This window comes from Aeribacillus sp. FSL K6-8394 (assembly GCF_038008865.1).
Taxonomy (GTDB): Bacteria; Bacillota; Bacilli; order Bacillales; family Aeribacillaceae; genus Aeribacillus; species Aeribacillus composti.
In genome coordinates this window covers 1-41,112 of the sequence record NZ_JBBPAA010000005.1, presented here as the reverse complement: position 1 = coordinate 41,112, position 41,112 = coordinate 1, and the positions used below count along the sequence as shown (strand labels likewise).

66 protein-coding genes are annotated in these 41,112 nt (G+C 37.6%); 53 read left to right on the top strand and 13 right to left on the bottom strand.

Annotation, left to right across the window (positions count from 1 at the left end):
* Positions 1-29: 29 nt before the first annotated feature.
* Entirely contained in the window at positions 30-1,469 is a 1,440-nt protein-coding gene (locus NSR00_RS17955; protein ID WP_340790157.1) for a recombinase family protein, read from the bottom strand.
* Between the two features lie 157 nt (positions 1,470-1,626).
* Between NSR00_RS17955 and NSR00_RS17950 the strand changes: the two genes are divergently transcribed.
* Positions 1,627-1,800, top strand: coding sequence for a hypothetical protein (locus NSR00_RS17950; protein WP_340790155.1), 174 nt, complete (start codon positions 1,627-1,629; stop codon positions 1,798-1,800).
* Here NSR00_RS17950 and NSR00_RS17945 read toward each other — a convergent pair.
* The 5 genes from NSR00_RS17945 to NSR00_RS17925 all read right to left on the bottom strand — a co-directional run bounded on the left by NSR00_RS17945 (position 1,784) and on the right by NSR00_RS17925 (position 4,789).
* A complete protein-coding gene (locus tag NSR00_RS17945) occupies positions 1,784-2,728 on the bottom strand; it encodes a DUF6414 family protein (RefSeq protein WP_340790153.1) in 945 nt (314 codons plus the stop codon). The two genes, NSR00_RS17950 and NSR00_RS17945, sit on opposite strands and share 17 nt — an antisense overlap.
* Positions 2,729-2,793: 65 nt before the next feature.
* A complete protein-coding gene (locus NSR00_RS17940; RefSeq protein ID WP_340790151.1) occupies positions 2,794-3,246 on the bottom strand; it encodes a DUF4429 domain-containing protein in 453 nt (150 codons plus the stop codon).
* A 22-nt stretch (positions 3,247-3,268) separates the two neighbouring features.
* Positions 3,269-3,943: a hypothetical protein gene (locus NSR00_RS17935; protein WP_340790149.1), complete on the bottom strand. Its 675-nt coding sequence runs from the start codon at positions 3,941-3,943 to the stop codon at positions 3,269-3,271.
* Positions 3,921-4,334, bottom strand: a complete 414-nt coding sequence (locus NSR00_RS17930; protein WP_340790147.1) for an ImmA/IrrE family metallo-endopeptidase — start codon at positions 4,332-4,334, stop codon at positions 3,921-3,923. The genes NSR00_RS17935 and NSR00_RS17930 overlap by 23 nt, the downstream gene beginning before the upstream one ends.
* 11 nt (positions 4,335-4,345) lie before the next feature.
* Positions 4,346-4,789: a helix-turn-helix domain-containing protein gene (locus tag NSR00_RS17925; RefSeq protein ID WP_340790145.1), complete on the bottom strand. Its 444-nt coding sequence runs from the start codon at positions 4,787-4,789 to the stop codon at positions 4,346-4,348.
* 149 nt (positions 4,790-4,938) lie between these two features.
* Here NSR00_RS17925 and NSR00_RS17920 point away from each other — a divergent pair, with 149 nt between their 5' ends.
* Positions 4,939-5,163 carry a helix-turn-helix domain-containing protein gene (locus NSR00_RS17920; protein ID WP_340790143.1) on the top strand — a complete coding sequence of 75 codons (225 nt, stop codon included), beginning with the start codon at positions 4,939-4,941 and terminating at the stop codon, positions 5,161-5,163.
* 402 nt (positions 5,164-5,565) lie between these two features.
* Here the strand turns inward: NSR00_RS17920 and NSR00_RS17915 are convergent, their stop codons facing one another.
* Complete coding sequence (locus NSR00_RS17915; RefSeq protein WP_340790142.1) at positions 5,566-5,694, bottom strand: hypothetical protein; 129 nt, start codon at positions 5,692-5,694, stop codon at positions 5,566-5,568.
* 76 nt (positions 5,695-5,770) lie between these two features.
* Here NSR00_RS17915 and NSR00_RS17910 point away from each other — a divergent pair, with 76 nt between their 5' ends.
* The 51 genes from NSR00_RS17910 (at position 5,771) to NSR00_RS17660 (ending at position 38,698) form a co-directional block, all read left to right on the top strand.
* Positions 5,771-6,529 (top strand): phage antirepressor KilAC domain-containing protein, encoded by a 759-nt coding sequence (locus NSR00_RS17910; RefSeq protein ID WP_340790140.1) that lies wholly within the window; start codon positions 5,771-5,773, stop codon positions 6,527-6,529.
* A 73-nt stretch (positions 6,530-6,602) separates the two neighbouring features.
* Positions 6,603-7,037 (top strand): hypothetical protein, encoded by a 435-nt coding sequence (locus NSR00_RS17905; protein ID WP_340790138.1) that lies wholly within the window; start codon positions 6,603-6,605, stop codon positions 7,035-7,037.
* Positions 7,034-7,267 (top strand): hypothetical protein, encoded by a 234-nt coding sequence (locus NSR00_RS17900; protein WP_340790136.1) that lies wholly within the window; start codon positions 7,034-7,036, stop codon positions 7,265-7,267. Before NSR00_RS17905 ends, NSR00_RS17900 begins: the two co-directional genes overlap by 4 nt.
* Positions 7,268-7,356: 89 nt before the next feature.
* A complete protein-coding gene (locus NSR00_RS17895; protein WP_340790134.1) occupies positions 7,357-7,521 on the top strand; it encodes a hypothetical protein in 165 nt (54 codons plus the stop codon).
* Complete coding sequence (locus NSR00_RS17890) at positions 7,518-7,718, top strand: hypothetical protein (RefSeq protein WP_340790132.1); 201 nt, start codon at positions 7,518-7,520, stop codon at positions 7,716-7,718. Before NSR00_RS17895 ends, NSR00_RS17890 begins: the two co-directional genes overlap by 4 nt.
* A gap of 99 nt (positions 7,719-7,817) precedes the next feature.
* Positions 7,818-8,372, top strand: coding sequence for a host-nuclease inhibitor Gam family protein (locus tag NSR00_RS17885; RefSeq protein WP_340790131.1), 555 nt, complete (start codon positions 7,818-7,820; stop codon positions 8,370-8,372).
* A 1-nt stretch (position 8,373) separates the two neighbouring features.
* The gene (locus NSR00_RS17880; RefSeq protein ID WP_340790130.1) at positions 8,374-9,201 is read left to right on the top strand and encodes an exodeoxyribonuclease X C-terminal domain-containing protein; all 828 of its coding nucleotides are present in this window, start codon (positions 8,374-8,376) and stop codon (positions 9,199-9,201) included.
* Between the two features lie 10 nt (positions 9,202-9,211).
* On the top strand, positions 9,212-9,379 hold the full coding sequence (locus NSR00_RS17875; RefSeq protein WP_340790129.1) for a hypothetical protein: 168 nt from the start codon (positions 9,212-9,214) through the stop codon (positions 9,377-9,379).
* Positions 9,380-9,405: 26 nt separating this feature from the next.
* Positions 9,406-10,254 carry a DnaD domain-containing protein gene (locus NSR00_RS17870; protein WP_340790127.1) on the top strand — a complete coding sequence of 283 codons (849 nt, stop codon included), beginning with the start codon at positions 9,406-9,408 and terminating at the stop codon, positions 10,252-10,254.
* A gap of 12 nt (positions 10,255-10,266) precedes the next feature.
* Positions 10,267-11,133 (top strand): ATP-binding protein, encoded by an 867-nt coding sequence (locus tag NSR00_RS17865; RefSeq protein WP_340790125.1) that lies wholly within the window; start codon positions 10,267-10,269, stop codon positions 11,131-11,133.
* Between the two features lie 131 nt (positions 11,134-11,264).
* Positions 11,265-11,537 (top strand): hypothetical protein, encoded by a 273-nt coding sequence (locus NSR00_RS17860; protein WP_340790122.1) that lies wholly within the window; start codon positions 11,265-11,267, stop codon positions 11,535-11,537.
* A 12-nt stretch (positions 11,538-11,549) separates the two neighbouring features.
* Entirely contained in the window at positions 11,550-11,897 is a 348-nt protein-coding gene (locus NSR00_RS17855; RefSeq protein WP_340790121.1) for an IDEAL domain-containing protein, read from the top strand.
* A complete protein-coding gene (locus NSR00_RS17850; protein WP_327873612.1) occupies positions 11,851-12,033 on the top strand; it encodes a Fur-regulated basic protein FbpA in 183 nt (60 codons plus the stop codon). Before NSR00_RS17855 ends, NSR00_RS17850 begins: the two co-directional genes overlap by 47 nt.
* Positions 12,023-12,187 carry a hypothetical protein gene (locus NSR00_RS17845; RefSeq protein WP_340790120.1) on the top strand — a complete coding sequence of 55 codons (165 nt, stop codon included), beginning with the start codon at positions 12,023-12,025 and terminating at the stop codon, positions 12,185-12,187. The genes NSR00_RS17850 and NSR00_RS17845 overlap by 11 nt, the downstream gene beginning before the upstream one ends.
* A gap of 100 nt (positions 12,188-12,287) precedes the next feature.
* Complete coding sequence (locus tag NSR00_RS17840; RefSeq protein WP_340790119.1) at positions 12,288-12,464, top strand: hypothetical protein; 177 nt, start codon at positions 12,288-12,290, stop codon at positions 12,462-12,464.
* 60 nt (positions 12,465-12,524) lie between these two features.
* On the top strand, positions 12,525-13,088 hold the full coding sequence (locus NSR00_RS17835) for a dUTP diphosphatase (RefSeq protein WP_340790118.1): 564 nt from the start codon (positions 12,525-12,527) through the stop codon (positions 13,086-13,088).
* Between the two features lie 10 nt (positions 13,089-13,098).
* A complete protein-coding gene (gene recU, locus NSR00_RS17830) occupies positions 13,099-13,617 on the top strand; it encodes a Holliday junction resolvase RecU (RefSeq protein ID WP_340790116.1) in 519 nt (172 codons plus the stop codon).
* A gap of 151 nt (positions 13,618-13,768) precedes the next feature.
* Positions 13,769-14,023: a hypothetical protein gene (locus tag NSR00_RS17825; protein WP_340790114.1), complete on the top strand. Its 255-nt coding sequence runs from the start codon at positions 13,769-13,771 to the stop codon at positions 14,021-14,023.
* Entirely contained in the window at positions 14,013-14,405 is a 393-nt protein-coding gene (locus tag NSR00_RS17820) for a YopX family protein (RefSeq protein WP_340790113.1), read from the top strand. The genes NSR00_RS17825 and NSR00_RS17820 overlap by 11 nt, the downstream gene beginning before the upstream one ends.
* Positions 14,395-14,739, top strand: a complete 345-nt coding sequence (locus NSR00_RS17815) for a BC1872 family protein (protein ID WP_340790111.1) — start codon at positions 14,395-14,397, stop codon at positions 14,737-14,739. Before NSR00_RS17820 ends, NSR00_RS17815 begins: the two co-directional genes overlap by 11 nt.
* Positions 14,736-15,053, top strand: coding sequence for a hypothetical protein (locus tag NSR00_RS17810; protein ID WP_340790110.1), 318 nt, complete (start codon positions 14,736-14,738; stop codon positions 15,051-15,053). Before NSR00_RS17815 ends, NSR00_RS17810 begins: the two co-directional genes overlap by 4 nt.
* A gap of 62 nt (positions 15,054-15,115) precedes the next feature.
* Positions 15,116-15,298 carry a DUF3954 domain-containing protein gene (locus tag NSR00_RS17805; protein ID WP_340790109.1) on the top strand — a complete coding sequence of 61 codons (183 nt, stop codon included), beginning with the start codon at positions 15,116-15,118 and terminating at the stop codon, positions 15,296-15,298.
* A 104-nt stretch (positions 15,299-15,402) separates the two neighbouring features.
* Positions 15,403-15,969, top strand: a complete 567-nt coding sequence (locus tag NSR00_RS17800; protein ID WP_340790108.1) for a LuxR C-terminal-related transcriptional regulator — start codon at positions 15,403-15,405, stop codon at positions 15,967-15,969.
* A 106-nt stretch (positions 15,970-16,075) separates the two neighbouring features.
* Entirely contained in the window at positions 16,076-16,777 is a 702-nt protein-coding gene (locus NSR00_RS17795; RefSeq protein ID WP_340790107.1) for a hypothetical protein, read from the top strand.
* 73 nt (positions 16,778-16,850) lie between these two features.
* Positions 16,851-17,627 (top strand): phage terminase small subunit, encoded by a 777-nt coding sequence (terS, locus tag NSR00_RS17790; RefSeq protein WP_340790106.1) that lies wholly within the window; start codon positions 16,851-16,853, stop codon positions 17,625-17,627.
* A complete protein-coding gene (locus tag NSR00_RS17785) occupies positions 17,620-18,906 on the top strand; it encodes a PBSX family phage terminase large subunit (protein WP_340790104.1) in 1,287 nt (428 codons plus the stop codon). The genes terS and NSR00_RS17785 overlap by 8 nt, the downstream gene beginning before the upstream one ends.
* A gap of 12 nt (positions 18,907-18,918) precedes the next feature.
* Entirely contained in the window at positions 18,919-20,424 is a 1,506-nt protein-coding gene (locus NSR00_RS17780) for a phage portal protein (protein ID WP_340790103.1), read from the top strand.
* Positions 20,408-20,674 (top strand): hypothetical protein, encoded by a 267-nt coding sequence (locus tag NSR00_RS17775; protein ID WP_340790102.1) that lies wholly within the window; start codon positions 20,408-20,410, stop codon positions 20,672-20,674. Before NSR00_RS17780 ends, NSR00_RS17775 begins: the two co-directional genes overlap by 17 nt.
* Positions 20,674-21,777, top strand: a complete 1,104-nt coding sequence (locus NSR00_RS17770) for a phage minor capsid protein (protein WP_340790101.1) — start codon at positions 20,674-20,676, stop codon at positions 21,775-21,777. The genes NSR00_RS17775 and NSR00_RS17770 overlap by 1 nt, the downstream gene beginning before the upstream one ends.
* On the top strand, positions 21,774-21,923 hold the full coding sequence (locus tag NSR00_RS17765) for a hypothetical protein (protein WP_340790100.1): 150 nt from the start codon (positions 21,774-21,776) through the stop codon (positions 21,921-21,923). The genes NSR00_RS17770 and NSR00_RS17765 overlap by 4 nt, the downstream gene beginning before the upstream one ends.
* Positions 21,924-22,064: 141 nt before the next feature.
* Positions 22,065-22,703, top strand: coding sequence for a hypothetical protein (locus NSR00_RS17760; protein ID WP_340790099.1), 639 nt, complete (start codon positions 22,065-22,067; stop codon positions 22,701-22,703).
* A gap of 18 nt (positions 22,704-22,721) precedes the next feature.
* Positions 22,722-23,702 (top strand): major capsid protein, encoded by a 981-nt coding sequence (locus NSR00_RS17755; RefSeq protein ID WP_340790096.1) that lies wholly within the window; start codon positions 22,722-22,724, stop codon positions 23,700-23,702.
* Between the two features lie 12 nt (positions 23,703-23,714).
* On the top strand, positions 23,715-23,888 hold the full coding sequence (locus NSR00_RS17750) for a hypothetical protein (protein ID WP_340790094.1): 174 nt from the start codon (positions 23,715-23,717) through the stop codon (positions 23,886-23,888).
* 14 nt (positions 23,889-23,902) lie between these two features.
* The gene (locus tag NSR00_RS17745; RefSeq protein ID WP_340790093.1) at positions 23,903-24,283 is read left to right on the top strand and encodes a hypothetical protein; all 381 of its coding nucleotides are present in this window, start codon (positions 23,903-23,905) and stop codon (positions 24,281-24,283) included.
* Positions 24,276-24,632, top strand: coding sequence for a putative minor capsid protein (locus tag NSR00_RS17740; RefSeq protein ID WP_340790091.1), 357 nt, complete (start codon positions 24,276-24,278; stop codon positions 24,630-24,632). Before NSR00_RS17745 ends, NSR00_RS17740 begins: the two co-directional genes overlap by 8 nt.
* Positions 24,633-24,986, top strand: coding sequence for a minor capsid protein (locus tag NSR00_RS17735; protein WP_340790089.1), 354 nt, complete (start codon positions 24,633-24,635; stop codon positions 24,984-24,986). It abuts the gene before it with no gap.
* 114 nt (positions 24,987-25,100) lie between these two features.
* Positions 25,101-25,733, top strand: a complete 633-nt coding sequence (locus NSR00_RS17730; protein WP_340790086.1) for a hypothetical protein — start codon at positions 25,101-25,103, stop codon at positions 25,731-25,733.
* Positions 25,734-25,769: 36 nt separating this feature from the next.
* Positions 25,770-26,156, top strand: coding sequence for a minor capsid protein (locus NSR00_RS17725; RefSeq protein ID WP_340790085.1), 387 nt, complete (start codon positions 25,770-25,772; stop codon positions 26,154-26,156).
* Between the two features lie 15 nt (positions 26,157-26,171).
* A complete protein-coding gene (locus NSR00_RS17720; RefSeq protein WP_340790084.1) occupies positions 26,172-26,621 on the top strand; it encodes a phage tail tube protein in 450 nt (149 codons plus the stop codon).
* Between the two features lie 65 nt (positions 26,622-26,686).
* A complete protein-coding gene (locus NSR00_RS17715) occupies positions 26,687-27,070 on the top strand; it encodes a hypothetical protein (RefSeq protein ID WP_340790082.1) in 384 nt (127 codons plus the stop codon).
* Positions 27,067-27,726, top strand: coding sequence for a Gp15 family bacteriophage protein (locus NSR00_RS17710; protein WP_340790081.1), 660 nt, complete (start codon positions 27,067-27,069; stop codon positions 27,724-27,726). Before NSR00_RS17715 ends, NSR00_RS17710 begins: the two co-directional genes overlap by 4 nt.
* 5 nt (positions 27,727-27,731) lie before the next feature.
* On the top strand, positions 27,732-30,746 hold the full coding sequence (locus NSR00_RS17705) for a hypothetical protein (protein ID WP_340790080.1): 3,015 nt from the start codon (positions 27,732-27,734) through the stop codon (positions 30,744-30,746).
* Positions 30,747-30,765: 19 nt separating this feature from the next.
* On the top strand, positions 30,766-31,311 hold the full coding sequence (locus tag NSR00_RS17700) for a phage tail domain-containing protein (RefSeq protein ID WP_340790079.1): 546 nt from the start codon (positions 30,766-30,768) through the stop codon (positions 31,309-31,311).
* Positions 31,311-32,021: a hypothetical protein gene (locus NSR00_RS17695; protein ID WP_340790077.1), complete on the top strand. Its 711-nt coding sequence runs from the start codon at positions 31,311-31,313 to the stop codon at positions 32,019-32,021. Before NSR00_RS17700 ends, NSR00_RS17695 begins: the two co-directional genes overlap by 1 nt.
* Complete coding sequence (locus NSR00_RS17690) at positions 32,018-32,404, top strand: hypothetical protein (RefSeq protein WP_340790074.1); 387 nt, start codon at positions 32,018-32,020, stop codon at positions 32,402-32,404. Before NSR00_RS17695 ends, NSR00_RS17690 begins: the two co-directional genes overlap by 4 nt.
* 14 nt (positions 32,405-32,418) lie before the next feature.
* Positions 32,419-34,800: a glycosyl hydrolase family 28-related protein gene (locus NSR00_RS17685; RefSeq protein ID WP_340790072.1), complete on the top strand. Its 2,382-nt coding sequence runs from the start codon at positions 32,419-32,421 to the stop codon at positions 34,798-34,800.
* A 132-nt stretch (positions 34,801-34,932) separates the two neighbouring features.
* Complete coding sequence (locus NSR00_RS17680; protein WP_340790070.1) at positions 34,933-36,936, top strand: phage tail protein; 2,004 nt, start codon at positions 34,933-34,935, stop codon at positions 36,934-36,936.
* A gap of 122 nt (positions 36,937-37,058) precedes the next feature.
* Entirely contained in the window at positions 37,059-37,277 is a 219-nt protein-coding gene (locus NSR00_RS17675) for a hypothetical protein (RefSeq protein WP_340790068.1), read from the top strand.
* Between the two features lie 35 nt (positions 37,278-37,312).
* Positions 37,313-37,534, top strand: a complete 222-nt coding sequence (locus NSR00_RS17670; protein ID WP_340790067.1) for a hemolysin XhlA family protein — start codon at positions 37,313-37,315, stop codon at positions 37,532-37,534.
* A gap of 19 nt (positions 37,535-37,553) precedes the next feature.
* Entirely contained in the window at positions 37,554-38,483 is a 930-nt protein-coding gene (locus NSR00_RS17665; RefSeq protein ID WP_340790066.1) for an N-acetylmuramoyl-L-alanine amidase, read from the top strand.
* A gap of 14 nt (positions 38,484-38,497) precedes the next feature.
* A complete protein-coding gene (locus tag NSR00_RS17660) occupies positions 38,498-38,698 on the top strand; it encodes a holin (RefSeq protein ID WP_340790065.1) in 201 nt (66 codons plus the stop codon).
* 17 nt (positions 38,699-38,715) lie between these two features.
* Here NSR00_RS17660 and NSR00_RS17655 read toward each other — a convergent pair whose 3' ends face one another.
* The 6 genes from NSR00_RS17655 to NSR00_RS17630 form a co-directional block, all read right to left on the bottom strand.
* Complete coding sequence (locus NSR00_RS17655) at positions 38,716-39,078, bottom strand: hypothetical protein (RefSeq protein WP_340790063.1); 363 nt, start codon at positions 39,076-39,078, stop codon at positions 38,716-38,718.
* Between the two features lie 20 nt (positions 39,079-39,098).
* A complete protein-coding gene (locus tag NSR00_RS17650) occupies positions 39,099-39,623 on the bottom strand; it encodes a hypothetical protein (RefSeq protein ID WP_340790061.1) in 525 nt (174 codons plus the stop codon).
* Between the two features lie 76 nt (positions 39,624-39,699).
* Positions 39,700-39,951, bottom strand: coding sequence for a hypothetical protein (locus NSR00_RS17645; RefSeq protein ID WP_340790059.1), 252 nt, complete (start codon positions 39,949-39,951; stop codon positions 39,700-39,702).
* A gap of 49 nt (positions 39,952-40,000) precedes the next feature.
* Entirely contained in the window at positions 40,001-40,174 is a 174-nt protein-coding gene (locus NSR00_RS17640; RefSeq protein ID WP_340790058.1) for a hypothetical protein, read from the bottom strand.
* 73 nt (positions 40,175-40,247) lie between these two features.
* Entirely contained in the window at positions 40,248-40,457 is a 210-nt protein-coding gene (locus tag NSR00_RS17635; protein ID WP_340790056.1) for a hypothetical protein, read from the bottom strand.
* Positions 40,444-40,929, bottom strand: coding sequence for an AP2 domain-containing protein (locus NSR00_RS17630; protein WP_340790054.1), 486 nt, complete (start codon positions 40,927-40,929; stop codon positions 40,444-40,446). The genes NSR00_RS17635 and NSR00_RS17630 overlap by 14 nt, the downstream gene beginning before the upstream one ends.
* Positions 40,930-41,112: the final 183 nt, after the last annotated feature.

The window sequence follows — 41,112 nt, the reverse complement described above, 5'->3', positions numbered from 1 at the left end:
GCCTGTTTGTATAATAGACAGTAAAAAAGTTAATTAAACTCTATTTCAAGAATTTTAGCCCTCTCTAATACTTTTTTGGCCGGCACTTTTTCAACAACAATTTTTGCAATTGCAATTTGAATAAGCTGCTTTTTCTCGTGATCATCAAGTCTTATCCAATTTTCGAGTGCATCAGACATCAATTCTTTTAGTTCGTTATCCATTTCAAATTCTTCTATTTCAACATTGATGTCCTCTAATTTACGTTTAATCTCTTGTTCTTTGATTAATTCCTCATTCATTCTATCTTTAAATTGATTGTCGTCGATCATCTCATTAACCCAAGCATATTGCCACTTTTTGCGGCGCTCTTCTATTTTATTTAGCTCAGTTTGCAAATTTTTGATGATTTTTTCTTTGTCTATATGTTGATCGGAAGATTTTGTCTCAATCTTGATTTCTTTGAAAATCAGTTCTTTGACAGCTTTCAAAAACTGGTATTCAATGATTCTTTCGGAAATAAGTTGCATGTCACATTCATTGAACAGAACTTTTATACATCTATATGATTTATTCCTTTTATTTTTCCATTTGCGTGTATGTCCTTTCATTGGGGATCCACATCTAGCACATTTCAAAACTCCTGAAAAAATAAAATCGCTAGTCGCTTGTCTCCCGTGAAATCGTCTTCTCGAATTCCGGATCATTTGAGCTTTTTCGAACGTTTCCTTGTCGATGATAGCTGGAACTGCATTTTCCACTTGAAACGCTTGTTCTCGATTCACACGAACGCCCCACCGTAAGTTTCCAATGTAAATTGGATTAGTCAGTATGTATCGTATTCGGTTTTCTCTCCACCTCGCACCCTTTCTTGTCGGAACCTTTTTTTCGTTTAGATATATCGCTATTTTTCGATCGCTCAAACCGTCCAAATATTTTGTAAATATATCCCTTACGACATGAGCTTCACTTTCGTCAATTACAAGTTCTTTCGTTTCGCTATTATAGTAAAATCCATATGGAGCTTCAGAGCCATGCCATTCACCTTGACGTACTTTTTCAGCCATACCCATGCTAACCCTTTCGGCAATAGTTTCTCTCTCCCATTGCGCCATGGAAGCGACGAGAGTGATAAATAATCGCCCAGTTGCACTTGTCGTATCATAAACCTCTGTAGCGGATTTAAATTTACAATGATATTTATCGAAAATTCCTAGTAGTTCATATAAATCCATCACAGATCTTGTTATACGATCTAACCTATAAACTAAAACAACATCAATTTTATGTTGTTTGATGTCATCTAACATTCTTTTCAACTCAGGACGATCCAAGTCTTTTGCACTTTTCCCTTCATCAACATAATAGTCAACTATTTCCCATCCTTGAGAATAGGAGTATGCAGTCAATTTTTGTCTTTGTGATGATATAGAATACCCTTCGATAGCCTGTTCTTGCGTACTTACACGAATATATAGTGCTGCTTTCATTTTTTTCTCCTTTCAGAATGTATGTTCGTGTTAGTTTTTTAAAAAAGAGTCCTTTTCAAAGAGAAAAGGATTAATATCAAAAAAACTTAACAAAAACGAATTTGTTTGAATATTTTATTATGTGGTATGCTTATATTAATATTGGGAGGTGTTTACTATGTTCGAAATGAAAAAGAAAAACACTGATACGTTTAAGAGCGCAGCAAAAAAATTGATTGCACAAGAACTTCAAGCTCAAAAAAGGTTTGATGAAATTCACAACGATATAATTGATCATAAGAAACTCATGGATAAAAGAAGACAATCATTTAAATTTATTCGAAATAAATAGCAATAGGTGAAATAATTAAATTGCCTTCATTAATAACACCGAGTGGATGCAGAACAGCGTTTATTATATTCGGAAATTCAAAAAATGGGTCCTTGGTCAAATCAGGTATTTTAACACTTTTTATTTTGTTTGTAACCTTTCCTACTATTGTTACATGAATACTTGAGCTTGAGGCTCCATATTTAAACATTAATTCCTTAGCTGTTTCTCTTAAATATTCTTTTTTTAGAGGGGCAATTGCATCTCGCATTATCATAAATGATTCAGTTGGTAAGATATCATTTAAATAACTAATTGCTTTTTCAATAAAATCCAATTGACTTTTCATAATCTTTTTAGAATTTGAAAGTTCGCTTCTATAATGATTCAATGCTTCTCTTAAAATAGTTTTATGTTTACCATTATCTTGGTCAACATCGTTTTTCATTTTTTTCATTTCTTCTTCTTGCTCTATAAACATAAATTCTAGTAATTTATCAGATTGTAAGATATTTTTTAAATATTTAAAGTCAATAATTTTAAACTCCGAGACACATTTAACAAATTTTCCTTCTATATTTGGATCCTCTGTTGAATAAAACTCATTATTTTTAATAAAGGTTTCAAGAGCATTATCATGTAATTGTTTTGAAATAATTTCTTTGCCAGTTTCAGTTTGAGATATAACTGCTTTTTCAGAAGAAAATCTACCAGGCTGTAATGTCAATTTTAATTCGCCTTCAGGTGTTTTTAAGAGCACTGGTATCTCAAATTTTCCAGATTTTATTTTTGTTTCAAGAGACGTACCACTTTTGTATCCATATTCCTTTTCGTTTGTATCATTAATTTCTTCTCCGCGTTCATTACTAGTTTCAGTAGGTAAACCGTCGAATTGTTGAGCAATATACGAATGGATAACTCCTGTATCCAAATAAATAATTTCTTTCATGTAAATTCCTCCTATGAAATATATGTTCGGTTTATATTTTAAAAGAAAAGCCCAAAAGGGCATGATTAAATACCGAGTAATTGTTTTTTCTTAGCCTCGAATTCTTCTTCTGTAATAATACCTGAATCTTTTAATTCGGCTAATTTTTTGATTTGATCCGCAACATCGACAGGCGCTGATTGTGCAGTAGGTTGATGTAGTTCGTTTATTTTCTCTTCAATTGCTGCCTTTATTTTCTCAAAATCAGGTTGCTGTTTTTTGTTAAACATGACGGTATTCTCGTCCTTAGTTGCGTCGAAAAGACCACCTTTATTTTCCTTTCCTCCAGAGAAGGAAAATTGTATGTAACCATTTGTCAACATGTTTGCCGATTTAAATTGGATAGATGAAATCTGTTTAACAAGGATTTCTTTATCGCCTTTTAAGCCTTGTGTCATTTTCGCAAGCATTCCTTTTCTCTTAATAACAACCTTATTTCCTGTAAATTCTAATTGACCATTTACGCCTTTTGCTTCCATTGTAATATTCCTCCTATTATAATTAATTTTTTAATATTTTCTTTTTCAATCTTTCAATACGACCTTCAAATCCTCCTTTTGTTCCATCATGTAAACCATATGAAATTGCTATGTTACAAACATTAATGGCGTCTTCATATTTACCTAACTTTTCATATATAATGGCTAACCTTTGAAAAGAAGGAATTCTTGGAGGCCTCCATTCGTAATTGTTTAATTCTTTTTCCCTTTTCTTATATTCCTCGGAGCCTTTTTCATACATACTTAAAAGACATTTTAATCTAAAAATTTCGTCATTAATCCACTCTTTTTTAAATGATGGAAATAATGAAATGTCTTTTTTACAATATTGAATACATTTTTCTAATGAATTTTCCCATTCTTCTCTCTGACCGTAATATAATTCGATTAATCCAGAATATGTAAAATGCAATTCAATTGGATCGTTCTGTGCCATAGATTCACATTTTAATAAAATAGATTCCTTTTCAACTCTATCATTAATAGATTCTGCTTTATTTCTTAAATCACCAATTTTCTTTTTTAATTTAAATTCCTGTGAATTCTGTTTTTCCATTAAAGCTTCTATGGAAAATTCCGTATAATTATTTGATTTTTTATGAGAGTATCCTTTAGCTTTTTTTCTAAAATTAAAAAACAATAACCTCACCCCATTAAATAAATCTCTCCATCTCAAACGGAATCCCGTTTTCTCGCAAAATATCATATTTTGTTTCATAATCTTCTAAATTTTTATCATATAAAAGTAACCTAACAGCAAAAAAATTAGCTTGTGTCTCTATTTTATCTTTCGAAATTAATGTGTTTTTACTTAAAAACGGCGTGTTTTCGTTTGGATGTAAAATGGCGTGCCCTAATTCGTGGGCGCATACAAATTTTTTTAATTGGTCATTAATATCATTATTAATGCTAATCACCTGATGGCGAACATTTTTCATATAGAACCCCAATGTTTGACCAAGAGGAAAATATCTAATAATGATATTTCTGTTTTTCGCAATTTCAAAAGGATTATTTGTCCGGTGTTTTTTAATCTCTCTATCTAATGTCCGCATAATCCAATTCAAGAAACTCACTCCTAATCTTTACGATATTTTTTGGGAGTGAATTTTTTCTTAGCAAGTTGTTTGGTTAGTCTTAGGTTGCTTTCGATCGCTGCCTTAACCAATTCTTTTGTTTCCTCGTCCATTGGCTCACCGTCAAAGGCTAGAGCTGTATCTGAATCCATGCTTTCGAGTATTTTTTCAAGTTGTTTTGCGATATCTCGCTCTTCTTTTTCTGTTAGTTCTGGAAGCTTTGAATCCCAATCCGATTTTTTGTTTTCAGATCTTCCTAATAGATAATCGGTGGAAACACCATATAGATTAGCCATATTTTCTAAAGTTTTAGTGTCGGGGTCACGATAATTTCGCTCATAACCAGATAAAGTTCCATTTGATATACCTAAAAGTTTCGCTGCTTCTATTTGCGTTAACTTTTTCTTTTTTCTTGCTTCTTTTAATCTTTTTCCTAAATCAGACATGTTTTCCACCTCAAAATAAATATAACATTTTTAAGCGTATTGTTAAATTTTTTAAGCGAAAAGCTTAAAAAGATGTTGACATTAGCGTAACGCTTAATATATACTTAAGACAAATAAGCGAAACGCTTAAATTTTAAGGAGGTGCTTTTTTGGAACCAATCTATATTAGAGTTGAAAAAGTTCGGGTTTCCAGAGGTGTTACTAAAACACATTTAGCCCGATCTTGTAATAAAACTGTCGCTTGGTATTCAGATGTTTCAAAAGGAAAAATCAGATTGACTGTAGACGATCTTGAAAAAATAGCGAAAGCTTTAAATGTTGATGTAAGAATTTTTTTTAACAAAAAATTAAGCGTTACGCACAATTCGGCCTAACCAAGATGAATAAGCCGCAACTACTTTCTTACTTGCGGGGAGGTGATCTAATGAACCACGACAAGATCAAAGAAGAAGTCTTTAATGGATGTCGTGTTGTGTACAAAACGAACAAGCAACACACTCTCAAAACATTCAAAGACTTCTTGTCTAAAAGATCAGCAAAGCTTTTCCTTAAAGATTCATCAAAAAAAGAACAGGAGGCGATCTAAATAAAAGTAAAAAAATTGGTTCTTGTTACTGGTGATGAATATGAACAAGTTGAATTAACAAAAGATATTCCCGAGTGGTTAAAGAAGAATGTGCCAGAAGATTTCATTGGCGTGAAGTCTGACACATTCCGAGTAATCATCAATAGTTCAATGATTGTATCCATTGAACTTCAGCAAGAGAAAATTCAAGTTATTTCTTTTTAGTTTGGGATAGTGCACTGCCAGCAACACTTTTAGAAGTTTTACTATAACGGCCATCTCTAAGAATCTTACTAGCCTTTTTGGCCACAGATTTTGACGTTTGTTTATTGTTAGCCATATTTCCACCTCCTTCCGTTGTCAATATTCGACAGGAAGCGAGTGAATTCCTACAAACTTTAAAAGGAGGCGATCTGATGAATCAGTTGCAAACGTTCAATCACGAAATATTTGGCGAATTGCCAATATTGGTTGTAAACAATGTTGAATGGTTTGGCGGTATCGAAGCCGCAAAATCATTAAGTTTTGGGAATCCTTACGATGCTCTCAAAAACCATGTTGATGAAGATGACCTAGCGGTCCACGAGGTCATCGATAGGCTGGGAAGAAAGCAACGAAAGAAATTCATTAATGAATCAGGTCTCTACAGTTTGATTTTCGGCGCTGCCAAACAAGGCAATAACAGAGAAATCCAAGCGAAAGCTAAAGAATTTAAGCATTGGGTAACATCAGAAGTCCTACCGTCCATCCGAAAAACAGGCGGCTATGTAGCGAATGATGATCTTTTTATAGAAACCTATCTACCGCATGCTGACGAACAAACAAAAATGACTTTTAAAGCTACATTAGCACTTGTCAGAAAGCAAAACGAACAAATCGAAGTTATGAAGCCAAAAGCTGAATATTTTGACGCTCTCGTTGACCGAAACTTACTTACGAATTTCAGAGACACAGCAAAAGAATTGCACATTAAGCAAAGTGAATTTATTAACTGGCTTCTTAGTAAAAAATATGTTTATCGCGATCAAAAAGGCAAGTTAAAACCTTATGCAAAATATGTACCTGAACTTTTCCAACTTAAAGAATGGGAGCGTAACGGAAAAGCGGACGTTCAAACCCTGATCACACCAAAAGGGCGAGAAACTTTCAGGCTATTAATTAATAAAGCTAGTTAAATAGCTTGTTACAAATATAAAACAATTCCAGACAACAATAAATCAATGAAAAATGACGAAAGGGAGATGAGAGATGAGCATTCTTGACGCAGTTTTGGATTACGGGAAGGAAATGGGGGTGAGCCAAAAGGATATATCCAGTTCACTGCACATTGATCCTACATACTTAAGCAAGATGAAATCAGGAGAAAGAAAATGGCCTGAACATCTTGATCCGGCAGCATCACGGATGAACTGGCGGGTAGCTTTAGAAATTATCGACGAGAGAACATGCGGGTGGATTAGGAACCGTTTCAAGGAAGTGGATCCGCATCCATCAGCTTTAAAGGAAGTCTTGTTTAAGGAAATTAAGGAAGCCGTACAAGCCCTAAATGAGGTTGTTTTTGCAGCGAAGGATAAAAGTATCTCGGAGCTCAAAAACGTCCAAAACGAGCTTAGAGACGTGTTAGAAATAGGTGCTATTCTGTATGGCTCTATCGATGAACTCTTGAAGGAGGGCAAGCTGTGAACGCATACGAAAAACGCTACTACAAACAGATGGTAAAAGAAATGGAATGTGTACGTGATCTTCTTGTAGAGATCGAAGGAAAAGCAATTGATCAAAAATACGACATGGCAATTTCCAGATGTTACGACATGATTCGATCATTAGAGACTATGAAAAAAATCCATACGGAAAAACAATTCTTGGATGCATTGGTATCAGCGGGTTTCAGGGTGCTTGGAGGAATGAAATGATCGAGCTTCTAGCATATTGGGGTTTGCTGTTTGTAGCTGGTGGATTGTTGGTTGTTTGGAAGGAAACTCAATGAAAGGAGGTAAATTGAATGGACAAAAACGTGAAACATATTGCGTACTACACAAGAAAGGTTGCAGAACAAGGCGCAATACATCCTACCAAAAGGGATGAACGATGGTTTCATCGTCACAAAAGACTTATGAATTACAAGGAAGCATTGAACAAAAAAATCTTGAAGGAGGAAATGAAATGATCGAACATCCAGCGATCACGAGAACGTTGCGGACAGGCTATCCGGAGCCTGAAAAACCAGTGAAGGTTGACCGTTATGGTACGCCTCTTGAAGGGGAGAGGGTTTTTATCGATTGGAACCGATTTGAAGAAATTCATGCGGAAAATTTAACAGAATATTTGCATGATGTTTATGGATTAAACATCGAAGAAGCATGAAAAAACTCACTCGGGCAAAGTGAGTTCAATGTCAAAAAATATGTTGTTACTTACAGTATATCGGTACACTGATCAATTTTCAATAGGAGGGATTGACGAATGAACAGTTTACAAGAGTTTGAATTGAATGAATGGGAAATGGAACGTGACGAAGAAAAACAACGTTTCCAAATAACTGGGATAGACAGTCTAAATTGGACATTTAGAAAATTAGCTGCATACAAAGCGAAGGAAAATGAAATCACTGAATTAGCCAAAGCTGAACGTGAGCGCATCGATCGCTGGGAGGAAGAACAAAAGAAATCTATTCAGCAAAACATTGAATTTTTTGAGCAACTCATTTCGGAATATCATGCGAAGGTTTTGCAAGATGATCCTAAAGCCAAAACATTGAGTACTCCATACGGCAAGTCAAAAGCAAGGAAAACGAAAGCGCAGCCGGAAAAAGCAGACGAAAAAGCAATCTTGCAGCATGTAATTGACAACAAAATGGATGAATATATCAAGCCATCGCTGAAATGGGCTGATTTGAAAAAGACCTTGCAAGTTGCAGAAGTGAACGGAAAACAAGTTGTCGTTGATGAAAACGGGCAAATTGTTCCTGGTGTTGAGGTTAAACCAGAAACAATCACTTACAAAACGGAGGTTGAATGATATGGCTGAAAATGCACTTCAAAACCAAAACCAAGTCAATTCTTTGTCAATTATAGACTCTGTTGATATTGGAACTGTTCAAAACACGCTTTCTAAGATTAATCAATTTCAAATGGTTATCCAAAACACTTTAAAAGCTAATCATGATTACGGAATAATTCCAGGGACATCAAAACCAACACTTTTAAAGCCCGGAGCCGAGAAAATTCAAATGATGTTCGGTGTTACAAGTGAATTTGAAGTGGTTGAGCGAGTGCAAGACTATCAGAAAGGCTTCTTTGCATTTACCGTTAAGTGTTTCATCTACAAAAATGGTTTAAAAATAACGGAAGGGGTTGGACATTGCAACACAAAGGAAAAGAAATACATCAATCAAGACCCATATACACTAGCCAATACTTGCTTAAAAATGGCGAAAAAACGATCTCAGATTGACGCTACTTTAACACTTGCTAGTCTTTCTGAAATTTTTACACAAGACATAGAAGATATGCAGGAATACATTCAGACGGAACAAGTCGAAACAATGACCGCACAGGATGCGGCACAAATAAAATTAACGTTTGGAAAACATAAAGGCAAGACATTGAAAGAGATTTACAAAGCACAGCCGGACTATCTCGAATGGCTGCTTAAACAAGACCGCACGGATCCAGTTATCAAGAAAGGCATCGAGCTGATGTTTGAAGCTGTGAAGCAACAAGAGCAAAACAAACATGTACAACAAGAACAGACGCAAAATGAGAAGCCTAAGGAAGAAAATAAAGTTGCAGAAATGCTGGAAGGGGAAGAAATAGAAATAAATGAAGATGAACTTCCATTCGATTGAGTGAAAGCTCATGAAGTGTATTGTTGACATTCCAGATTGCTATGTCTGGCTGACGGAAGGAGCGAGAAATCGCCCTTCTCTGTTCAAACGTTATGTAATAGGTTACTTGAAAATTACGCATCCAGAATTGGAACTGATTAAGATTGATGGAATGAAGGCGGTTTGCAAGAAGAAATAATTTTTGTTCAAGGGAGGCGAGGTGATATGCAAGGGTGGATTAAGCTTCATAGGAAAATAGTGGATAGTCCTATATGGGAAGACCCTTATTATTTAAAATTATGGCTCTATTGCTTAATGAAAGCAACACATAAGGACAGAGAAGTTATTATAGGGAATCAGGTTATTAAGCTAAAACCTGGAGAATTTATCACAGGTAGAAAGTCATTATCTGATGATTTAAACACAGGAGTAAAACCTAAATTAAAATTGAATGATTCGACATGGTGGAGATACTTAAATAATCTAGAAAAAATGCAAATGTTGCACATCAAAAAAACAAATAAATTTAGCATTGTATCAATAGTTAACTGGAATGAGTATCAAGAAACTGAACATCAGATGCACAACAGATGCACATCAGATGAACATCAGATGCACACAAACAAGAATGATAAGAATGTAAAGAATGATAAAGAAATATTAAAGAAAGAAGAAGAAGAGAACCCGATCACACTTTACGAAAAAAACTTTTATCCATTAACGCCAATTCAGATGGAAAGTTTATGGAAATGGGTAGATGATTTCAACGGAAATAAAGGAATTATTTGCGAAGCGATTAAAGAAACAGCCTTAAAAAATCCTAAAGTACCCTTTAGATATTTAGAACGAATTTTGAATGATTGGTACAGGCGTAAATTGTTTACGGTTGATGATGTCATGAAAGAAAAAAGACGTTACGAACAATCGAAAATAATCCAATACCCTTCAAATAAAAAACGGTCACTATTTGATCAAGGAGAAGAAAGCAGAAGGAGACAAGCTGCTGCTGAGGCAAGAGCTGAAATGATAGATGATAACGAATTGAGAAAAATGATTGAAGAAATGCCTTACTAAAGAGGTGTTTGTATGGAATTCACTACAGTTCTAAATTTATTAGGGTTACATCGTGTTGAACATTTACTTTTTAAATGTCGGCCAGAACTAGTCGGAAAAATAGAAAATGTTGAGATGAAACATGAAAAATGCATTAAGTGTGGACGTCCGAATGTTTTTAAGTGGTACTTTACCTTTATATCGGAAGATAAACAAGATAGTTATTGCGTTTCGGAAATTTGTTCAAATTGCATGAAAGGAAAATATTCAAAAGAGATTACTCAAGAATTGGAAAACCGGAAGAAACAATTAATCCTCAACAAATGGTATCGCATAGATGAAGATGATGCTTGCGGTTTTAAAAATTACGAGACATATAACAAGATTACCAAAAATGCGCTAGATACAGCAATGAAATATACAAAAACAATCATTAATGAGCAAACAAAAAACTTATTGATAATGGGATCAACAGGAACTGGGAAAACACATCTTGCTAAGACGATTGCCAAAACAGCAAAATCCAAGGGAATTAAAACAGCTTACATTGAATCAGTTGACCTTTTCGGTCTTATTAAACAAACATTCGGAAATGATACAAACTATCAAAGGTTTTATGAAGAGTTTAAGAGTTTTGATGTCATGGTTATAGATGATGTTGGGTTAGAAACAAATAAACAAGCTGATATTTCCTGGCATGTCAACGAATGGACAAAGCTTGTAAATGCTAGAAAGGGAAAATCAACAGTATATACAACAAATTTTGATGACATAACATTGCCGGAAGTAGTCGGGAAACGTGCATCAAGTCGTATGTACGAAAAATCTGATTTTATTGATTTGTTTACGGATGACTATAGAAAGAAGAGGCTTAGACAGGAAGGTGATGGAAATGTGTAAACACTGCCACGGCTTAGGCCGAACATATACAGAGATGTTTCCCGGCGTATGGAAGATACAGCCTTGTACTTGCAGAAACAGCACTTTTGAAGAGCGTATGAAGCGAAACAGAAGGAGGATTGAAAAAGCATATGAACGGTTTGGCATCAGAAGCGAAAGCTGTTGCGGGGATTGAAAATCGGTATATGACGGAATGCAGGAACGGCATTTATATAGCTTGCGAAAATCTCAATTTTGTTTGGGATTCGAAAGAAGTGCAGGAATTTGACCGGCTTTGGAAAGAGCTGAAAAAGGATGGAAAAACATCTTTTGAGATCGTGCAAGAACTTGCTGAACATTTTGAGCGTGATCCAGACGAAGTGGCGATATTAGCGATTTGCCGAGGGAGAAGAGGGCGGATTTAGGAGGTGTAGTAGGTGATCAATGTCGGGGATTGGGTGAGAGTTAAGGTCAATGAACGTTATGTTTATGGGTACGTTGATTATATTTCGGAATCTGAAAATGTTTATCTAAGAAAGATTTACACGGAATTTATTAATAGCGATGAAAAATATTTCTATGGATATCGAAACAATCTCGGCATGTTTGAATCTTATCGTGTTGAAAAACTTGATCAATCTATTAGTGACGATGATTTGAACATATTGATTGACATTGCGCTAGATACGAATGATCGTGAATGGTTCATGGAACTAACGAAAAGAAAGGAGGCGCAGCATGGCAGCGAAAGAAGCTGTAGAGAAGCGAAAGAAGTATCTAATTGATTGGCTGATCAATCACGAAATTTACGAGGCGGAAGATGGCAGGCAGCTGTACGAGCTCTCACTTGGAGAACTAGAACACATGTATATAGCAGAGAGAATCAAGATCGGGAAGGAGATGTCAAAGATTGAGGATTGAAACCATTTCTTTTAGCCAGGAGTTGAAGCGGCAAATTGTTATTAGACAGCTAATTGATCTAGGAGTTCATGAACATCAAGGGCAATCAATATACGATTTGGATTACTATACTTTGAAACATATTCTCGCAACTCAAAGGGCGGTGCAATCGTGAGAACATACACTCTGACTTATGCGGTGTTTTCAATACTAGCCATGTCGGTAGGATTTATCTTGGGATTTTTGATCGGAATGCTATTTTAGGGGGCGGCGGAATGAGTGATAAAGAGTGCAGAGAGTTTGTATTGGATGATAAAGAGCGTGAAGAATTTGTATGCGAGTATTGCGGAACAGAGTTAGACAAAACTGACGAATATCATACGACATTTCGTACCTGTAATGAGGATTGTTATATGAAAATGGTTGGTCTATCATGGAGCGACTTTATATGATTATGAACCAATATTGCGTGATAACGGAAAAACAGCAAAACAAGTTTTGGAGGAATCAAAATGAACTTAAGTCACTTATTCGAATTACAAGCAAAACTGGATGAACGAATAGAACAACAACACCCACGACAAGACGGTGAAGATCGGCTGGCGAAGAAAATCCTTGCGTTGATGGTGGAGCTTGGGGAACTTTGTCAAGAATGGCGTGGATTTAAGTTTTGGAGTCATGACCAAGTTCCAAGAACACGCGTGTTAGTGAACCGCACAACAGACGACATTGGATTTAAAAACATTGGCCCGGAGCATATTAAAAACCCACTCCTTGAAGAATTCGCAGACGCGCTTCACTTCATCTTGTCGATTGGGTTGGAATTGAACATACCAGAAATTTACGGAACGGAAACTAAATGGGATGAATTAACATCAGATGAAACGGATATTACTCAGCAATTTTTATTAGTTTTCGAAAATGTTAATAAACTAGTACATCCTATCGATTGGATTAATTTATTTGAAGAATTTTATATTCTTGGCGAAATGCTCGGCTTCACATGGGAACAGATTGAGGCGGCATACATGCAAAAGAATGCCGAGAATCATAGAAGGCAAGATTCTAACTATTGAGGGTGATGGAATGGCAGTCAGCTATGCAAACCGCGGCATGAGCTTTGAACATCTGATCGAGAGAACGAACCAACAATATTTCATGAAAGGTATTGCAACCATTCAAAAAGTCGCAACACCTTGGAAAGTTATCCGAAAAGGCAAACAGATCGTTAGTGCTTTTCCAGAAAAGAAATCAACGGTGGATTTTATTGGTATATACAACGGTCGGGCAATCGCATTTGATGCAAAGAGCACAAGAGAGAGGACACGCTTCCCTCTCTCAAACATAGAGGAACATCAATTTAATTTTCTTAAACAGTGGAAAAACAATAGTGGGATCAGCTTCTTGCTTATTGATTTTACAAAGAAACAGGAAGTTTATTTTCTGACTTTAAGTGAACTTGAAAAGTGGTGGAATGAAGCCGAAAAAGGCGGAAGAAAATCTATTCCGTATGAATGGTTCGTTGAAAACTGCAACTTAGTAAAATCAAAGAATGGTATTTTACTAGATTATTTAGGGGTGATTGAGAAATGCAAAACGTCTTGATCGCAGACGACCGGCCGGCGTGGATGAAGGAAGAAGACAGGGTTATGACTTGCATGCTGCGTTGCAGTTTTTACAGAAGGTGCTCAAGCCGGTTCGGGATGGACTGCAAGAGGTTGGGCGGTAGCGAGATTCCGAAAGTGAGAGGGTGATAATGATGGGCAGCACACTCCGCAAACTGAAACGGGAGAAGAAACATACTTCTCCTTTAGATCCAAAACTGATGGAAGCTTGGAATAAAGGCTTTTCTGCCGGTGCCAAGCAGCAAATGAAACAAGACACAGAAATCATGATGGAATGGCTAGGGAAACTCGAAGAAATTCCAGGCATCGGGCAGAAGATGGCATGGAGAATCAGGGAGCATTTGCTGAATTTCTTGTCGGAAAGGATGAAAAAAAATGGAGATTAAGTTTCGTGCTTTCGTAAAACATCTTGGACAATTAGCTGATGTATTGAGCATCGACTTTTTAGACAGCGAAGTTGAAATATATCTGGTTGATCGTGACGAGATACGCAAGTATCGATTTGGCGAAGATGAAATCGTTTTGTTGCCGTTTACGGGTCTAAAAGACAAGAACGGTAAGGAGATTTATGATGGCGATATTGTGAAATCAGATAATGGTGAATCAATAGATAAAATTGTTTATAAACAAGGCGCATTTTACGTTGAATCATTGAAAGGAGACTTGCTTGACGAACTTTTATCAGATGTTGAAACAGAAGTCATCGGCAACATTTTTCAGGACGGTGATTTATTACGTGATTGTTGGAGGGATCGGAATGAACCTTAGAGAGATTGATCGGCTTGTTGCTGAGAAAGTGATGGGGTGGAAGATAGATGAACAAGTAAGTAATGATGATGTTGTAGCTGTGTTTGACGAGAAAGGTAATTGGGGAACCTTTAAACCTACTGAATGGATTCAAGACGCTTGGCAAGTGGTGGAGAAGTTAAAAATTACGGTAATACCACAAGATGACGGTGTTCCGAAATGGATGCGGTATCTGGCTGAAATAGACAATAGCCCTTTTGGCAAATATTATTCAGCATTTGCAGAAACCGCCCCACTCGCTATTTGCTTGGCGGCATTGGAAGTGGTTGGTGTAAAAGTGGAGGTGGCGAAATGAGTGATGCATTACAAAAAATAAATGGTTATCTCGGATCGATTGAACATAATGCAGTCTATGCAGAAAATGCAACAACCGAAAGATATGAAATGTATGAAAAAACCGTTATTGACTGCGAAGAATCGGTGTTGTCTTTATTTCGAAAATTTAACCAAGAATATTGGGAGTTGTTAGAACGGTTTGGACAATTGCAAGCCAAGTCAGAACGGTATGAGAACGCAATAAAAGAATGCATCGAACGGATGAATGAAGGCGGTCCAGGTACGAGAAGGTTTATTTACGAAAAATTGACCGGAGTGATGGAGGAAAAATAAAAAAAGCCAGGATCTCTCCCGGCAATGTGGGCTAACTTTATTATAGCACGGGAGGGATTCCGGTGAACGTAAATACAGAGAAAATGACGGCTGAAATAGATTTGAAGAAAAATGCAACGTATATAGTCAAAGACGGAGTTTTAAAAGAAGTTCCAAAACCTGAGGATGGATATGGGGCACAAATAATTAATTGGCAAGCCGGAAAGCCATGTCATGGAAAGTTAGAACGAACTTTTAAATTTTAATATATAAGCTTATCGGAAAAACCGAGGGCACTGATCACGCATTAGCGGGATTGGTGTCCTTTTTTGTTTGAAAGGAGATGAAGTAATGAAAGTTAGAGTGACTAATGACCATTGCAAAGGATGTTTTTGGCTACAAAAAGGGCATTTATGTCCATTTTATCGGTGCGTTAAGCGTTATGGGTTTACTCATGATCAACAAGGAGATGATCGGGATGAATAAGAAAGAAATCGAACAAATCCTAAAAGATTATCATTGGATGATAAATTCTATAAAAATATTAAGAGATTCAATGAAAGATGCCGGGGAGGGTTTGACTGCTCAATATGGCGTTGAAGCATCTCTTCCAAAACCAAAAGGTGTAACCGGTGATCCGATTTATAGAGAATATTTGCGCCGGGAAAAGCGCTGGGAAAAGATCGAGCAGTATGAACGGAAAGTGAAAATGATTCAAGATCGCATTCATGTCATTCAGGATGAGCGTGAATTTGAAGTGCTGCACTGGTTGTTAGATGGGAAAAGTTACAGATGGATTGCGATGCATATGGGGCTTTCCCATTCGCATATTCGTAGGCTGAAAGATTCGATCGTAGAGAAATTGGCAGGAGATGTTCCAAATGTTCCATATGTTCCAAAGGATACAATTTCGACAAAGGAAAAATCGGCATGCTAGAATGGAAGGCAGGACGGAGCGGATGAAAACTCCTTGATTGCCACCTTTCGGTGGTGTTTTTATTCCCTTCTTTTCCGATATAATCGAAAAAGGAGGGAAGTACATTATGCGTAAATTATTAGTATTTTTTGTATTTTTATCAATAGTGTGTATTCTAGTTATTAAGTATTTTTGGGCAAATACTCCCGAGTGGTGGGAGTATGGAGAAGAAACGGGAGATGTTTTATTTGATTTAAGTGTTGGTTATATTTCTGCATTCATATTTTATTTAATAGATATATGGATACCTGAAATTAAAGAAAAAAATAAGATAAATGAACGCCTTGCTGTACCGTTAAGTCGGTTATTAAATCACATAAAAACACCGATCATGTCTATACATAATAAATATGCACAAGAAAAGAAAGATTTTTATAACCTAAGTAAAGATGAGTTTATTGAAACTATCAAAAAAGTTGATCTAATTAACGATTATAGTGAATCATATTTTATTGATATAAAAAGATATGCAACTTATGGAGAATACTTGGATTATGAAATTTCACGTGTAAATGAATATATTGAAGAAATATATAAAGTACCATTAAAGTTGGATTTAACTCTTATTGAGATATTAGACGATATTAAGAAGTCAGAATATCATCAAATAATGGAATCAACGAAAAGAATTGGTGGATTCTATAATCATAACATTACAATGCAAGGAACGGTTATAGCAGAATCTTTTTATAAATACTATTTGCTATTTATAAAACTAAAAGAATATATGTTGAAAAATAAAATTCCTATTACCATTAAAGACCTTTAAGTATAGCGCCATCCTGGTGCTTTTTCTTTTGTCCAAAACAACTCAAATATGACGGAGGTGGCGGTGATGTGACGTGGCAAGACCAAGAAATCCAAAAAGAGATCAAGCATTCGAGATTTGGAAAGAGAGTGGCGGAAAAAAGAAGCTTAAAGACATTGCCGCCGAACTGGGTGTTTCAGATTCACAAATTCGAAAATGGAAAAATCAAGATAAATGGGATGAAGCTTTGAATAGTAACGTTACTAAATCAAAAGGTAACGTTACCAAACGGAAAAGGGGAGCGCCATTAGGTAATAAGAATGCAGTTGGAAATGAAGGAGGAGCGCCTACAGGGAACCGAAACGCAGTCAAACACGGCTTCTTCTCCAAATACATTCCAGCGGAAACTCTTGAGATCATGGGAATGTTAGAAGAGAAATCGCCTGCTGATCTGATATATGACCAGATCAGAATTCAGTATGCTGCAATCATCCGGGCTCAACAGATTATGTTCGTTTCCGATCAAGACGACTTGACCAAAGAGCTAAGAAAAGAGAAGAACACACTCACTGAAAACATGGAAGTTAGTGAGAAAGAATACGAGGTCCAATTTGCATGGGATAAGCATGCAACTTTTCTTAATGCTCAATCAAGAGCCATGAGTGAGTTACGAAGCCTGATCAAACAATTCAATGAACTGGCTCATGAAGATGATGAGCGCCGATTGAAACTGGAACACATGCGGTTAAATATTGAAAAAACGAAGGCTGAAACTGATCTTGTTCAGGAAAAAGCTAAAATGCTTAAAGGCAATGTTAAAGATACTTCCCTCATGCAAGCCCTTATCGATGTGGTGAGCGAAGATGAGTAAGATTGTCACGTTTTCACCGAAACAAAAGAGATTTATCAAGCAGCCTTTTAAGCACACTTTAGAAGTGAATGAGGGAACGCCGAGAAGTGGCAAGACAACCGCCGGCCATTTTCGGTACGCAAGGTATTTAATTAATTCAAGAGATCAAAACCATTTGATTTCTGCATACAACCAAGAGCAAGCATTCCGTCTATTCATAGATGGTGATGGAACCGGATTAATGCATATATTCGCAAATTATTGCGAAATGAAACATGATGAACACGGAGATCATTTAGAAGTCCATACGCCAAGAGGAGTAAAAAAGGTTTATTACAAAGGCGGCGGAAAGGCGAATAGTGTCGGCGCCATTACTGGTATGTCATTGGGTAGTGTCGTTTATTGTGAAATCAATTTACTTCATATGGATTTCATACAGGAAACCTTTAGACGTACTTTTGCTGCGCAAGATCGCTACCATTTAGCAGATTTAAACCCGCCAGCGCCGAATCATCCAGTCATTACTGATGTATTTGACGTTCAGGATACAAGCTGGCTGCATTGGACGATTGAAGACAATCCAATCATTACGGAAGAACGAAAACAAGAAATCTATGAAACATTGAAAAAGAATCCGTACTTGCTTGACCGTGACTGGTACGGGAAACGTGTGCTGCCAGAGGGCGTTATTTACTCCATGTTTGATATGGAAAAGAATATCAAGCCTTCTTTACAAGGTGAACCGATTGAGATGTATTTTGTGGCTGATGGCGGACAATCGGATGCAACTTCATGTAGTTGCAACATTGTCACAAGAAAAAGAGAAAATGGAAAATACCAATACATTCTTAATCGTGTGGCTCATTATTATCATTCCGGGAAAGAAACAGGCCAAGTTAAGGCTATGTCCGTTTATGCAAAGGAAATAAAGAAATTTGTTAAGTGGTGCGTCGAAAAATATCAAATGCGATACTCCGAATTTTTTGTTGACCCTGCGTGTAAATCATTGCGTGAAGAATTGCATCTAATTGGCATTCAAACAACTAGAGCCGACAATAATGCGCATGACATTCAAGGAACATCAAAAGGCATTGAAGTTGGAATTGAACGGCTCCAAAATGCAATCACCAATGAACAATTTGTTTTAGTTGAATCCGATAAGTACGACCATTATCACTTTATAAAAGAACTAGGTTTATATGTTCGTCTTGATACTGGAGAACCAATAGACGACTTTAACCATGCGCTTGATGAGGCGCGGTATGCAAACAACTATTTCTATAAGCGTTATGTAATTTAAGGCGGTGAGATCATGTTTAACAGCCTCATTATGAAGGCAAGGAGGTGGCTATATAGGGTGGGGATCTTGAAAGGTATACAGAATTTGAATCAGCTGAAAGATGTCAACATCAGCGAAGAAATGTACCAACAAATAGACGTTTGGAAAGCCCTCTATAAGGGCTATTACGAGCCTTTTCATAAACTAAGATATAAAACCATTGACGGTTGGAAAACTCGCAAAATGGACACGCTGCAAATGGCGAAAATCGTATCTTCTGAAATGGCAGGGCTTGTGTTCAATGAAAAGTGTGAAATATCCATTAGCGACCAAAGTCTTTCTGATTTCATTGACGGAGTTTTCAAAGATAACAAGTTTTATAAAGAATTTCAGGACTATATCGAGTATATGTTTGCTTATGGCGGCGCTGTTATCAAGCCGTATGTAAAAGACGGAAAAGTCATGCTGTCATTCGTGACGGCAGATTGTTTTATCCCGATCAGCTGGCATAATGACACGATTACAGAGGGAATATTTGTTGCAGAGTATGTAAAAGGAGACAAAACATACACTCATTTGGAATGGCATTTATGGGAAGGCAGCACATATTTAATCCGTAATGAGTTGTACGAATCAAACGGCTCTGAATTAGGTGTAAAAGTTCCACTCTCCACACTTTTTGAGAATCTAGCTGAAGAAGTTCGAATCGATGGATTGAAAAAGTCTATATTCACCTATATTAAACCGAACACAGCGAATAATATCGACACTCAAAGCCCGTTGGGTATCAGTATTTATGCCAATGCGCTAGACACGATGAAAGCACTAGATACTGCATTCGACAGCTTCAATCGTGAATTTAGACTTGGGAAAAAGCGAATCATTGTTCCTGCTCATATGGTGAAAACGATTGTTGATCCAAAAAGCGGGAACATGGTTCGATATTTTGACCCTACTGACGAAACGTACGAGGCTTTTAATAGCGGAAATATGGACAAGGACGAAATTAAGGATATTTCCGTTGAATTGCGAGTGGAAGAGCACATTTCAGCTATAAATGCATTGCTCAATCTATTTGCTATGCAGACGGGGTTCAGTGCGGGAACGTTCTCATTTGATGGTAAGTCGGTCAAAACAGCCACAGAAGTTGTTTCAGAGAATAGCAAAACCTTCAAGTCTAAGAAATCTCACGAGATCATAATTGAAGAAGGAATCAAAGAGGTTATTGATTCTGTTGTTGCAGTTGCTCAATTGTATGGTCTATACAACGGACCAAATGAATATGAGGTATCTGTGGCTTTTGATGACAGTATTGTTGAAGATCAAGGAGCCGAAATAAACAAACAAATTCAGCTTGTTTCCAATGGATTAACAAGCAAGAAACGTGCGATCATGAAAATTCACAAAATGACAGAAGAAGAAGCAGAACAACTTTTGCAGGAAATCCGGGAAGAACAGCAGACTGCAACAGCCGAAGCGATTGATTTTTTCGGGATGAATAATAATCAAGGGGATGATAGAAATGCCAAAATATCGTAAAAAACCTGTTGTCATTGAAGCTATTCAATTTAAAGATGATACAGAAACAATCGAAAAAATTTGTGGGATGAAAGGTGTTAGAGAGGTAAGAGTGGATTACTCACAATCTCCACCTATCTTAAAAATACCTACCTTAGAAGGTGTTATGACAGCAAATGTAGGTGATTACATCATTCGTGGTGTAAAAGATGAATTATATCCATGTAAGCCTGATATTTTTGAAAAGACCTATGAAAAGGTTGAAGAATAATGGATCCACTCAAACAGCAACAGCTAGCGACGCCTACTGTTGAAGTTTATCTTGCAATTGAAGAACAGATTTTAATGAATATTGCCAAACGATTGAAAAAGAATCAATCTTTGTTAACGGAAGATGACATAATGGCATGGCAGACAGCGCAATTAAGCATGTTAGGCAGCCTTACACAAGAAAATATCATTACGATTGCCAAACATTCTGGAATGGCTATTGATGAAGTATCAAAAGCACTCGAAAAAGCAGGATACACGGCAGCAGGGCAATTTGAAGGAACATTGCAAGAAGCTGTTCAAATGGGGTTACTCATTCAGCCTCCATCTATTGAGGCAAGCGTGGCATTAGGGAGTATTCTTTTAGCCTATCAGAATCAGGCGAAAGATGTTTTTAACATGGTAAATACAACCATGCTTCAGCAATCACAACATGTCTATTTAGACATTGTTAACCAAACGGTAGGCAAGGTATTAGCAGGTGTTCAAACCCCATTTCAGGCCATGTCAGATGCAGCTAAACAATGGGCAAATAAAGGTATTCCTGCATTGGTCGACAAAGCAGGAAGGCAATGGAGTACCGAAGCCTATATGAACATGGTCATTCGCTCTACCGTTTCGAATGTCGCAAATGAAATGCAAATGACGCGGTTTCAAGAATATGGTGTGGACTTGGTGGAAGTATCCAGTCATGCTGATTCTCGCCCATCTCATGTACCGTATCAAGGGAGAATTTATTCTATAAGCGGTAGACATCCGAAATATCCTCCACTTAGCGAAACGGGATATGGAACAATCGAGGGAATCGGCGGGATCAACTGTCGGCATGTTCTTTATCCATTTATTGAAGGTATAAGCAAACAAAGATATTTCCCTTATGATGTTGAGAAAAGCAGAAAAGCTTATGAGCAAAGTCAAAAGCAACGCTATCTTGAAAGGCAGATCCGGAAGGCTAAGCGAGAACTAGCAATGATGGAAACTCTGGGCGATAAGGAAGGTATTGAAAAAGCCAAGAAAAAGGTTAGAGATCGTCAAGCTATTATGAGGGAATTTATTAGTACTACAGGACGGACAAGAAGAAGGGAAAGGGAGCAAATTCTATGATTGTTTCTAAAAAAGAATTCGAAGAACTAAAAAAGAAAGTTGAAGAGCAAGAGCAGATTATAAACAACATGATCAATCATCTAGTAAAGCTGCAGCAAGAAGTGAATGAATTGAAAAAGCCGAAAGAACCTCAATATTTTGGGTAGGTTCTTAGCTAGAAAAGAAGCAGAATTAAGATATCGGAAGTCCTCATAATTTTATGAGGGCTTTTTTATATGTTTGTCGGTTTACCCGTAGTCGACGCAATAAATAAAACGGGAGAATACATCCGTAATGGAGGGTTTTATATGATTAAAAATAGATTTTTACCATTAGATTTACAATTTTTCGCCGAAGAAGGCGGACAAACCGGTGACCAGCAACCGGAACAACAACCTGCTGGGGGAGAACAAACGCAACAACAAGAACAACAACCGGAAAAAACTTTCACTCAAGAAGATATCAACAACATCGTCGCTAAAGAAGCGAAAAAGGCACAAGAAAAGCTTTTAAAACAGCTTGGCATTGATGACTTCAAGAACGCAAAAGAAGGCCTTCAAAAATTCCGAGAGTGGCAAGAAAGTCAAAAAACCGAAGCTGAAAAGCAAGCCGAACGATTGCAAGCTTTGGAGCAGGAAAAGGGTACTCTTGCCGAAGAAAACGCAACGCTGAAAGCTCAACTATCAGCACTAAAAGCCGGCGTAAATGCTGAATCGGTTGAGGATGTTGTTGTATTGGCGAAAAATCTTGTCAATGATGATGTTGATATGGATGCAGCTATTCAAAAAGTGCTTGAGAAATATCCGCACTTTAAAGGTCAGCAAGAACAGCAACAAGAACAAAAGCCGTCCTTTACCACAGGACAGCATCAAAAACAATCTGGTAATCATGAACCTTCTTCATTAAGAGAAGCGTTAGCACAAAAATTTTCACAAAAACAAATTTAATTAGGAGGATGATTTTTCATGCCGATTACATTAGCACAAGCAAAAGTAGGAATGGCCGATAAAATTGACCAAATGGTGGTTGATGAATTCCGTCGTGCTTCATTTCTTTTGGATCAATTAACTTTCGATAATGCTGTTTCTCCAGGAACTGGCGGAAGCACTTTAACATATGGATACACTCGTTTAAAAACTCCTTCTACTGCTGGATTCCGTAACATCAATGAAGAATACGCAGCAAACGAAGCAGATCGAGAAAATATCTTTGTGAATCTCAAAATTTTTGGTGGAGCATTTGAAATTGACCGTGTTATTCAAGACACTTCCGGTCAAATTGACGAAATGAACTTCCAATTGCAGCAAAAAATTATCGGTGCTTCTAACTTGTTCCACTACACGGTTATTAATGGGGATTCAGCTGTTGATAGCAAAGCTTTTGACGGATTAGACAAGGCATTGACAGGGTCAAGCACAGAGTTAAATACAGACGCTGTTATTGACTTATCCACTGAATCTGCATTGGAAACAAATAAATTTGCTTTTCTAGACCAATTAGATAATTTCCTTGCTGAATTGGATGGACGCCCTACTATGTTAATGGGAAATAGCAAACTGATTACGAAAATCAAATCTATCGCTCGCCGTGCTGGGTATAAAACTAGCTCAGAGGATGCATTTGGACGTAAAATTGATGGATATGACGGTATTCCATTGGTAGACTTAGGATATTTCTACAATGGTACTACTACTGTTCCGGTTGTGCCGATTGAAACTCGGACAGTAGGAACTGAACAAACTGGTTTAACTGACTTATACGCTGTTTCTCTCGGTTTGGATGGATTCCACGGTGTTTCTCCGACAGGTAATAGTGTTATTCGCACATATCTTCCTGATTTCAACGCACCAGGAGCTGTGAAAAAAGGGGAAGTCGAAATGGTTGCTGCGGTGGCATTAAAAGCTACTAGAAAAGCTGGAGTTCTCCGGAACATTAAAGTAGCGTAAGGGGTGGTTATTTTGGCTATAATTAAGTCTCCAAATAAAGATTACACCGGTATTAGCGCCGGTGTTCCTTTTGTAAAAGGGGAAGCTAAAACAGATGATAAATGGATTATTCAATGGTTTAAAAATAAGGGTTATGAAGTCATTGAAGATGAAAAGAAGAAATCAACTAAAGCACCTTCAAAATAGGGGGTGCTGTTCTTTTGGCTTATATTGATAAAGACTTTTATGACAATGTTTACAAAGGAACACCGATTGATAATTCTGCCGAATTTGAACGCTTGGCCGAAAGAGCATCTGACATGATCGATCAAATTACTCAATATGTTTTAAAAAATATTGAGATTGATAGATTAGCACAAGTGCTGCAAGATATGGTGAAAAAAGCGACTGCTGCACAGACGGAATATTTGTTTCAAAATGGAGAATCGATCATTCATGATAACGGCGATTTAAACAATGTCTCTGTCGGCAATTTCAGCTATTCTACCGGTAACGGCGGAAATAATCGGATTAGCCCGGCTGTATATGATTATCTCAAATACAGCGGTTTACTTTATACCGGGGTGCATACTCATGGCTAATGTGCGTCCAATCCCGAAATCCGTATTGATTCATGAATGCATATACGAGGAATTTGTGAAAGGTGATGGATTCGAAACGGAGGATGGATTCAAACCACCCGTCACGTTATCAAACGTTCTTATACAACCTTCCAATACGTCAAATCCTAACATTACAAGAAATGCTAACGGTGAAATACTTGTATTTAACTCCGTTTTATTTTTTGATGTAGTCAATTCATCTTCAAATGGACCGTTTGAATTCAAAGAAAAGTCAAAAGTGACGTTTGAAGGAAAAACAATGATAGTTGAAAAAGTCAGTCCGATTTATGCTTTCAAACTTCATCATTATGAGATTGGATTGATTTAAATGATTAAGTTGGATGTAAAAGTAAATATCAATCAAAATCAGTTGCAATCTGACATTGATAGGAGACTTGATAAGGCGCAATATGCCTTAGATAACCAAGTCTTAAAAGATAGCAATTATTTTATTCCAAAAGACACAGGAAATCTCGAAAAATCGAGTTTCCTTCACAGTCAAATTGGTGAGGGCTATCTTGCATGGGTGACGCCTTACGCCCGGCGTTTGTACTATGGAACAACGTTCAATTTTAGTAAAGATGTTAATCCAAATGCGTCATCCCTTTGGTTTGAACACGCAAAGGCTAGGTATGGATCTGAATGGGTTAAGATAGCCCAAAACGCTTATGATAACGGGTAAATTTTGATATAATATGTATATGGGCTAGGTTTGGATTAGCTACCCAAACCGAAAGGGAGTTTCCCGGCTCCCTGCCCTAAAATTATTCGGGAGCAACTACGGGAGGTTGTGAATATGGGAAGTAAAAGAATTGACATTACTGGTAAAAAGTTCGGGAGGCTTACTGTCATAGAATACACTTACACAAAAGGTAAAATAGCTTATTGGAGATGCCTTTGTGAATGTGGTAATGAAACAATTGTTATGGGCGCTAATTTAAGGCACGGAAAAACTAAAAGTTGTGGTTGTATTCATAAAAAAATAAGGTCAAATCTATCTTTTAAGCATGGCCAAGCTGATACAAGACTTTTCAAGATATGGTCAAACATGAAGGATAGATGTGAAAATCCTCATAATAAACGTTATGACAGATATGGCGGCAGAGGTATTAAAGTTTGCGATGAATGGCATGAGTTCAAAAATTTCTATGATTGGGCTATCAATAATGGATATAATGACCAATTAACCATAGAGCGTAAAGATATTAATAAGAACTATGAACCTGATAATTGCGAATGGATTCCGCAATCTAAACAAGCTAAAAACAGAAGTAGTAATATTAAAGTTACAATTGATGGTGAAACTAAAATATTAATGGATTGGTCAAGAAAAACAGGTATTAATTACGGAACTTTGAAAGGTAGATACAAAAGGGGAGACCGAGGTAAACGCCTAATTAGACCAGTTGAACGTACAAGAGCCAAATAAGGCTCTTTTTATTATGCCATAAAAAGGGGTGATGCCATGGACTTTCTTGCAAGAGTAAAAGATTACCTGACAACAAATGTCGAACTGAATGCGGCCATAACAACGCCAATTCTTAGCACGGATTCCAGTTCTATTGCTATCCGGCAGACACCTTCTGCTATGAATAGTCGGTATGTCGAAGGGAAAATAACAAATTTCAGCTTTCAGGTGCTTGTGAAAGACACAAGTCATGTGAAAGCATACAACACCATACAAGCCATTTTCATGGCGTTAGACGGACTGCCTAAAGGCTCCATCGTGAGCAATGACGGCAGTTTTTCTTTTATCAAATGTGAATGTACCACATTGCCAAATTTTGTCGAAAAAAACGACAAGAATGAATATATTTACAATGCAATTTTCAATGCGGAATTAGAAATATAAAGGAGTGATAATGAAATGGCTTTTGAATTGATGAATGCTCATAAGTTTGAAATTCAAACGGGAACAGACGCAACAACACAAGAGCCTATTTATTCTCTGATTGCAAAAGGAATCACAAATGTTGAACCTAACAATAATGAAGAACTTGATCAAACCAAATATCTTGATGGAGACGGATACGGCGAAACAGATGTGACAGCTGCACAGCTTGTTTTAACGTTTACTGGACATAGATATTATGGAGATCCTGCGCAAGATTACATTGTTGGAAAACTCTTAGAGTTAGGACCTACACGAAGAACCAACTTCCGTTGGACAGAACCGGATGGAGGAATATTTGAAGGACCTTGCACGATCGCTAATATTTCAGGTCCTAGTGGAGACGCTGGAACCAAGGGAGAGATAAGTTTCGAAATTCACTTCAATGGCCGGCCACAATACACTCCACCAACAACTGGGGCTTAATTTTAATGAGCCGTATTTCACGGCTCTTTTTTTGCCATTTAAAACAATTTTAGGAGGTTGATAGTATGCGTAAATTTGAATTTGACAAGTCGTATGAAGAAATAGAAGTCGGCGGTGAAGTGTACCGAGTTGATATGTCTGATGAAAAAATTAAACAATATCAAAAAACTTTTGCTGAATTTTATAAGGAAGCTCAACAAATAAGTGAAGCCGATTTTGAAAAAATGCCTATTGAAGAGCAAACCGATCTCCTTGAAAAACAAAAGAAAACTATGAAGAAATTGACAGAAACCCTACTAGGTGAAGGAACCTTTGAAAAACTTTATGAACAGGCCGGCAGATCAACAGCGAACTTTGTGAAATTCCTCATGTTTATTGGTGATATTTACGAAGAAAAAACCGATTCTTTGAAATCAGATGCCCGTAAAAAATATGTGAAGAAAAAATGAGTTTCCGGCTGACAGATACATTTGATGGCGATTTTTTGGAATATGAAGGGCACAAACTTCACTTAAATTTATGTTTCGATAATGTCTTGCGGGCATTTGAACTGTTTGAAGATGACATGTTCAATGGCTTTGAAAAAGTTGACATAGCGCTTGAAATATTCGTTGAAGAGTATGAGTTGATTGCAGACATCTCTATTGAAGAAAAAGCAGAAATGCTGATGTTTATTTTCAGGGAGTTTTTGGATTTAGAAGAAACCAAACCTGAAAGTGACAAAGAGGATGCGGAAAGTCAAGAGGTAACAGGAAAATCATTCGACTTTATACAAGACGCTGGAATCATCTATGCGTCTTTTTTGCATGTCTATCACATTGATCTATTCGAGCAACAAGGAAAATTGCATTGGAAAAAGTTTATTCAATTGCTGCAACACATTGACGACAAATCCAAATTTAAAGAAGTCGTAAACATCCGCAAAATGCCGTTGCCGAAAGCTGATAAATACAATTCTGAATATCGGAGAAACATCGCAAAATTGAAACAAATCTATGCTCTGGATAAACCGCAAACAGAAGAAGAAGCGGCTGAAAAGGTTAATAGACAACTTTCATCCATTGCCGATGCATTGAAACGTCAGAGCAAGCCGAAAGGCAGGTGAGATAAGTGCCAGCAGATGGTCGTATAGAAATAGATACACAGATCAATCGAAATAATGTTACGCGGGAATTAAGAGCTCTGCAAAGAGAACTAAACAATATGGCTAACGAAATGAAGTTAGCCAACATGAAGGCAATGCTCCCATTCCAAAAGAAACTCATAGAAACACAGAAAGATATGTTCTCTCTTGCTCAATCGATGGGCAACTATACGGGAACTACAAAGGAATTTATGAATCAAGTGAATCAGCTTGGGGCACAATACAAAAAAGCCTCTGACAATATGATCAACGCAAACAAAATGATCGCTGCCTCCATGATTCAGCAGGCTGGCTATATGATGAATATGTCCACGCAGGCGGAAAAGATAGCTCAGGGATACAATCGTATGGGTAATCCTTTGCGAACTGTAAATAACCTTTCTTTATCCATTGCAAGCGGATTAAATAAATTAGCCAACGCAGGTAACGCCTCGGTGTTAGCTTTAAAAGAGTTAGGACCTAATGCATCTATGAAGGCATTACGAGATGAACAAATGAAAATTATTGCAGGGCAAATGAGATTCCAACAAGTTGCTCTCGCTTCAATGGTAACTGGTGCTCTTGTCTATGGTTCCCTGCATAAAGCAGCTATGAAAGCAAATAAGGGTTATGCTGAGTCTTTTAAAACAATGATTGCTAACTTGAGAAAAGCTTTTGAGCCTATGGTCCAAGTATTCGCAGAGGTAATGACAAAAGTATATGACTTTGTAAATGCTATCGCTGTGATGATGATTAGGTTCAACGAAGCGCATCCTATTCTGGCGAAGGTTATTCAAGGAATTATGTTGTTAATTCCTGCTTTAACTTTGTTGCTTTCACCTTTGGCTGTAGGTGCCACGATGGTAAATTCTTTTTTAGCAGCTTGGGCAAGTCTTGCTCCAATGGTAATGCCACTCATAACTGGATTGGCGGCTATAAGCGGAACGGTTTTATTAGTTGCAGCAGCTATAGTTGGGCTGGTAGCTGGGATTAGGGCACTTTGGAAAAATAGCGAAGGTTTCAGAAATACTGTTTTAAGTGTCGTTGCAGCCTTACAGGCATTCGCTCAGTCTGTACTTAATTTTGGCAAATATTTGCTAGAAATTGTTAAAACAGGCAATGTCATGAATGCTTGGTTAGATTCTTTGCCAAAAGGATTGCAAAATATCGCCCAAATGGTTGGACAAGCAATTAGCACCATACGAGAACATTTTCTAAGCTTATTTGATGCAGTTATCGCCGCATTCCATGGAGACTTTTCTCAATTGCAGACCATTTTTGCGAGTATTATTCCGAGTTTAATAGGTTTGTTGGTTGGAGGAATCCCAGGGTTATTTATTGCAGCCAGTAGATTTATTCCAGCAATAAGAGACGGAATTTTAAGCGGAACAGGAACGCTGACTCAAACCATAAACAATGTTGTAAATACAATTGTCACATTTTTAACAACTCAACTGCCTGTTTTTATACAAAAAGGCATCGAGATTATCCAAAATATAATTTCGGGTATAATAACAGCTATCCCTCAAATTTCGAATGCAATTTTAACCATCTTAGGTTCAATAGTTCAAATCATCACTCAATTATTGCCTGTTTTGCTACAAGCAGGTATTCAAATAATTACTACCTTAATTCAAGGTATTATTCAAATGTTACCTATTGTCATGCAAACGGCATTGCAACTGATCAATTCTTTGATATTCACGATTTTGGGCAATCTGCCAATGATTTTGGGTGTCGGTGTTCAAATGGTTATGACGTTAATTCAAGGCATCGTTCAAATGCTACCAACGATCATTCAAATGTTTATGCAATTAGTCATGACCATCACACAAACCATTGTTACTTATTTACCAATACTGTTACAGACAGGCATCCAAATCATTATTGCGCTTATAAACGGAATTGTCCAAATGATGCCGACGTTCCTTAATATGTTCATTGATCTTATTATCATGATAGGAAATATGATAATCCGAAATTTACCGATTATTATCAATGCTGGGATACAAATTTTAACAGCTTTGATCGATGGGATTACACAAATTTTACCACAGCTTTTAACTTTAATTGTTAACTTAGTTATACAAGTAGCCAATATGGTAATTAAAAACTTACCATTAATTATAGATGCTGGTGTTAAGATTCTAACATCATTAATTGATGGCATTGTGAAAATGTTGCCGCAGTTAATTAATCTAGCAATAAATCTAATTATTAAAGTGGCTAATACTCTAATAAATAATTTACCTACAATTATTAATGCTGGAGTAAAGTTATTAATCGCTTTAGTAAATGGAATTATAAAATCTTTACCTCAACTAATAAGCGCAGCATTGCGACTAATTGTCGCTTTATCTGGTGCGATTATTAGAAATCTACCTACCATCATTAAAGCTGGGGTTCAATTGCTTCTTGCTTTAATAAAAGGAATTATTTCAATGGTCTGGCAACTTGGCTCTTCTGTTAAGAATGATATTATTCCTGAGATTGTAGATAATCTAAAAAATGTTGATTTGATTAAGGTAGGAAAAGATATAATCAAAGGTCTGATCAAGGGTATTGGTAGTATGGCTGGTGCTGTGAAAGATAAAATTATTGAGGTTGCCGGTAACATCAAAGACAGAATCATGGGCGCTTTAGGAATTCACTCTCCGTCAAGATGGATGCGCGATATGATTGGTAAAAATATGATGCTTGGATGGCAATTGGGGATAGAAGACGAAAAAACAAGCACGCTGAAAAAAGTAGAGGAAATGTTGTCGTGGATAATGCCGGATAAGCTTGTTGCAAACGTTTCTCCTTACGTGACTGCTCCGATAGCAGAAAGAGCCATCGTTGCTTCTGAACAAAGTTCAAAAACTAGTACTATCGATTATGAAAAATTAGGGCAAGCAATGTCGAAATATCTTAACTTTGATTTTTACCTTGATGGCGAGCGAATTACACAAAGCGTCAATACGCACAATGCTGTCAATGTTGCGATTAACAAAATGTCTTAGTTAGAAGGAGAGTGAGGGAATGACCATAATCATAAGGCAAAACGGAACTAGATACGATTTAAAAGAATTTGGCATACGTACTAAGGATTTTGTCGTATCCTCTCCTTCGCCAAGACATACAACTGAGGAAATAGACGGAAGACATGGCGTTGTAGATATGGGAACGACATATGACGTTAGAACAATAACTTGTTCTTTTCGTATGTCTGCTTATGATTTATCGGATTATCCATTAATGAGAGATGAGGTTTTCGCTTTATTTCAAAGCACAGAGGCATTTTATTTAATAGATTCACGGATACCGTTTAAGCGTTGGTTTGTTAAAGTAGCAAGTTCATTTGAACCGTCTCAGGCCTACACATTTGGTGATTTTACAGTTCAATTTGTGTCCTTTTTCCCGTTCGCTGAATCCATCGGCACAACACAAGACATTAAAGAAAACGGAATTAACGCAGATGACGAGTTGTGGGGGTTCGGTATGGGGTTGATCGAGGAAATGGGAGATGTCGAATATGTGCCTACAAGATGGTATCATGTCGGGTCTAAGAAATGGAGTGAGATCTAATGGCTTCTTATACACCGAATTATAACTTGTATTTACCAAACGAAAATGATGATATAGGAGTTGCTCAATCGCTAAGTGATAACTTTTCTAAGATAGATACACAAATAAAAAATAGGGTAAGTGAAATCGGAATCTTATCGAATTTGACAACAACATCAAAAAGTAATTTAGTCTCTGCAATTAATGAGCATGACAGCGAGATCGGCAATTTATCGTCACTTACAACATCGAATAAGTCAACGGTGGTAGCGGCAATTAATGAAATAAAAGGAAAAGCGGATGCAAACGAAACGAATATTGGAACGTTAGCAAATTTAACAACGACAAATAAAAACAGTTTAGTTGAAGCGGTTAACGAGGTTCAAGAGGAAGTTAATACAAATACAACGAACATTGGAACTCTATCTAGTCTAAATACAAGCGATAAAACGAGTATTGTTAACGCAATCAACGAAGTTAATTACAAATTACTAAGTATTGCGAAAGGAGTATTTACAACTTCTGGTGATGGATCGGCAACGACGGTAAATATCGCACATGGATTAGGTGTTGTACCATCGTTTTATCAAGTGCAAGAAGCAAGCGCAGACGCTGGAGCTGCCGATATTAGTTTCGTTACCGCCGGCGCTACAAATATTACAGTTACATTCAAAACGGCACTTCCGGCAGGGACAGATAATATAACGCTTGTTTGGAGAGCTGAATCATGACGACGTGGGCAGAATTTGCAAGGTTGAAACAAACAATGTACACAGTTTATGATAAAACTTCTTTTCGGATTTACAACGCTGGAAACGTGCCGATCCATCCATTCCAACAAGATTTAAAGATTACGATTAAACAAGTTTTAGGCTCGACTGGTTATTTTGAGTTACGTAATCTTACAAACGGAACAGTTTTCCGTGTAAATGAAGCTGTTTCAAGCGCGCAAACAATCGTTTTAGACGGTCCGAATATCACATCAAACGGTCTTAATTTTTTACGAAAAACGAATAAGGGATTTATCGAGCTGTCGCCTGGTTGGAATGATTTTCAAATTTATGGCGCTAGTAGAGCGACTATAGAATTTGACTTTAGATTTTACTATTTATAACCGGAGGGATGTCAATGGCACGAAGAGATATCGGAACTAGATGGGATCGAGAAAACCGCAACAATATAAACGAAAATTTCAAAGAATTGTATGATGTACAAGACAGAGCGTTAAGAAATTCAGAATACGCAGTGGCTACGGCTGGTCAAGCGGTAGAAACAGCAAATCAAGCGTTGCAAAATTCGGAAAGTACACAGACGCAACTTGATAATATTATCATAGAAAACGGTCAGTCTGACGCAGAAGTCGTACAGGCGAGAACAAAAGCAGATGGCACGACGTTTCCGGTTTTGCGGGATAGATTGAATGATGTCGACGATAAAATTGGAATTTTAAACAAAAAAACAGATAGTGTTATCAGCGTAAAAGAATTTGGAGCAAAAGGCGACGGGGTAACAGATGATACGGTTTCCATACAAAATGCCATTAATGAAGCAATTTCTAAGAATATGGCTTTGTTTTTTCCGAACGGAACTTATAAAGTAAGTGACCCAGATGGAGATAAGAGCGCATTACGAATAGTTAATGCTACTAATTTCTACATGTACTCAAATGGTGGTGCAACTATTTCTGTATCTAATACATTTTGGGGCGGTATGTTTGATTTTGTTAATTGTAATAACGTTACTGTTACAGGATTTATTTTTGAGGGTAACGGGGATGGTGCGGTTAACTCAAATGCCGGAAACGTAGCCCTTAGATTCACCAGAGAAACAAAAAATATCCATGTATCCAAAAATATGTTTAGAGGGTTCACAGATTCGGCTATGACTATTATTTCTCAATCACCTTATCCCGATGAATCAGGACTTTCAGTATCAGATACAACAAGAGCCAATGCTATTATTACGAACAATCATTTTATACGTTGTGAACATTGTTTGATTACAAAATATGGCGGTACTAGAAATACGGTTATCGCTAATAACATCGTTTATCAATGCGCTTTTGGTTTTAAAATTGATGGTGAATCATTTCAAAGTTACGTTCCTTATACTTGGAAAGATATGCCTACTCTATCTGGAAATACGATTATCACTGGAAATGTGTTTTCAGAGTTAGACCCAAAAGATGACACACAAATTTGGTCAGGATTAGGCGCGGTAGTGTTAGAGGAAAATGTTGAAAATGTTATTATTTCTAATAACATTATGTCTGATTTCAGAAATGTTAGTGGTGTTGCTATTTCAGGTGGGCAAGGTGATAGGATATTTCGTAATATCACTATTTCTAATAATAAAATGACTAATTTCAACACATCACAAGGTATAACCATAACAAGTGGCGCAGACAAAGATATAGAGGGCATAGTTATTGAGGGTAATACGTTTAGAAAATTTAATGCGGGTGTTATTAGAATCGAAGCAAAAAAAGGTATCAAAGGATTAGTTATTAAAAATAACGAATTTAGAGATATATGTCAAAACACTCCATTCATAGGGCAAGGATATTTTTATCCTACTGATATTGGAGTTTTTATTGTAAATAAAACCTCGCCAAACACTTATTATGCTAACGGTGTTTTGATTAAGGGGAATGAATTTAATTTCACTGACAGCACAACGTTTAACGAGTTATTCTTTTATTTTGTACTGGATGGATTTAAAGTAGCCAAACATGAAGATGTTGTTATTGAAGACAACCGATTTATTAGACCTTACACGACTACAGCTGGTACAGCGGGGATATCATTTTCAAACGTTGATAAAATATTAGTAAAAAATAACTATTTCGAAAGTGGAAGAACGTATTCAAAACATTGTAATATTCTTTATAAAGGGAATAAATTCTATGGACACCGATTGGCTTTAGGCGCAGGGCAAACTGCCCCTACCCCTGTTACCATCAAGGATTGTGAATTTATATCAAACGGTAATGGGTTAGATGAATGGGGAAAAATTGAAAATAATACAACATTAACAATCGAAAACATTACCCAGATTGGTATGTTTGCAACTGCTTATTCAGGTTCAACTATTGTAAACAATTTATTCGGAACATGGACACCTACGTTATCTAACGACGCGAACGATACGAACCACACATACAATAAACGGGTGGGATCGTGGACACGCAGAGGTAAAGAAGTAACGGTTCATTTCCGTATTGAATTGAGTGCATTATCAGCAGGAAGCGGGGGGTTCGTAAAAATAAAAAATCTTCCTTTTCCTGTTGTAAGTTTTAGTGAAACAGAAAGTATGTTTGTTGGTAATTGTGTAATAAGTAGTGTAAATATACCGGATACACAAAGACAAATTGTGCCTTATGTCGTTCCTGGTGCAAATGAAATACGTCTCGCTTTACAAGGGGACAATACTGCACTTTCTCTGTTAGACTACACTGCTATCACCAACATCTCTTCGTTTTGGGGTTCTGTAACATATTTAACTAATTAAAATGACGCTTTTAACTGAAAACTAGAAAAACTGTGCGATGTAAGTAATAATTTTGCGAATATGAACATCAATTGAACGGGAACCATTCGTTTATAAGAAGTCGCCCAACTCCGTTTCTTTGGAGGTGAATCTATGTACGTTATAGACTTGGAGGGAAACGAATACCCAGCGCAAGCAACGTCAACAAAAGAGTTAGAACTCAACGGCAACCAATCGCTTTCGGCAACGTTCATTTCAAACAAAGTAAACGATCTTTTTATCGACAATATCGACCGCATGTGGGAAATCATTGACCACGACGGAGTTACTCATAAAATCATATACGCAAAAAAGCAAGGAAAAGGGAATCGTCTGACAGTCGAAGTCAAGGCGATTCCTTTATTTTTCGACAAATTCGATACAATGCGTATTTATACGGAATACAACGAACATATGACGGCACGTGAGTTTTTCTCGCTTGTTTTCGCCAATACCGGCTTTGATTTCATTCTTGTCGATTCTTTTGAAGCTGTAGAATGGGAAGGGTTAGGTGGCGGAGAAACACGTTTATCAGCTTTTAAAAAAGGTCTTGAACGCTATAAATGCGAGTTTCGTATTGTCGGAAATACCGTCTATTTGGAATCACAAATCGGTCGCGACACGGGTTTTATGTACCGTCACCGCCTGAACGCTTCAAATATCGTTCAGGAAAACGACGCAAGCGAGTTTTACACCTATGCTAAAGGGTACGGCGACTATTCGGACGAGGATGGCTGGCAGGGGGCAAATTTGATTCGTGAGTACACGTCTCCACTTGCGCAAATTCCCGGAATCGGTATCCGTGAAGCACCGCCGATTATGGACGGACGAATAACGCAAGCCGAGACGATGGACGAACAACTTAAAACACTTGTTGACGAATCGTTGAAAATTAGCGTTTCAGCCGATATTCACGACTTAAGACGGCAAGGTTATGCGTTGGCGCAGCCGGAATTGGGTGATCGCGTTTTCTTAATTGATGAACGAATTGGTCTTGACACGGAAGTTCGTGTCGTTCAGATTTCGATCACAAAGGATTGGCAAGGCAACGTCATTGACTTAAAACTAACGTTCGGCACGCCGTCTATTACGAAACGTTATCAATCGAATATACAGACGGCTGTTGAACGTGTAAACGAAATAATGGAAGGTCGTACAAAGATACCGTTTTCCGTCCTCGATAATGCGGTCATTCAGGCGACGAAAGAGCTGCAAGGCGTAATGAGCGAATTGAAAGTGCCACCAAACGGCGGGCTTATGGCGGTGGATAAAAATGACCCGAACAAAATTGTCGTGTTTAACGCAGCCGGAATCGGTATTTCAGATGATGGTGGACAGACGTTCCGCACAGCAATGACTGGTTCTGGAATCGTTGCGGACGTAATCACCGCAGGAACATTGCGAGGAATTACGATAATATCGGATGACGGACAAGGAAATTCCGTAACGATTGAATCCGGGTCTTTGGTTAGCAAAATTAACAATCGAGACATGGTTAAAATTTATGATTATGAGATTTATTTTTATGACCCGGGAAATGCATCGCCGTCTCCCGACTACGGAGTAACCGCAACGTTAAGTTCGTCTTGGAAGATTGATAATCCTATTAAAAGAGGATTCGGTATTGTTGGATACAAGGATTACTTTTATATAGGACTTATGCAAAACGAAGTAACAGCTAACACTTTTTTTGAAATTGATTTTTCCGAATCTAGGACTTTTTTGAACACTGACGAAGCGTGGCTTCCTAGCCAATCATACCTAAAATATAAGAACGGATATTATTATAATGCGTTGGGAATCGGTATTGATTCTGATGTTATCAATAGAAGGGGTTCGTTGAACGGAAACGCTTTGTTGTTTGTTGATATTTGGGATTTTAATGTTGACCCGAATGTGCGGTATCAATCCGGGCGTTACAATATGAGTGGCGCTGAAAATATATTTGCAGTTTTTGTACAACCAATGGGAGGCAGTTCGGTTTTTTACAATGCAAGAGCATATAACATCTCTAGTACAGGTTTTGACGTGTATGTTGCGAAAAACGATGCTTCTGATACGCCGAGCGCAACGCAAATTCAACTACAACTTATTATTATTTACGAACCGAAAGCGTAGGGGGTGAATGACGTGAACGTAAAAGAGCAAAAACCTATTCCAATCTCCTTAGATGAAGAAAAACAACATAAACAAGCGGAAGCGCCAAAAAATTAAAATAATATTGAGAAAGAGGGGTAAGGATGGAAAAAACGAAGCATAACGCCGAATATATCATCTTTTCGTTTCAAAACCAATTGGCAGAAGCAAGTATGAAAATTGCGGAAAGGGATTCGAAAATTACTGAATTGTTTAGGGCGAATGAACAGATGAAGAAAGATTTGCAGGAAAGAGAAAAAGAAATTGCAGAACTAAAAAAGAAAATTGAAGAATTGGAAAAACAAGAGAAGCCTAAAAAATAGGGCTTTTTATTTTGCTTAGAAAGGATGGGCGAACGATGGAACAGCGCATACAAAAACTAGAAACGGATATGGTCGACGTTAAAACGAGATTAGCCGTCGCTGAATCGAATATAAAAGATATGCGCGAAGATATAACCGACATTAAAAACGACACAAAATGGATTCGGCGCACCATAACCGGTGCGATCATTACGGCGACTTGTACCGGAATAATAGGCGGTGCAATCGCCATTTTTTATACAGTTTTACAAAACTAAACGAAAAGGAGACGACAAAATGGCGATAAAAATTCGAAAAAACTTCGTTCCTTCCGATAAATACTCGATAAAATGTCCATACAAAATGAGCGCGGAGTATATCACTGTTCATAATACGGCAAATGACGCAAGCGCAGCGAACGAAGTTGCATATATGATTCGCAACAATAATCAAGTGTCGTACCATTTCGCAGTAGACGATAAAGAAGCGGTTCAAGCGATTCCACTTGATCGTAATGCATGGCATGCGGGAGACGGCGGAAACGGTACCGGCAATCGAAAATCAATCGGTATTGAAATATGTTATTCGAAATCGGGCGGTGATCGCTACAAAAAAGCGGAAGCTAACGCAATCAAACTAATTGCGCAACTATTGCGTGAACGTGGTTGGGGCGTTGATCGCGTTAAAAAGCATCAAGATTGGAGCGGTAAATATTGCCCACATCGAATCCTTGCAGAAGGACGTTGGCAGTCGTTTTTAAATGCTGTCAATGCGGAATTAAACGGTGAGAAGTATGTGGATATACCGAAACCGACGAAACACACGAAACCAACCGGCAACGCAACAATTAGCGAAATTCAAGCAACGTTAAACAAACGTTACGGCTTCGGTATTACAGTCGACGGTAAGTACGGTCCGCAAACGAAAAAAGCGCTCATCAAAGCGTTTCAAACGGAACTCAACCGCCAATTTCGCGCTGGTCTTGTCGTTGACGGTATTTACGGTCCGAAAACGGAAGCCGCAACCGTTACAGTCAGACGTGGGGCAAGCGGTAACATTACGTGGATTTTACAAGCTGCGTTGTATTGCAACGGACATGACCCGAAAGGAATTGACGGCAAATTTGGCAGCAACACAGAAAAAGCTGTCCGATCGTTTCAGCGCGCGAAAAAGATTACGGTTGACGGTGTTGCCGGCAAACAAACATTTGCAAAACTTTTCAAATAACGGAGGTTGATCGTATGAAAATTCCAGCACGTTTTAAAAACTACGGTTTATGGGTGGCGGTGGCTGCGCTAATCGGCATGATTTTGCAAGACGCAGGACTGCCGATCGCGCCCGAAAAATATGAGGCGTATGTTGACGCGGTGCTGACGATTTTGGTGCTCGCGGGAATCGTGAATAATCCGTCGAATGGTAGCGGATTTAAAGACGTGGAATGACGGAAAAAGCACGGTCATCAGACCGTGCTTTTCGATTTTCTTTTGCGGACTTCATTACCTATTGATATCTGAATACTACCTACGCCGCAGCAAAGGTCAAGACCAATAGATCCTTCCACTTCATACAGATTGAACGGCTCTATGCCGTACCAATCCGATTTCACTTGGAAGAATCCCCTAGCTATGAACGGTACGCTGTCCCATTCGTGTTCCCCGCCAACACTGGCCGGTGTTTCTTCCGCCAAATAAAAGCGGGTAATTATGTTTTCTCCTTGAAGTAGGTATTCTTTTAGAAGTTCAATACCTGCTTCTTTTCCTTCTTGAAAATTGTGCACCTCGAATTCGAGGTGCAATCGTGTAGCTGGACTATAATTGATCATTTTTATTCCTCCTTCTAATTTTAGTAAACTAATGTTCCCCACTCGCTCGTGATTTTTCCATCCTTTACCGCTGCGAATAAGTATTCATCAGCGGTGTTATTACGAATATAACCGGTCGATGATCCGGCTTGTAAGAATGCTGTATATGGCGGGTTTGCTGCATAATAAATATCAACAGTTGAACCTTCTACAAATGACGGCATTTCAAAATAGAAACCTACGTCATTCAAAGCTCTGACAACATCATGGATGACATCTTGACGCGCGTATACAGCAACATAGCGGCTTTCAACATATTCGTTTCCAGGAACAAAATGCTCCGCAATTCGAACGAAATCATGTACGGTTTGCGCTCCTGGTACAAATCTCTCAAGGGTACCATGTGCAACAGTATCATATGTTCCTGCAACGTATGGGAAACCGTCATTTTCCGGAATCCCTTCAAATGCTTTCCGGTATAGAGAACCGGCAAACGAAAACACTTTCACATTGTCACCGAACTTTTCAACAACAGCATTTAGATCAGAAATTTTCCACCTTTTCATTTTTTAATTCCTCCTTAATTTATTTGATTAATCCTTCCATCGCACCGCCAACCTAAGTTGGCAATGCTAGCAAGGATTAATCTTGTGGTCTCCCCAGCTCTTCCCAAAGCTGGAGAACACCCTCATAATCATCCTCTTCAGCCGGGAAGTTTGCTGGGTTTCGGTCAATTTCGCTGTCTGCATCTGGATTGTACCAGATGTAGTCAGCCTTCTTATTTTTAAAGTCGATGGTGACTAAGCATACATCACCATCTTTGACTTTTTCGAGGCGATCAGCGTCCGCCTCGAAGTATTTTTTTGCGTCAACCGTAAATTGAATTTCTCTCATTTTTAATTCCTCCTTTTTATTTGCGGAGGGGGGATAACCCCTCCTAAATTTAGTAAACTAACCTAAATTCGTTATAATCGATGTCGTCCCATCCCTGCTCCTCAATAAATTCTTGTTCATTAAATCCGATAATCTCAAGTGCTTCATCGACTGTCAATGAGCGGTTTGTCAAGATTTCCCCTACCAAAACATCTTCATACATGATTTTTACTTTAGTTTCCATTTTTTAAATTCCTCCTTGTTTTTTGTTCCTCATCAACCTTACATCTTAATTATACAATTATATAATTATATGGTCAACTATTTTTTATAAAACTTTTTAGTCTTTCTAAATCTTCTTTCCAAAACAACTGTACTTTCCCTTTTCCAGTACCATACTCTTTGCAAGGAGTAATACGACCTTCTCTGATGTGATGCTGGAAAGCTACATTGGATAGACCAACATATCTTTCAGCTTCCCTCCTGGTCATGATTTGATCCAAAAATTCTTCTTTAGTCATTTTCATCTTGCTTGTCCTCCAGAATTGGATTGAAATATTTTTCCTCGGCTGCTTTTCTAGCTTTTATAGCATCATCTTTGTTATCAAAATAGCCTAAAGTAATCTGTTTACCCTTAAACCCGATGTATGCCCGCCATTTTTGACGGGTCTTCATCCATGCTACACCTTTATGCCCGCTTTTGTTATTTTTATAGGTTTTAGTTTTTAGTGCGGTTACCCGAGTACCGTCTACTTGATCGTGTTTAATATGCTGGTCTCTACCGGTATCCCTTTTTATATCGTGCTTGCACCCGCAACTTTTGTAATGCCCGTGAATCAAACTATAGCCTTGCAAATAAACAGTATTTCCACAACTACATTTGCACTCCCACAAAAGGGTATTATTTTGGCCGCGTTTCTCACTTAATTTAACGACAGATAAATCACCAAACCGTTTACCAGTTAAATCAATACGTCTCGAGTCAACTCGTTTTACCATGTTTCACCTCAAATGCATACGGATCTCTTGGTTAATTTCATTTCCATTACCTCCCCTTGTTTGTACTTTAATTATATAATTATAAAATTGTATAGTCAACACCTTTTTTAAAATTTTTTGCATGAAAAAATCCCCTCATTTGAGGGGAGTTGAAAATTGCATGCCCATTATTCTAACAGTACT

Excerpts from the sequence above, each read along its gene's own strand:
- NSR00_RS17695 (WP_340790077.1), top strand. The coding sequence starts at position 31,311 with ATGGCTTCTTATACACCGAATTATAACTTGTATTTACCAAACGAAAAT.
- NSR00_RS17690 (WP_340790074.1), top strand. The coding sequence starts at position 32,018 with ATGACGACGTGGGCAGAATTTGCAAGGTTGAAACAAACAATGTACACA.
- NSR00_RS17645 (WP_340790059.1), bottom strand. The coding sequence starts at position 39,951 with ATGAGAGAAATTCAATTTACGGTTGACGCAAAAAAATACTTCGAGGCG.
- NSR00_RS17755 (WP_340790096.1), top strand. The coding sequence starts at position 22,722 with ATGCCGATTACATTAGCACAAGCAAAAGTAGGAATGGCCGATAAAATT.
- NSR00_RS17905 (WP_340790138.1), top strand. The coding sequence starts at position 6,603 with ATGAGCATTCTTGACGCAGTTTTGGATTACGGGAAGGAAATGGGGGTG.
- NSR00_RS17885 (WP_340790131.1), top strand. The coding sequence starts at position 7,818 with ATGAACAGTTTACAAGAGTTTGAATTGAATGAATGGGAAATGGAACGT.
- NSR00_RS17670 (WP_340790067.1), top strand. The coding sequence starts at position 37,313 with ATGGAACAGCGCATACAAAAACTAGAAACGGATATGGTCGACGTTAAA.
- NSR00_RS17860 (WP_340790122.1), top strand. The coding sequence starts at position 11,265 with ATGAACGGTTTGGCATCAGAAGCGAAAGCTGTTGCGGGGATTGAAAAT.
- NSR00_RS17630 (WP_340790054.1), bottom strand. The coding sequence starts at position 40,929 with ATGGTAAAACGAGTTGACTCGAGACGTATTGATTTAACTGGTAAACGG.
- NSR00_RS17870 (WP_340790127.1), top strand. The coding sequence starts at position 9,406 with ATGCAAGGGTGGATTAAGCTTCATAGGAAAATAGTGGATAGTCCTATA.
- NSR00_RS17770 (WP_340790101.1), top strand. The coding sequence starts at position 20,674 with ATGGATCCACTCAAACAGCAACAGCTAGCGACGCCTACTGTTGAAGTT.
- NSR00_RS17730 (WP_340790086.1), top strand. The coding sequence starts at position 25,101 with ATGGGAAGTAAAAGAATTGACATTACTGGTAAAAAGTTCGGGAGGCTT.
- NSR00_RS17660 (WP_340790065.1), top strand. The coding sequence starts at position 38,498 with ATGAAAATTCCAGCACGTTTTAAAAACTACGGTTTATGGGTGGCGGTG.
- NSR00_RS17765 (WP_340790100.1), top strand. The coding sequence starts at position 21,774 with ATGATTGTTTCTAAAAAAGAATTCGAAGAACTAAAAAAGAAAGTTGAA.
- NSR00_RS17825 (WP_340790114.1), top strand. The coding sequence starts at position 13,769 with ATGATGGGCAGCACACTCCGCAAACTGAAACGGGAGAAGAAACATACT.
- NSR00_RS17655 (WP_340790063.1), bottom strand. The coding sequence starts at position 39,078 with ATGATCAATTATAGTCCAGCTACACGATTGCACCTCGAATTCGAGGTG.
- NSR00_RS17785 (WP_340790104.1), top strand. The coding sequence starts at position 17,620 with ATGAGTAAGATTGTCACGTTTTCACCGAAACAAAAGAGATTTATCAAG.
- NSR00_RS17945 (WP_340790153.1), bottom strand. The coding sequence starts at position 2,728 with ATGAAAGAAATTATTTATTTGGATACAGGAGTTATCCATTCGTATATT.
- NSR00_RS17915 (WP_340790142.1), bottom strand. The coding sequence starts at position 5,694 with ATGGCTAACAATAAACAAACGTCAAAATCTGTGGCCAAAAAGGCTAGT.
- NSR00_RS17810 (WP_340790110.1), top strand. The coding sequence starts at position 14,736 with ATGAGTGATGCATTACAAAAAATAAATGGTTATCTCGGATCGATTGAA.
- NSR00_RS17890 (WP_340790132.1), top strand. The coding sequence starts at position 7,518 with ATGATCGAACATCCAGCGATCACGAGAACGTTGCGGACAGGCTATCCG.
- NSR00_RS17775 (WP_340790102.1), top strand. The coding sequence starts at position 20,408 with ATGCCAAAATATCGTAAAAAACCTGTTGTCATTGAAGCTATTCAATTT.
- NSR00_RS17835 (WP_340790118.1), top strand. The coding sequence starts at position 12,525 with ATGAACTTAAGTCACTTATTCGAATTACAAGCAAAACTGGATGAACGA.
- NSR00_RS17700 (WP_340790079.1), top strand. The coding sequence starts at position 30,766 with ATGACCATAATCATAAGGCAAAACGGAACTAGATACGATTTAAAAGAA.
- NSR00_RS17720 (WP_340790084.1), top strand. The coding sequence starts at position 26,172 with ATGGCTTTTGAATTGATGAATGCTCATAAGTTTGAAATTCAAACGGGA.
- NSR00_RS17760 (WP_340790099.1), top strand. The coding sequence starts at position 22,065 with ATGATTAAAAATAGATTTTTACCATTAGATTTACAATTTTTCGCCGAA.
- recU (WP_340790116.1), top strand. The coding sequence starts at position 13,099 with ATGGCAGTCAGCTATGCAAACCGCGGCATGAGCTTTGAACATCTGATC.
- NSR00_RS17635 (WP_340790056.1), bottom strand. The coding sequence starts at position 40,457 with ATGAAAATGACTAAAGAAGAATTTTTGGATCAAATCATGACCAGGAGG.
- NSR00_RS17680 (WP_340790070.1), top strand. The coding sequence starts at position 34,933 with ATGTACGTTATAGACTTGGAGGGAAACGAATACCCAGCGCAAGCAACG.
- NSR00_RS17895 (WP_340790134.1), top strand. The coding sequence starts at position 7,357 with ATGGACAAAAACGTGAAACATATTGCGTACTACACAAGAAAGGTTGCA.
- NSR00_RS17955 (WP_340790157.1), bottom strand. The coding sequence starts at position 1,469 with ATGAAAGCAGCACTATATATTCGTGTAAGTACGCAAGAACAGGCTATC.
- NSR00_RS17685 (WP_340790072.1), top strand. The coding sequence starts at position 32,419 with ATGGCACGAAGAGATATCGGAACTAGATGGGATCGAGAAAACCGCAAC.
- NSR00_RS17880 (WP_340790130.1), top strand. The coding sequence starts at position 8,374 with ATGGCTGAAAATGCACTTCAAAACCAAAACCAAGTCAATTCTTTGTCA.
- NSR00_RS17820 (WP_340790113.1), top strand. The coding sequence starts at position 14,013 with ATGGAGATTAAGTTTCGTGCTTTCGTAAAACATCTTGGACAATTAGCT.
- NSR00_RS17815 (WP_340790111.1), top strand. The coding sequence starts at position 14,395 with ATGAACCTTAGAGAGATTGATCGGCTTGTTGCTGAGAAAGTGATGGGG.
- NSR00_RS17665 (WP_340790066.1), top strand. The coding sequence starts at position 37,554 with ATGGCGATAAAAATTCGAAAAAACTTCGTTCCTTCCGATAAATACTCG.
- NSR00_RS17735 (WP_340790089.1), top strand. The coding sequence starts at position 24,633 with ATGATTAAGTTGGATGTAAAAGTAAATATCAATCAAAATCAGTTGCAA.
- NSR00_RS17650 (WP_340790061.1), bottom strand. The coding sequence starts at position 39,623 with ATGAAAAGGTGGAAAATTTCTGATCTAAATGCTGTTGTTGAAAAGTTC.
- NSR00_RS17675 (WP_340790068.1), top strand. The coding sequence starts at position 37,059 with ATGGAAAAAACGAAGCATAACGCCGAATATATCATCTTTTCGTTTCAA.
- NSR00_RS17725 (WP_340790085.1), top strand. The coding sequence starts at position 25,770 with ATGGACTTTCTTGCAAGAGTAAAAGATTACCTGACAACAAATGTCGAA.
- NSR00_RS17795 (WP_340790107.1), top strand. The coding sequence starts at position 16,076 with ATGCGTAAATTATTAGTATTTTTTGTATTTTTATCAATAGTGTGTATT.
- NSR00_RS17780 (WP_340790103.1), top strand. The coding sequence starts at position 18,919 with ATGTTTAACAGCCTCATTATGAAGGCAAGGAGGTGGCTATATAGGGTG.
- NSR00_RS17940 (WP_340790151.1), bottom strand. The coding sequence starts at position 3,246 with ATGGAAGCAAAAGGCGTAAATGGTCAATTAGAATTTACAGGAAATAAG.
- NSR00_RS17950 (WP_340790155.1), top strand. The coding sequence starts at position 1,627 with ATGTTCGAAATGAAAAAGAAAAACACTGATACGTTTAAGAGCGCAGCA.
- NSR00_RS17865 (WP_340790125.1), top strand. The coding sequence starts at position 10,267 with ATGGAATTCACTACAGTTCTAAATTTATTAGGGTTACATCGTGTTGAA.
- NSR00_RS17715 (WP_340790082.1), top strand. The coding sequence starts at position 26,687 with ATGCGTAAATTTGAATTTGACAAGTCGTATGAAGAAATAGAAGTCGGC.
- NSR00_RS17875 (WP_340790129.1), top strand. The coding sequence starts at position 9,212 with ATGAAGTGTATTGTTGACATTCCAGATTGCTATGTCTGGCTGACGGAA.
- NSR00_RS17910 (WP_340790140.1), top strand. The coding sequence starts at position 5,771 with ATGAATCAGTTGCAAACGTTCAATCACGAAATATTTGGCGAATTGCCA.
- NSR00_RS17740 (WP_340790091.1), top strand. The coding sequence starts at position 24,276 with ATGGCTAATGTGCGTCCAATCCCGAAATCCGTATTGATTCATGAATGC.
- NSR00_RS17710 (WP_340790081.1), top strand. The coding sequence starts at position 27,067 with ATGAGTTTCCGGCTGACAGATACATTTGATGGCGATTTTTTGGAATAT.
- NSR00_RS17640 (WP_340790058.1), bottom strand. The coding sequence starts at position 40,174 with ATGGAAACTAAAGTAAAAATCATGTATGAAGATGTTTTGGTAGGGGAA.
- NSR00_RS17925 (WP_340790145.1), bottom strand. The coding sequence starts at position 4,789 with ATGTCTGATTTAGGAAAAAGATTAAAAGAAGCAAGAAAAAAGAAAAAG.
- NSR00_RS17840 (WP_340790119.1), top strand. The coding sequence starts at position 12,288 with ATGAGTGATAAAGAGTGCAGAGAGTTTGTATTGGATGATAAAGAGCGT.
- NSR00_RS17850 (WP_327873612.1), top strand. The coding sequence starts at position 11,851 with ATGGCAGCGAAAGAAGCTGTAGAGAAGCGAAAGAAGTATCTAATTGAT.
- NSR00_RS17800 (WP_340790108.1), top strand. The coding sequence starts at position 15,403 with ATGACCATTGCAAAGGATGTTTTTGGCTACAAAAAGGGCATTTATGTC.